Consider the following 55862-nt stretch of genomic DNA (forward strand, 5'->3'; position numbering starts at 1 on the left):
CATCGCGACCGGCCCCGCCCGGAGCGCGAGCCCATCGCGACCAGTCCCGCCCGGAGCCCGCGCCCCCTTCCGCAGCCCGCGCCCGCCGGCGCGGGCGCGCCCTGCCATTCAGGTAGCGGCGGCGGAGCATCCGTCCCGGACCGGCTCGACCACCGGGGGTGCGGGGTCTCGACGGGCTCGAACAGCGGAGGGGCCGAGATCGGATCAATGCTAGGTTGGCCCCAATATCAGGCGAGGGAGGCCAATCATGGCGAAGAAGACATACACCTCCGACCAGCAGATCGACCGGCTGAGGGTTTACAACCTCGTCGCGGGGAGCCTGCACCTTCTCCAAGCCATCGGCTTCGCGATCGTGCTCACGATGCTCAGTTCGCAAGTTCTCTTCGCCGTCACAGCCGACTACCTGGCCGGTCCTCCCGGAGTCCCCATACCGCCCGAGCGTGTCACGGTGTTCGAAGTGAACATCGGGATCGGCGTGGTGGCGTTCCTGGCGTTGAGCGCGTTCTTCCATTTCCTCATCTCGAGCCCCTGGTTCTTCGGCCGGTACAAGGGCGGGCTGCTGCAGAGCCGCAACTACTTCCGCTGGACCGAATACTCGCTGAGCTCCTCAATCATGATCTGGCTGATTCTGGCCATCAACGGCGTGACCGACATCGCGGCGCTGTTCGCCGTCTTCGCGGTGAACGCCGCGATGATCCTGTTCGGTGCCCTGCAAGAGAAGTACGAGCAGCCGGGATCCGGCGGAATGCTGCCGTTCATCTTCGGGTCAATGGTGGGCATCGTGCCCTGGATCCTGATTCTGATCTACTTTCTCCGGCCGGGCAGCGCGAACGAGGTTGCGGCGCCCGGTTTCGTCGTCGGCATCGTCATCTCGCTCTTCGTCTTCTTCAACACCTTTGCCATCAACCAGTGGTTGCAGTACAAGCAGGTCGGAAAGTGGAAGAGCTATCTTCAGGGGGAGCGCACGTACATCACGCTGAGCCTGGTCGCCAAGACAGCCCTGGCCTGGCAGGTCTTCTCGGGGGCGATCATTCCCGCGATAACGGGCTGACCGGGCGGGGCTCTGGTCTCGACAGGCTCGACCACCGGCGGCTCGACCAGTGGCGGCTCGACCTCCGGGACGGGAATACTGGGGCGCGCCGCCGGTTGGCATCAGAGTGAGCGAAACCATCAAAGTAGACATCTGGTCCGACGTGCAGTGCCCCTGGTGCTACATCGGAAAGCGCAAATTCGAGGCCGGCGCGGCCCTCTTCGACGGTGACGTCGAGGTCGAATACCACAGCTTCGAATTGGCGCCCGATACCCCAGTCGACTTCGACGGCAGCCCGGTCGACTACCTTAGCCAGCGAAAGGGCCTGCCCGTGGCGCAGGTCGAGGAGATGCTCGAGCGGGTCACCGGGATCGCCGAAAGCGTCGGCCTGCACTACGACTACGACTCCGTGCACCAGACGAACACTGTTATCTCGCACGAGCTGCTCCACTACGCAAAGGCGCACGGGCGCCAGCTCGACATGAAGGAACGACTGCTCAAGGCATATTTCGTCGATGGCCTGCACGTGGGCCGGATCGAAGATCTCGCCGACCTTGCCGCCGAAATCGGCCTCGACCGCGCCGACGTCGTCAGATCGCTCACCGACCACGCCTACCTCGATGATGTCAAGGCCGACGTCGCACAGGCCAACGCGTACGGTATCCAGGGAGTTCCCTTCTTCGTCATCGAGGGGAAGTACGGGATTTCCGGAGCCCAGGACCCTGATACCTTTGCGCAGGCGCTCAGCCAGGCATCCGCTGAAAAATCCAAGGAGAAGAACAAATGACCGAACAGACCACCACGGCCGAGGCGACCACCCCGGCAGCGACACCGGTTCCTACCATCGAACTCCTCGGTGAGGCCGGCGGCGGATGTTGCGGCGGCGGCTCCTGCGGGATCTGAACACTGCGCTCGTCCCACCGCTCGACGCCCCATCATGCGGGCGTCGAGCGGTATCGCCCGAGTCTGGGAGAATTGAACGAAATGACTCCTGAAATTGCGACCAGCCGGGCCGCGCCGCTCTCGATCGGCCCCCTCACGCTTGATGTCCCCGTTGTGCTCGCACCGATGGCCGGCATCACCAACACCGCGTTCCGCAGGCTCTGCCGTGAATTCGGTGCCGGGCTCTACGTCAGCGAGATGATTACCTCCCGCGCGCTCGTCGAACGCACACCGGAATCCATGCGCCTGATCAACCATCACGAGAGCGAAACCACCCGGTCGATCCAGCTCTACGGGGTCGACCCCAAGACCGTGTCCGACGCGGTCACCATGCTTGTCGCCGAAGACCGGGCCGATCACATTGACCTCAACTTTGGCTGTCCGGTGCCCAAGGTCACCCGCAAGGGAGGCGGAGCGGCCCTCCCGTGGAAGCTCGGCCTGTTCCGGCAGATTGTCGAAGCCGCAGTGATCGCGGCCGGCGCCGTCCCGGTCACGGTGAAGATGCGCAAGGGCATCGACTCCGACCACCTCACCTACCTCGAGGCAGGAAAGGCAGCCGAAGGCGCGGGCGTCTCAGCGATCGCGCTCCATGCCCGTACTGCCTCGGAGCACTACTCCGGCGTGGCCGACTGGTCGGCGATCACGACCCTGAAGAACACCATCACGAGCGTGCCGGTGCTCGGCAACGGTGACATCTGGTCCGCCGACGACGCCCTGCGTATGGTTGCGGAGACCGGCTGCGACGGCGTTGTCGTCGGCCGCGGTTGTCTCGGGCGACCGTGGCTGTTCGGCGACCTCGCTGCTGCCTTCCGAGGCCAGTGCGCAGGGGAGGAGATCGCCCTGATCCAGCCGAACCTCGGCCGCGTTGCCGAGACCTTCCGTCGGCATGCCGAGTTGCTCACCGAATTCTTCGACAGTGAAGAGCGCGCCTGCCGCGACATCCGCAAGCACGTCGCCTGGTACTTCAAGGGCTACCCGGTCGGCGGGGACCTGCGGGCGAGCCTCGCCTCGGTCGTGTCGCTGGCACAGTTGGACGATTTGCTCGGCACCCTGGACTGGCAGCAGGAATATCCCGGCGCCGGCGCCGAGGGGCCGCGCGGCCGGGCCGGAAGCCCGAAGAAGACCTCGCTGCCAGAACACTGGCTCGATTCCCGGGAGATCGTCGGCGCGGAGAGGGCAAACCTGACGGAGGGCGAAGGGGACACCAGCGGTGGCTAACGAAACCGGGTACAGCAGCAACGACGAGGAACGTTGGCTGCCGGAGGTGCACGGCTCGCGCCGCAGCGATTTCGCGCGCGACCGCGCCCGGCTCCTGCACTCCAGCGCCCTGCGCCGCCTCGCGGCCAAGACCCAGGTGCTCAGCCCGACCGCGGGCCTCGACTTCGCCCGCAACCGACTCACTCATTCGCTCGAGGTCGCCCAGATCGGACGTGAGCTCGCGCTCCGGTTGGGACTCGATCCCGACATCGTCGACACAGCCTGCCTCGCGCACGACATCGGGCATCCGCCGTTCGGTCACAACGGGGAAAAGGCGCTTAACGGGTGGTCCCTGGACATCGGTGGCTTCGAGGGCAACGCGCAGACCCTGCGGCTTCTTACCCGGCTCGAGCCGAAGGTCTTCGGCGACGACGGCCGCAGCTACGGGCTGAACCTGACGCGGGCCAGCCTCGACGCCAGCTGCAAATACCCGTGGCCGGAGGACTCTTCGGTCGCCGATCCCAGCGGGCGCGCCAAATTTGGTTTCTACCAGGGCGATAGCGCCGCCTTCGAATGGATGCGCGCCGGTGCTGCCGAGCGCCGGCTCTGCATCGAGGCCCAGGTGATGGACCTGTCCGACGACATCGCCTACTCCGTGCATGATTTCGAAGACGCCGTGGTCAACGGGTATTTGGACATCGCCGAACTTGGCGACCGGGCCAGTACCGAACTCGTCTCTTCGATGCACTCCTGGATCGGCGGTGCCGTCTCCCACGCCGAACTGGCGCTCGCCTACGACCGGCTGGGCGCCCTCGATTACTGGTTACATGGCTGGACCGCCGGCCGTCGCGACCAGGGCCGGCTGAAGAACCTCACCAGCCAGCTGATCGGCCGATTCTCCGGCGCAGCGGTGCGTGCCACCCGCCAGGCCTACTCGGGGGAGCAGCTCATCCGATTCGGGGCTCAGGTGGTCGTACCGCGCGAGGTCCAGGCGGAGATCGCGGTGCTCAAGGGCATCGTGGCCGCCTTCGTGATGTCGAAGAACACTCGCCAGCCGATCTACCAGCAGCAGCGGCAGGTGCTCACCCTGCTTGCCGAGCGCCTCAACGCCACCGGCGACGAGCACCTCGACGCCGGGTTCCGCGAGGACTGGCACGCGGCCGCGGACGACGCAGCCCGCAAGCGCGTGGTCGTCGACCAGGTTGCCAGCCTCACCGACCAGTCCGCGCTGGCCTGGTACGAACGTCTTGTGCAGAACTGACAATGGGCAGGACTAGCATTCAGCTATGGCTGGCCTGATTCGACAAAACGACATCGAAGAGGTCAAGGCCCGCACGAACATCGCGGACATTGTCGGCGACTACGTCACTCTGAAGTCCGCCGGAGTCGGCTCGATGAAGGGCCTGTGCCCCTTCCACGACGAGCGCAGCCCGAGCTTCCACGTGCGTCCCCAGGTCGGTTTCTACCACTGCTTCGGCTGCGGCGAAAGCGGCGACGTCTACTCATTCCTGCAGAAGATGGACCACGTCAGTTTCAGCGAGGCCGTCGAACGTCTTGCCGCCCGAGTGGGGATCGAACTGCACTACGAGGGTGGCGGGGATGCACCCGACCACACTAACCGGTCCCGCCTCTACGCGGCCAATCAGGCGGCCGCTGAGTTCTTCGTCGAACGTCTCGGCAGCGCTGGGGCCCTGGTAGGCCGCAACTTCCTTGGGGAACGCGGCTTCGATTCCCAGGCCGCGGCCCTCTTCGGCGTCGGATTCGCTCCCAAGAGCTGGGACGAACTGACCAACCATCTCCGCGGCAGGGGTTACACGACCGAGGAACTGACCCTCGCCGGCCTCGTTTCCAGCCGCGAGGGATCAACCGGGGTGTACGACCGTTTCCGAGGGAGGCTCGTCTGGCCGATCCGCGACATCACGGGGCAGACCATCGGCTTCGGTGCCCGCAAGCTGCTCGACGACGATAAAGGCCCCAAATACCTCAACACGCCAGAGACGCCGATCTACCACAAGGCCCAGGTGCTCTACGGGCTCGACCTCGCCAAACGCGACATCTCGCGCAACCACCAGGTCGTCGTCGTCGAGGGCTACACCGACGTCATGGCCTGCCATCTCGCCGGGGTGACCACCGCCGTCGCCACCTGCGGGACCTCCTTCGGTGTTGACCATATCAAGGTGCTTCGCCGCGTCCTCGGTGACGACAGCGGGGTCGGCGAGGTCGTGTTCACCTTCGACCCGGATGCCGCCGGCCAGAAGGCGGCGGTGCGCGCCTTCAGTGAGGAACAGCGCTTCTCCGCCCAAACATTCGTTGCGGTCGCCCCCGAGGGCCTCGACCCGTGCGACCTGCGCCTTCACCGCGGTGACGACGCGGTGCGTCGACTCGTCGATTCGAAGAAGCCGATGTTTGAGTTCATGATTCGGCAGTTGCTCGGCCAGTACAACCTCGACACCGTGGAAGGGCGGGTCGGGGCGTTGCGCCAGGCCGCTCCGCTCGTCGCCGACATCCGTGACCCTGCCCTCCGTCCCGGCTACACGCACGAGCTGGCGCGCATGCTTGGCATTGAACTGGGCGAGGTCGCCAGGGCCGTCTCGACCTCGTTGTCGCGCGCCCGCTCCGCCGGCGCCGGTAATTCCGCGGGGCAGGGCCGGGACGGCACGCGTCACGACGGCACGGTGGAAACCCAGCGCGAGCAACCGTTCTCGATGACCAACCTGTCGACAGACCCCGTCACCCGGCTGGAACGGGACGGGTTGATGGCCATGCTCCAGCGCCCGGTCCTGGTCGGTGCAGACCTGATCCAGCGCGCCGTCCTGACGAGCTTCGCCCAGCCCTCACTCGCGGTGGTGCGGGACGCAATCGCGGCCAACCTCGAGCACCACGACACCCCCGACTGGCTCGACCGGATCGTGGCCGACGTGCCGCCCCCGCTGGAGAACCTGGTCAAGGAACTGGCCATGGCCCCGCTGCCCGAGCGCAGCGAGCGGGAAATCAGCCGGTATGTTCGCGACATCACGGTCGCCCTCGTGGACAAGGACCTGCTCCGCCAGAAGGCCGAACTGCTCGGCCGGCTGCAGCGGGCGGATGCCGCCAACCGTGAGGTTTACGTTGCGCTCCAACGCGAATTGGTTCGAGTCGAGGCCGAACGGCGCAACCTCCGCGAGGACTAGGCATCCCGGTCCGCCACTGCCTCCCGTGAGGTTCGGCGCTACATTGCAGCTCGGTAAAGATGCTCCTACCTTGCCGGACGAATCGCGCATTCTGTGCTATTTCTTTCCTAACAGCTATGCCGGGTGACGCGCTTGTCGTCGCCCGTGCCTGGATTTTTCAGAGGAAGAGGCTCACGGATATGGCATTCTCATCCACTCCCCGCGCTCGAGGGCTCAGCGCCGCAGCAGTAGTAGCTGTCGCCGCGCTGGCCATGACGGGTTGCTCCGCAGGTGGAACCAGCGGCGGGACGACCGGCGGCGCGATCACGATCGGCACGACCGACAAGATCACCACGCTCGACCCGGCCGGTTCGTACGACAACGGGTCGTTCGCCGTCCAGAACCAGGTCTTCCCGTTCCTGATGAACACCCCGTACGGCAGCCCGGATGTCCAGCCGGACATTGCGACCAAAGCCGAGTTCACCGCACCGACCGAGTACACGGTAACCCTCAAGAAGGGCCTCAAGTTCGCCAACGGCCATGACCTGACCAGCTCGGACGTGAAGTTCAGTTTCGACCGCCAGCTCAAGATCGCCGACAGCAACGGTCCGTCGTCGCTGCTCTACAACCTCGACAGCACCGAGGCGAAGGACCCGACCACGGTGGTGTTCCACCTCAAGGCCGCCGACGACCAGATCTTTCCGCAGATCCTGACCAGCCCCGCCGGCCCGATCGTCGACGAGGAATCCTTCTCGGCCACCGCGATCACGCCGGACAACGACATCGTCAAGGCCAAGGCCTTTGCCGGCCAGTACGTGCTGACCAGCTATGACTTCAACAACCTGCTCTCCTACAAGGCCAACAAGGACTACCAGGGTCTCCTGGGAGCGGCGAAGACCGACGTCGTCAACGTCAAGTACTACTCCGACTCGTCCAATCTGAAGCTCGACGTGCAGGAAGGCAACATCGACGTCGCGTTCCGCAGCCTCTCGGCAACCGACATCGACAACCTGCGCGGCAATAAGAAGGTCAAGGTCGTCGACGGCCCCGGCGGCGAGATCCGCTACATCGTCTTCAACTTCGACGCCCAGCCGTACGGCGCGAAGACGCCGGAGGCCGACCCGGCCAAGGCTCTCGCTGTGCGTGTCGCCGTTGCCGACGTCGTCGACCGCGCGGAGATCGCCAAGCAGGTCTACAAAGGCACCTACACGCCGCTTTACTCCTACGTTCCGGACGGCCTCACCGGCGCCACCGAGTCTCTCAAGGGACTCTACGGAGACGGTTCGGGTAAGCCGGACGTTGCCAAGGCGAAGGCGTCGCTCGCCGCCGCTGGCGTCACGACCCCGATCACGCTCAACCTGCAGTACAACACGGATCACTACGGCCCGGGTTCGAGCGACGAGTACGCGTTGATCAAGGACCAGCTGGACAAATCCGGCCTGTTCACGGTCAACCTGCAGTCGACCGAGTACGTGCAGTATGTGAAGGACCGTACCGCCGACGTCTACCCCGTCTACCAGCTCGGCTGGTTCCCGGACTACTCCGACGCAGACAATTACCTGACGCCGTTCTTCCTCACGGAGAACTTCATCAAGAACCACTACAGCGACCCGGCAGTCAACGACCTGATCCTCAAGCAGGCTGTCACGGTGGACCCGACGGCGCGCACCGCCCTGATCAAGGAGATCCAGGACAAGGTCGCGGCCCAGCTGCCGACCGTGCCGCTGCTCCAGGGCGCCCAGGTGGCAGTCACCGGAACGAACGTGACTGGAACCCAGACGACGTTGGACGCGTCGTTCAAGTTCCGTTACGCGGCACTGGCGAAAGGTTAGTCCGCCAAGCGGCTAGAGTTTTTCTAATTTGAAATCCGGGGGCACCCAGCAGTTCCATCGCTGGGTGCCCCCGACCCTTTCCAATCGTTAGGCAGGCATGACAACTGTGACAGCGCGCCCACCGGCCCAAATGGCCACTCGGCGCAAACGGACTTCCTCGGGCGGGGGGATCGGGCGGTACATCCTTATCCGCTTCACTCTGATTTTTCCCACCATTTTCATCCTCGTGTCGATGGTGTTCTGGCTGATGCGAGCCACCGGCGACCCGATCACGGCCGCCCTCGGCGGCCGCCTCGGGCCGGAGCAGCTCGCCGAGCGCATCCACGCTGCCGGCTACGACCGCCCGATTCTGGTGCAGTACTTCGAATACCTCGGGAACGTCTTCACCGGCAACTTCGGCACCACGATCAGCACCAACAAGCCCGTCACCGAGGTACTACTCACCTACGGCGTCGCCACGGCGGAACTGGTCTTCTACTCGCTCATCGTCGCGTTCATCGTGGGCATCCCGCTCGGCCTCGTTGCCGCGTACTGGCGGGACAAGGCGCCGGACGCGTTCCTGCGGATCTTCGCGATCCTCTGTTACGCCACCCCGGTGTTCTTCTCCGCGCTGCTCTTCAAGCTCGTCTTCTCCGTCTGGCTCAAGGTTCTCCCGGTCGCCGGGCGCGCGTCGACGGGTTCTGAGCTGCAAATGCAGTTCCTGCCAGGAAAGACGGGCATCTACACCATCGACGCCCTCCAGACCGGCAACCCGCAGGTTCTCCTGGATGTGGTGTCGCATGCCGTCCTCCCCGCGCTCGCACTGGGACTGCTCACCGCCGGCGTCTTCCTCCGGCTCGTCCGCACGAACGTCATCGGTACTCTCGGCGCCGACTACGTCGACTCCGGTCGCTCCCGCGGCGTCAGTGAATACCGACTTGTCACCAAGCACGCCTACCGGCCGGCCCTGATCCCGATCATCACGGTGATCGGACTCCAGATCGCGCTGTTGCTCAGCGGTGCGGTCCTGACCGAGACGGTCTTCGAGTGGAAGGGCCTGGGCTTCGAGCTGGCCCAGTTCCTCACCGCCCGCGACTTCGTCGCCGTCCAGGGCATTGTCGCCCTGCTCGCAGTGATCGTCGCGCTGTCCAACTTCGTCGTCGACATCATCGCCGCGCTCATCGACCCGAGGGTGAGGTACTGACATGACCGCCACGTCCATCACGACCGGCTCGCGCAAGCGCAGCCTGTGGAACCACCTGCCCGTCGTGCATCAGTTGCGCCAGAGCGTCGGGCTGCAACGGGGGATGCTCGTCACCGGCCTCGTCATCACGGGTATCTTCGTCCTCACCGCCATCCTCGCGCCACTGGTCTCGCCATTCGGCTACAGCCAGCTCCGAGACGCGAACGGCGCCTTCGGTGCTCAGAAGCCCCCAGGCGGCGCACACCTGCTCGGCACCACCGTCGGCGGCTACGACGTGCTGTCGCGGGTGATCTGGGGTGCCCAGACAGCGCTGATCGTCATCATCATCGCCGTGATCCTTTCTATCTTCGCCGGGGTGATGCTCGGCCTGGTCTCCGGCTACTTCGGCGGCTGGCTCGACCGCGTGTTCGTCGTTGTCTTCGACGCCGTCTACGCATTCCCGTCGCTGCTGCTTGCCATCGTGATGTCGATCGTGATCTCCGGCGGCCGGTCGAACCTGGTCGGCGGCGTCCTCGCCGCGGCCATCTCCATCACCACGGTGTTCATCCCGCAATACTTCCGGGTGATCCGGGCGGAGACGGTGCGGATCAAGGCGGAAGCCTACGTCGAATCGGCACGCGTGCTCGGCGCGAGCAACGCCCGGATCATGTTCCGGCACGTGCTCCGCAACGCCACCCGCACGCTCCCGCTCATCTTCACTCTCAACGCCTCCGAGGCGATCCTGACCCTCGCCGGCCTGGGCTTCCTCGGCTTCGGCATCGAGCCGTCCGCCGCCGCCGAGTGGGGTTACGACCTCAACAAGGCCGTGTCGGATGTCTCCAGCGGCATTTGGTGGACGGCGCTTTTCCCCGGGGTCGCGATCGTTCTCGCGGTGCTCGGCATGACCCTCGTCGGCGAGAGCCTCAACGACCTGGCCGATCCCCGATTGCGCGGCCGTCGATCGGTGGCGAAAGCATCCGGGCTGGTTTCCGAAACATCGGTGGTGCCCGGCGGCACCCTGAAAGACGAATTCGAGGTTCCACTGTGAGCGACGTGTTGACCATCACCGACCTGGGAATCTCCTTTGCCACGGATGCGGGTCCCGTGCGGGCAGTCGACGGCGTCAGCCTTCGGGTTGCCCCCGGCGAGGTCCTGGCCATCGTCGGCGAGAGCGGAAGCGGCAAGACCGTGACGGCCAAGACCATCCTCGGACTCCTCCCGGAGACGGCGACCGCTGCTGGCGTGGTGCTGCTCAGCAGCAAGGACGGCTCGAGCGAGCACGACATCCTCTCCGTTGGCAAGCGTAAATTGCGCCAGGTGCGAGGCACCGACGTGTCGATGGTCTTCCAGGAACCGTCGACCGCGCTCAACCCGGTCTACACGGTCGGCTGGCAGATCGCAGAGGGCATCCGCGCGCACGGGCAGTTCAGTCGCAAGGAGGCGAAGGCCAAGGCCATCGAGATCCTCGGCCGGGTCGGCATCCCCGACCCGGAGACGCGCGTCAACTACTTCCCGCATCAGTTCTCCGGGGGGCAGAAGCAGCGGGTGGTCATCGCCATGGCACTCGTGCTCGACCCCGGCCTGATCGTCGCCGATGAGCCGACCACGGCCCTTGACGTCACCGTGCAGGCTGAGATCCTCGACCTGCTCCGGCGCTGCCGCGACGAGTTCGGCACTGCGATCGTGCTGATCACGCACAACATGGGTGTTGTCGCCGACCTCGCCGACCGGGTCGCTGTGATGTACCAGGGCAAGGTAGTCGAGGAAGCCGACGCGCAAACGCTCTTCTCCTCGCCGCAGAACGACTACACCAAGCGTCTGCTCGCCGCCGTGCCGCACGTGGGCCAGGGAATCGCGCACGCCGCGGTGCGCGCGGAGGCCAGGGAGCCCGCGTGGCTGGAGCTCCCGCCGGTCGTCGTGGCCGACAACCTGACCATCGAATACCCCGGCCGGTTCGGTCGGGCCGGCTTCACCGCCGTGGACGGGGTGAGTTTCGTCATCCGCCCCGGTGAGGTGCTCGGCCTGGTCGGCGAGAGCGGGTCGGGCAAGACAACGACGGGCCGGGCCATCGCCGGCTTGACCCGGGTGACCGGCGGCTCGCTCAGGGTGCTCGGGCATGAAATGCACGGGTTCAGGGAACGCGAGTTCAAGAAGCTCCGCAGCGACATCGGCTTCGTGTTCCAGGACCCGGCTTCGAGTTTCAACCCGTTGCTGACGATCGCCGAATGCGTGGCCGAGCCGTTGGTTGTGCACGGGCGGGCCGAGAACCCGGCCGAGGCCCGCACCCGCGTGAACGAGTTGCTCGAGGCCGTTCAGCTGCCCCGGGCCTACGGCGACCGTTACCCGCACGAACTGAGCGGCGGGCAGCGCCAGCGGGCCAGCCTGGCGAGGGCACTGGCGCTCGAACCGAGCCTGCTCATCGCCGATGAGCCCACTTCGGCCCTCGACGTGTCCGTACAGGCGAGGGTGCTCCAACTGTTCGCCGAGCTGCAGGAGGAATTCGGTTTCGCCGCCCTGTTCATCAGCCACGACCTCGCCGTCGTCGACATCCTCGCGGACCGGATCGCCGTGTTGTACAAGGGCAAACTGGTCGAAGAGGGCACAGGTGCCGAGGTCCTGGGCGCACCGAAGGACCCGTACACCCAACGGCTGCTTGCCTCACTCCCGGTTCCCGATCCGGCAGAGCAGGCCGACCGACGGGAGAAGCTTCGCCGTCTGCGTGCGGCAGGATAGAACGCATGACTCGCGGCGCCAAACCGATTTTTCCGATCTCGACCAGCGATCTCACGGTCGAGTATCCGCCGCACGGAGTGAGCCCGGCCCATGTCGCTGTGCACGGACTCACCCTGCAGATCAAACCGGGAGAGGTGCTCGGTCTGCTCGGGGAGAGCGGTTCGGGCAAGAGCACCCTCGCCAGCGTGTTGTCCGGCGCAGCGTTCGCGCCCGGGCTCGGCAATGCACGGCCGATCATCACCGGGGGAGAGGCCACGGTGCTGGGTTTTCGGATGCGCCAGATCGGCCGCCGCAAGCTCGCCCGCCTCACCTTCGGGGTCGGCCTGCTCGAACAGAACGCGGCCGACACGCTTCCGCCCACGATGACGGTAGCGGAGATCGTGGCGGAGCCCGTACTCGAACGCGACCGTCGCTACAACCGCCGGGCCCTCGACACCCGGGTCGTGACCATGGTCGATGCCGTTCGGCTGCCGCTGGCCGTGCTGCCTCGCTACCCATACGAACTGAGCAACGGCCAACGTCAGCGGGTCGCCCTCGCCCGTGCCCTCGTCTTCGGCCCATCCCTGCTGATCGCGGACGAGCCGACCGCCGGGGTCGACGTGACGGTGCGCGACGCGGTGATCGACGTGATCGGTGAACTGCAGCGCGAGCGCTCATTCTCCGCGCTCGTGATCAGCTCGGACCTCAAGGTGTTGCGCCGGGTGGCGAACCGGATCGGCGTGCTGTACCAGGGCGTGCTCGTCGGGCTCGGAACCATCGACGAGGTGTTCGACGACCCGTGGCATCCGTATGTGGCCGGGCTGGCCGCAGTGCTGACCGGGTCGGACACAGACGACGAACCGAGCAATGATCCGGACGACCTACCGGACGACAGACAGGACGACGAACCGGAGGACAGTGAAGAAGGCGATGACCGTGCCGACGAGTCCTGAGCGTCAGGCCCTGGACGTTCCGGTCGCGCAGCACAACGCCGTGCTCGCAGAGGAGGTGGCGCCGATCCCCGAGGGCATGCGCCCTGCCCGGGGACCGATCGCGATACTGCCGCGCCCGGCCGAGGTGTTCACGGCGGCCGTGCGGGCAGCCCACGGGGAGGTGGCGGAGCTGTCGCCCGCGACGAGAGGGCTGATCTGGCTCTCCTACGCCCAGGCCGACCAGCTCGGGTCCACCCTGGCGGCCAATCCGCAAATCCAGTGGGTGCAGCTGCCCTGGGCCGGCGTTGACGCGTTCAGTAGGATCCTGGCGGAGCAGGCCCGTCCGGACCTGCTCTGGACCAGCGCGAAGGGCGCTTACGCACAGCCAGTGGCCGAACACGCTCTCGCCCTCTCCCTGGCGCTCCTGCGGGTGCTGCCCACGCGCGCCACGGCATCGAGCTGGTCCACCGTGCCCGAGGGGCGCTCGCTGTATGGCCGCACGGTGGTCATCATCGGTGCCGGGGGGATCGCCCTGGAGCTCATCCGATTGCTGGAGCCCTTCGGGACCCGTGTCACGGTTGTGCGCCGCAGTAGCCGACCGGTGCCCGGTGCGGCACTCACGGTGCCGACGTCCGCATTGGCCGAGGTGCTGCCCCAGGCCGACCTGGTCATTGTCGCTGCCGCCTTGACGAAGAACACCCGGCACCTGATCGGGGCGGCGGAGCTCGCCCTGATGCGTCCAGTGGCGAACCTGGTCAACATTGCGAGGGGGCCGCTGGTCGACACGGATGCGCTGGTGGCAGCCCTGGCCGCCGGCACCATCGCCGGCGCGGCCCTGGACGTGACCGATCCAGAGCCGCTGCCCGACGGGCACCCGCTGTGGAGCGAGCCGAGGTGCCTGATCACGCCGCATTCGGCCGACACGCCCGAGATGACGGCGCCACTCCTCGCGGAGCGGATCAGGCTGAATGTGCGCGCCTTCCTTACCGATGGGCGGTTTGTCGGGGTCGTGGATCCCTTCGCCGGCTACTGATTCTCGGTTTCGATTTGGCGCAGGGCCAACTTTTGATAAAGTAGCAACGCTGTTCAAGCATTCCTCGATAGCTCAATTGGCAGAGCAGCCGGCTGTTAACCGGCAGGTTCTTGGTTCGAGTCCAAGTCGGGGAGCGAAAGGCCACCCAGGGCTCCACCCCGGGTGGCCTTTTTTGCACCCGGGGCGCGAAGCCGCCGTACGAAAGGCGAAGTCCATGGATTTTTGGTTGATCGCGAGCATCGTGCTGGCAGTCCTCTCCGCGCTGCTGCTCGTCTTGTGGCTGCGAGCGCTTCGCGTGGCTGTCAACCAGTCCACGGCCGAGCAGCTGCGGATCGACCTCGAGCTGAGCCTCGCGGAGCAGCAGGGCCGGCTCGGTATCATCCGCGAGCTCCAGGACGTCGCGGTGCTCGCCGTGTCCCGGCTGGTCACGGGGGCCGAGGCGGCCAGGTACGCGGCCGAGAGGGACCTGTCCAGCGCAGTTCGCGCCGCCACGGCCCTCGCCGAGGACGGGCGCGGTGCCCTCGCGGACATGCGCCGAGTGCTCACCATCGTGCGTGAGGGCGAATCCATCGCCACAGCCCAGCCGGGGCTCCAATCAGCCACAGACCTCTTCCGGGTCATGCGCGACGCCGGCCTCGTCGTGGGCTTCACGGAGTCGGGCTTGCGGTTTCCGCTCAAGCCGGGCGCGGAGCTGGCCATCTTCCGGATCCTTCAAAGTTCGCTCGCCAATTCGCTAAAGCACGGAGGCTCGGGCACGGAGGTGAAGATCGCCTTCACCTGGACCCAGGATGGCCTGAAGCTGCAGGTCGAAGACGACGGTATCCGCGCCGCCGCCCGGCGTTCGAGCGCCGACGCAGGGGAGTTCGCGGCCCGAACCAGCTACACGATCGATGACGACCTCAAGGCGCTCAGTGAGAGCATCAGCGGTGCAGGGATCACCCAGATGCGGGAGCGGGCCGAGTTGTTCGGTGGTGTCTTCAACGCCGGTACCGTGCCGGGAGTCGGATTCTCGGTGTCCGCGATCTTTCCGTCCCTGCGTTTCCACAACGGCGTGCACGGCGTCAATCTGGGCCGCTGAGCTGGCGTCGCCGCGGACCTTCCCGGGACCTCAGTTCTCGAGGTTGTCGACCCCCGGGACCCAACTGAGGCCTGGGATGCCCCAGCCCCGCTTGCGGGTGACCTTGGTGGCGATCTTCGCGTAGAAATGCTCAAGACGGTCAACATAGAGCGTTCCGTCGAGGTGGTCGTATTCGTGCTGGAAAATCCGGGCCAGCCAGCCCTCCGCGTCGATCTCAAACGGCTGCTGATCTTGGTCGACCGCGCGCAGGATGGCCGACGCGGAACGCAGGAGCGGGAACCGCTCGCCGGGGTAGGACAGGCAGCCCTCCACGTCCTCATCCTCATCGGCCTCGCCGGCCGGGACCGGGGTGATCCACAACTCAGGGTTGATCGCCACACCGCGCCATGACCGGTCGTCGTCGTCGACATAGCTGTAGGTGAAAAGCCGGAGCGGCGCACCGACCTGGGGTGCAGCGAGGCCGACGCCGGGGGCGGCATCCATCGTCTCGTACATGTCCTGCACCAGGACACGCAGATCATCGTCGAAATTCTCGACGGATGCTGCGGGGGAGTGGAGAACGGGATCTCCGGAAATAACAATCGATCGCACGGCCATTCAGCAAGGATATCGGGCTGGTTCTCGATAGGGTCATTGGGTGACCCTCGACCTGACTGACTTGGCTGTGGACCTCACGATCGATCCCCGCCAAGCCATCGGAATCCCGCTCGCCCTGGTCGGCGCGGTTTTTCTCTCCCTTGGGGCGCAGTTCCAGCACCGCGGGGTGACCAAGGTTGAAGCCAGGACCGTGGAGGTCACCGGCGGACTCAACCCCCGCCAGCTCGCCCTCCTGCTTGGGCGGCCCTCCTGGGTATTCGGCACGTTGATGCTCGGCCTGGCCATCCTCTTCCAGTTGTCCAGCCTCAACTTCGCGCCGATCATCGTGGTCCAGCCCCTCGGCGCGGTCGCTCTCGTGATCACGTCCATCCTGAACGCGCGCGTCTCCGGCGTGAAGGTCAATCGGGCATCCAAGGTCGCCATCGGCATGTGTGTGGGCGGGGTCGGCCTGTTCGTCACCGTGGCCGCATTCACCGCCGTTGACAAACCGGTCACGGACACGAACCTCGTCACGATCCTGATCATGCTGGGTCTTGTCCTGCTGGTTTTCGGGAGCCTGTTCGTGTTCCTGCGCACCCGGTTCCAGGCCATCCTCTACATCATCGGCGCCGGCGTTCTCTACGGATTCGTCGCAACCCTCGCGAAGGTGATCATCAACCGCACCCAGAACGGCAACTTCGAGTGGCTGACGCTGACCTGCGTCGCGGGTCTTCTGCTCGGCGCAGCCCTTGGCGCTTACTTCGTTCAGAACGCGTACGCGTCGGGTCCGCCCGACCTGGTGATCGCCGGGCTGACGGTGATCGACCCACTGATAGCCGTCGGCATTGGAATCGTCGTGCTCGGCGAGGTCGCGCAGGCACCGGCATGGGCTGCCGTGGCATTCATTGTGGCCGGCGCCGTCGCGATCTACGGTGTGTTCCTGCTCGCCCGGTACCACCCGCAGGCCGCCGGGTAGCGTCCGTCGTCCCACCTCCCTGCCTCCGGCCGGGTGACGCGCCGTTGCCCAGAATGGCTGTAGACACGACGGTTTAGAATAGGGTGCTAGAAGACCTCGTTGGCGTGCGCGCCGACGAATCCTTGAATTCACGCCGGATGACGACCCCCGGCTCACTTACGTTGGGACAATTCCACTTGTCAGATTCGACCGATTTGCCGAGCGGCGCCACCCGCGTGGCGCCGGCAACGAAGAAGCCGATACGGGTTCTCATCGCCGCAGACACCTTTGCCCCTGACGTCAACGGTGCCGCACGCTTCGCCGAGCGGCTCGCCGCCGGGCTGGTCGCACGCGGCCACGAGGTGCAGATCATGGCACCCGCCCCGTCCCGCAAACACGGTACCTGGACTGAGATCCACGAAGGCCAGCCTATGGTCGTGCACCGCCTGAAGAGCTGGCGCTGGTACCCGCACGACTGGCTGCGCTTCGCCCTGCCGTGGCTGATCCATGCCGAAAGCCGTCGCATCCTCGACACCTTCAAGCCGGATGTCGTTCACTTCCAGTCCCACATCAACGTGGGCCGCGGAGTCACCATCGAAGCCGCCAAGCGTGGGATCCGCATCATCGGCACAAACCACTTCATGCCGGAGAACATGCTCGAGTTCACCCTTCTGCCCAAGTGGCTGCACGAGGGCATGGTCCGGGGGGCCTGGAAGGCTGCGCGCCGCACCTTCGGCCGCGCCGAGGCCGTGACCACGCCGACCGTGCGTGCCGCCGAGTTCCTCGAGCGCTACACCGGACTCGAGGGCGTCCTCGCGATCTCCTGCGGAATCGACGCGCATAACTACGCGCCGAGCTTCGAGCCGCGCACCGAGAACCGAATCCTTTTCGTCGGACGAGTCACGGGAGAGAAGCAAATCGACGTGTTGTTGCACGCCGTCACGCTGCTCTCACCGGGTCTGGACGTCAAGGTCGAGATCGTCGGCGGTGGCGACCAGAAACGCAACCTTGAGCACCTGGCCCAGACACTCGGCATCCGCAACCGGGTGACGTTCACCGGGTATGTGACGGACGAGGAACTCCGCGCCGCTTACACGCGGTCCACGGTTTTCGCCATGCCTTCCATCGCGGAGTTGCAGAGCATCGCCACCATGGAGGCCATGGCGTCCGGGCTCCCCGTGGTCGCCGCGGACGCGATGGCACTGCCTCACCTCGTGCACGACGGCCAGAACGGATACCTTTTCGAGCCGAGCAACGCCGAGGATATGGCCACCAAGCTCACCCAGGTGCTCACCGCCTCTCCCGAAGAACTTGCCGCGCTCAAGCGCGAGTCGCTGAAGCTGATCGGGGCCCACGACATCAACCGCACCCTGAACACCTTCGAGTGCCTGTATCGTGGGGAAGCCGTGGTCAACACGATCACCTCCGAGGCCGCCGCGCACTCCTCGGAGTAACAGCGGTTCCTGGGGCGGTAGCTCAGCTGGTTAGAGCAGCGGACTCATAATCCGTCGGTCCTGGGTTCAAGTCCCAGCCGCCCTACTCGTAAATTGATCTGATCACGGTTTCTTGTCCTCACTGATGGGGCAAAACTTGATACATACATTGCTTATTACTCAGCGACCGCGTTCTATGGGTGCTCGTTGAGGAGGTGCACGACCCGGTTCTAGTGAGTTGGGATGACCTTGAACACCGACGAGTTGTGAATGCTGAACTACTCTCGGGGCTCGGCCTCGAGCCCGTACTCACCACGAGCAAGCTCGCCGAGTATCTCGGCGTGCACGTGCAGGTCATCTATGATCTGTGCACCGACGGCCGCGGCCCCTCCGGCATTCGAGTCGGCCGGGAGATCCGCTACCGCGTGTCCGATGTTGTTCATGGGCTCGACGGTCTCCACGAGCCAGCAGCGTCTTTGAGCGCCCAACGGGACGACCGATGATGGCCGGACGACCACGACTGCCGATCAATACGTTCGGCTCGATCACGACGACGAAGGTCGGTCCGGGAAGGTTTCGGGCGACGACTGTCTTTCGCGACTGGGACGGGCAGACGCGGCAAGTCGGCGCTACCCGGTCCAGCAGCAACGCCGCGCAGGCAGCTCTCAAGGTTGACCTGGCTGAGCGGATGCGCGCCGGTGGCGTGGGCGACTCGCTGAACGCGAGTTCACCATTTCCCCTACTCGCGGCGGCTTGGCTGGAGGACGTGATGCTCGACGTCGACCGCACCCAAGGGACCAAGGACACCTACCAGCGCTCGCGCCGAGTTCTCGTGCTTCCGTTCTTGCACAACTTCACGGTTCGCGAGGTGACCGTGGGCCGCATCGAGAAGTTCCTGAAGGTACAGCGCGAGAAGTCGTTCACGCGAGCGAAGCACTCCAAGACGATCCTCAACATGATTATGGCGTTCGCGGTTCGGCGCGAGATTATTTCGCGCAACCCGGTGAAGGAGACTTCGCGGATGAAAACGCCTCCACACACCCCGAAGGCGCTTACTCCGGACAGATCGCCGCAATCCGCCTCACGGCCCGCGAATGGCCTTCGGGGGAGGGCACGCCCGGACCGAAATCAGACGGGCAGGTGCGCGACATCATCGAGGTGATGCTCGGCACAGCGACGCGCATTGGCGAGGCACTCGCAATTCGGCAGTGCGATGTAGACCTGGCCGCGGATCCGCCGCGGGTGAGCATCACCGGAACGCTCGTCGTGCACAACGGCGCCAGCGTGTTTCGTCAGGAGCATCCCAAGACGCACGAGTCGAACCGCGTCATTGCTCTGCCCCTGTTCGCGGTCGATGTGATCCGCGGACGCTTGGAGCTCATCGACCCGGACGACGACGAGCATCTGCTGTTCTTCACACGGAACGGCACGCCGCTCACGCCGCATAACGTCAGTGGCGAGTAGCGCTTGAAGGCATGCCAGGGCAAGGTTGAGGTCCGGCCGTTCCAGTAACCCAGGTCAAGCAGGCGATCACCCGGGTAGACCACGAGGAGTGGGACCGGGTGGTCGCGGGGCTGGCGAGGCGTTTCGGTGACCTCGACGTCGCCGAAGAGGCCGCGGCCGAGGCATTCGCGACTGCCCTCGAGCGGTGGCCGGTAGAGGGCATTCCCGCCAACCCTGGCGCCTGGCTGACCACCACCGCCAAATGAAAAGCTATCGATCGCATCCGGCGCGAGAACATACGCGACGACAAGCAGAAGGAGACTCAGATGTTGTCCGACAAGGGCCCGCCCGACCCGGTCGGCGCTATCGACGACGACCAACCCCGGTTGATGTTCACCTGCTGTCACCCGGCCCGCGCGACGGGAAGCCGGGTGGCTCTCACGCTGCGCATGGTTGGGGGTCTGACCGTGCCCGAGATCGCCCGCGCCTTCCTGGTACAGGAGGCCACAATGGCGCAACGGATCACCCGCGCGAAGGCCAAGATCAAGGCGGCTCGCATCCCCTTGTGTGTGATCAACTTTTTGTAGGCCGTTTCGGCGCTGGAATCCTGCCAAGTTAGCGGCCGGTTTCCTGCCAAAAGAGCGCTAAGAATCAGGCCAGCAAATCCAGTCCACGACGGTGGATTCGGGTCTGCACGAGGTTAAGATCACCCGGTGGCCGAGGCCCTCTCCAAAGCGATGGAGACATGGGCCCGCCACCCCTCCCCGATAGGTTCGAAGCCCAGCGGGACGACCTTGTCCAGCAGTGTCGCCGCCCAGAGATGCGGGTCCTCGGTGAGCCGCGCGGTGACGTAGTCGATGAACGCGTCGAACAGGTCCGGGTCGGCGCGGTGACGCACTCCGGGGGTGCGCTGGCCGGCGAGATAGGCGCGGATTGTCTTGCGGTCGTGTGGGTGCGGCGGGCGATCTGACTGATCGTCATCCCCTGCCGTTTGAGCGCGTGGATGTCCACGTCGTCCTCCTTTGAAAGCATAGGTGCAGGGCCTTTCTCGTGCTGGTGTGTGGTCGAAGACCATCAGCATCGAGGAACGCCCGCTTCTATGTGCGGAAGCGACCCGGAGTGGGGAATTTCAGTGAGCAGAACTGAGGAATTTCAGTGAGCGCCGTCACCTACACTTGGGTCGTCACGGACCACCAAAGGCCTGGCTGCATGACGATCGAGAGCGTGACTGGGCCGCTGCCCACCACTCTGCAGTTCACCCCGACCGGTGATGAGGCGCAGACCCGGGTGGAGTTCACGGTCACCGGCCGTCCTACCGGGTTCATGCGGCTGCTGCAGCCGATGATGGACCGCAGCACGCAGCGCAATCTGGACCGCAACTTCGAGCGCCTCGGCCGGCTGCTGGAAACCGGCAGCGTCTCCAACTCGGCCAGCTGAAAATCTCTACAGCACTGGGGTATAAGGCTTTCGCTCCGCCCTAACGGTGAGCGGTTCGGGTACCCGTGCTCGGGTGAGCTCTCAGCAGAGCGAGGGTGCGCCCACGTCGTGATGGCGGCTGTCCCCTCTTGCTTCTTGCTATTCGAGCAACTTACCGGCCTGGGTGACATCTTCCATGAGTGCCGTGATCTCGGCTCGCACCGGCGGGATCTGCTCGTGCGCGATCGACCCATCGGCTGACCACACCAAGTTCACCTGCAGAGCGGGGTCCATGTCAGGGTAATCACTGCGGTTGTGAGCACCGCGGCTTTCCCGACGCTCCAGAGCGCAGGCGAGGGTTGCTCGCGCGGCCATGAGGGAGGCGCGCAGGTCGAAGGCATGCCCGAGGCCGGAGAATCCCGCGACATCCGGATGCACGCCGATTCGGCTCTGGCGCTCGTCGAGGACGTCCAGCTGGCGCAGCCCTTCCAGGAGCCCCGTCTCGTCGCGAACCACGCCGCCGAAGTCCGTCATGGTGTTTCGGATGTCGCGCTGCAACGCCCGGACATTCTCCTGTCCGTCCGAGGCGAGAGTGTCCGTCACCTCCCGCTCGGCCGCGTCGACCGCGTCCTGTGATCGTTTCTGGGAGATGATCCCGGCGCTGTACTCGGCCGCAGCCTGACCAACAATCCGGCCGAAGACGAGCAGTTCAATGAGAGAGTTGCCACCGAGCCGATTCGCCCCGTGCAGCCCGCTGGATGCCTCGCCGATAGCGTACATCCCGACGACATCGGTGGAGTGGTCATCCGGTCGCACCCACACGCCGCCCATAGAGTAGTGCGCGGTCGGGGCGATCTCAATGGCAGTGGTGGTGACGTCCAGTACCTGCAATTCGAGCATGGTTTGGTAGACGCGGGGCAGGCGCGTCATGATCGTCTCGCGGGGCAGATGGGAAATGTCGAGCAGCACGCCGCCCTTCGGGGTGCCGCGCCCCTCCTTGATCTCCGTGTACGCGGCAAGAGCGACCCTGTCACGGGTGGACAATTCCATGCGCTCGGGGTCATAGTTGGCCATGAACCGCTCGCCGAGTGCATTCCGCAGAACCCCGCCCTCGCCTCTGGCCGCCTCGCTGATCAGGGTGCCTGCTGCATTCTCTGGTTCGAGGATGCCACTCGGGTGGAATTGGACCAGCTCGGCGTCGCGCAGCCGACCGCCGGCATCTACTGCCAACTTGAAGGAGTCGCCCGTGTTCTCGTCGCGGCGGCTGGATGTGCGACGCCAGATGCGGTTGTGTCCGCCAGCGGCAATGATGACTGCGTCGGCGATGATCGTCACCCGGCTGCCGTCGCGCAGGTCGAAGCCATAGGCGCCGAACACCACGTTGTCACGCACCAGGATGCGGGTGATGTACACCGAATCCAGGATGGGGACCTCGAGCTGGGCGGCCCGGGCGATTAGGGTACGCTGAATCTCGAGACCCGTATAGTCTCCCGCGAAAGCGGTGCGTCGATACTTATGGGCGCCGAAGTAACGCTGGCTGATCCGCCCGTCACTCTCGCGCGCGAACGGCATGCCCCATCGCACGAGGTCCTGGATGCCGCGGCCAGCGTTCATTGTCACAATCTCAGCCGTGTCTGGATTGGCGAGAAAGTAGCTCTCCTGGATGGTGTCTGCTGCGTGCTGCTGCCAGCTGTCTTCGGAATCCATCGTGGCCAGGGCCGCGTTGATTCCCCCGGCCGCCAGCGACGTGTGTGCGTCGTTCTTGGGGCGCTTACCGACAGCAAGTACGTCAACTCCGCGCTCGGACAGCTCGATCGCGGCCCGCAGGCCCGAACCTCCAGTGCCGATGACGAGCACGGAGGTAGAAATGCGGCGACCAGTGACGGTGTGCTCTGGCATGAGAAGGCCTTCCCGGCGCAATAATACGTAGCCACACCGAACGCGGCTCCCTGCGCGACGGTACCTCGTGTTGCTGGGTTTTTCCCTGATCAAACGAGGCGTTAGTCGCGTGCGACGAGCGTCTCCCTGATCAGGGTGATCCATTGACTGGGCCTTCAGGATGCTGTGTGCGAAGTCGAGAACCGCGCGATTCGTACTTCGTCCAGCAAACGCCTCGGCCATTTGGACGCCGCCTTCATAGTGGGCGATCGTGAGCGTGAGGAAGAGCCGCTCCGCCTCCACCCCCTGCCGACTGGAAAGTCCCACGAGCTGTTCAGAGTTCGCAGGACGTGGCATCGACGGACCCGCGCACGCTGCGGACGAACCCCGTAGCTGACTTGCGGGTGGAACTCTACGGCGAGTTGGTGGGCCTTTTGGTCGGCATTGATCGTCGTGCCGTTGACTTTATCGCGGCGAGGAACGCCACTGACACCTTTGGGCTCGGCAGCACGTTCCTCTCGGAGTGAGTGCCGTTCGACCTCATGAGTAACCGCAGCAGGGCGGCGCGACGGCGCGACTTCTTTGCCGAGCTCCTGCCCGCAGGCGCCGCACTCGAGAATCTCGCCGCCGAAATCAGAGTCACCACTGACGAGGTCACCGCGGTGCTTGCCTAGTTCGGCCGCACCTCCATGGCCGGTGTCCAGGACAAGATCGTGGTAGCTCGACATGGCGATGCCCGATGCGACGGGCTGGATATATGCGCCCGAGGAGTTCGGACCGCGTGTCATTTCGGTTGAGTAAGTTTCTGGTGCCACGCCGAAAAGCTTTTGAGCGAACCGGCATGCGGTTCGGCCAGCCACGGCCACGGATGCATTTCCGCGGCGGTGCGGGCGTACTTTTCAAAGCTCGGCACTGGGGCCCAGGTGATCGCAGCGTCAAGGTCCGGAGTGATTTGTCTTGGGTCTCCTAGATGCACGATCACTTCGCGCCGCTCAGCCAGGTCCTGGAGTGTTTCTACGAAAAACACGAGTCTTTTGCTCGAAAGGCGAAGTTTTTCCAGTGCCGGTTCGTCGAAGATGAAGACAACCGGGAGCTGCGGATGGGCGAGAAGTGCCGGATCCTCATCGCCAAGCGATTCGACTGTGAGCAGAACGCATTGTGGTGTGGAGCGTTCGGTGACCGTGGTCGGACCTCGGGTGGTTGCCAGATCGTCGTCCCGGACGAGCAGCGGATTCGGTATGGCAACCGGCCGCGGAACCGTATTCGAAGGGAAGTTCTCTATCGGGCAATTTCGGTTGAGAGGGCAAGCCGCGCACAGTTGCGGCGCTCGTTTCTCCACCTGCCAACGCGCAAATCCGTAGGGTTTGCCGGTGCCTGCGCCGACGGTCCACTGCCACCCAAGCAGGTTGGCAGCGCGAGAGCCGTCGAGCAAATGGCGATGGAAATGCTCCTGCGCAGCCATCCACCCTGCTCCGGATCGCACGGTATAGTGCGAGGCGAGCCACATGCGAGTCTGATTCACAAGCCAGCCCTCGGTTTCCAGATTCGAGAGTGCCCAGTTCACGCAGGCCATTTCGCGCGGCCAGGCCGCTGGTGTGAAATCCCCAGACCATGCCACGTCGAACCGTAAATTGCGGTGCAGCTGCATGCCGACTCGAGCGTATAGATGTCGGCCATACTCCTGCCAGAGCAGTTCGTCGCGAAATTTTGAGACATCCGACACCGGACCGGCGGCTGCATTCCAGACCTGCTTCAGCGAGAGCAGCCCGTGCCGGATGTAGGGCGACAACCGGGAGGCACCGCGGGCCTCTTCGGGAAGTACCTGGTTACGCGTTGCAGCGTACCCGGCCACGTCGAATGCGTTGAGCGCAACATTCGCGGCCGTTTGGCCACCGCGGAAGCCCGGGCTCGACCTGATTCGATCGCACACGAGATGCGAAAGGTGTCGTTCAACGACGGCTTCCGGGGAGACGCCATCAAGGGAGATGATCATCAGTCGACTCTAGGCTGAGGAGATGGAGGCTTGTGTGTCTGCGTCGGGTCCGCAGCGCACCGGCCGCGGTAAACTCGCGATGCACATCGGTTGGGTCGAAAGCCATGCCATCAACCTCCGAAAGGAACTCGATGATTCGAGCAGAGTCCAGCGTTGATGTGCCGCGTTCGGCAGAGGACGTCTTCGCGTTTCTGGCAGACGGGACTAATAACACCAGGTGGCGAAGCGGCGTGCACGAGATCCGTCACATTCGTGGACGAGGAGTGGGCGCGGAGTACGAGCAGCTTCTCACCGGCCCCGGCGGAAGGACGATGCGTGCGAACTACCGTGTCGTCGCGTCGGAAGAACCGACCAGGCTCGACTTCGAAGTCACCGCCGGCCCGGCCCGGCCTCGAGGGTCGTTCACGATCACCCCTGTCTCACCGACTTCCTGCCGGGTCACGTTTGCGATAAAACTCGAGCCACAAGGCGTGATGAAATTCGTGCACGGGATGATCGCTGCCCAAGTTGCTGCGGAGGCCACCGCGATTCAGAACCTTCCCCGGGCAATGAGCATGTCATAGCGCTTTCCGACGCTGCGCCTGATCTCGGGTACCGACAGCACCGATGGATTCCCGGTGCTGAACGTCAACGCCGGTGCCTCGGTGATGCTCTGCGCGTGGGGAAGGCATCGGTGGAATCAGTCGGTCGCGTTGTGGCGTCGGGGTTGGCGGGCCGCATCGCCAGAAGGGCGGCGGCGAACCGGCTGTGTGGGGCGATGCGGGCGACGGCATCCGCGTCGGCAATCGTGTCGAAGTCGGTGAGCCGTGGGAGGTGACGCACGCGCAGTCCGGCTTTCCGCAGGCGGGCGAGCTGGTGGGCGGCGGTGTCGTCGCGGGACATCGGGATACCGCGGATCAGGTCGCCTCGGGTGACTCCCGGGCGGGGCTCGCCGAGGGCGATTGCCCAGAATCCGCCGTCGTTCGCTGGGCCTAACCAGGCATCCGTGGTGTCGTCCCAGTCGGTGAAGACCGGGTCGAGCAGGGTCGCGCTCAGTTGTGGGGTGTCCATGCCGACGAGGAGTAGCGGCTCCTTGACGGAGTCGAAAATGTCGGCGAGGCGCTCGTCGAGCCCGCCAGAAACCTGCTGCAGGATCTCGAAGGGAGCGGCCGTGACGGGCGGCGCGACGCCGTCGAAGGCGAGGATGCGGCGGGTCGCCGGGAGGACGAGCGCGGCGGCGAGAGTGTCGTCAAGGCTCGCGGCGGCGAGCGCTGCCGCCTGCTCGTAGGAGAGCGCCGGGTACAGCCTGGTCTTGACCCTCCCGGGTAGACACTCCTTGGCGATGACAACGATCGCGGTCACTTTCGTGCTTCACGGAGCAGTGCGGACAGTCCGCCGAACGCAGTCAGGTGCAACGGATCGTCCCATCCACCCGGCTCCGACCGATCCTTGGCGTGTACGTCGTGTCGCCCCCGCGGATGTCTCAGCCCGCTTTGGCCGCGCGCAGAAACCGCTCGTGGGTCACTGGCGTTCACGCCCGCGCCCGGCCGTCGAACGGTGGAGGCTAGGCACAGGGGAACCACTCCGCAGCGCGGTCGGCCGCTCGACGGTGTGCGACGAACCGGCGAGTGATCTCTGCGATCGCGTCGGCGAGGGGGAAGATGTCGCGGGTCACGAACTGGTCCTCGTGATCGGCCGCGACCGGGTGCCAGTACACGCCGTCGGCGGTGATTGTTACCTCGGGGATAAGCGAATCGACCGTGAGCTCGATACCGGAGTCGGCGACACCGCGGTGTGCGAGCGCGCGAATGACCTGATCCTCACGCGAGATTCCGATGGTGTCGAGGAAGTCGTGGAACGGGTCGAGCTCGTGCATCTGGTCGGCTGGGAGGGTGGCCGCGACTTTCACGCGGAACCCCTCATCGTGTGCGATACGGATGCCGTCGACGGCCTTCGCCCACGACCCGTTTCCGCGGTGACTGTCGTGGATTCCGGGAGTGGCTGAGTCGACGCTCACCTGGAGGGTGAGCCGGGAGCGATCCATCCGGCGCAGGCGCTCGAGTCGTGTGCCGCGGAACAACATCCCATTTGTGAGCAGCGTGGTGGGGAGTTCGTCGGTGCAGGAGTTCACGAGGGCATCGAGGTCGTTCAGGAGGAACGGCTCGCCTCCCGTGAGGATGAGTTCGCCGACGCCCGCGGCGGCGGCCTCGCTCGCGATCTGCTGGAGCCGCTCGGCTCCGATCGCCCGCCGTTCCGCTTTGGGCGACGAGCGAACGCAACAGTAGTCGCACGCGAGGTTGCAGTCGAAGTTCGTGTAAACCCACACCCGCGAACCGGGTAGTTGGGCGGGGTCAAGCCCCGCGAGCGGGTCGGGGGAGCGCCCGTGCAGAACGGTCACGGTCAATCCCTCGACCGACACGATTTCGTTCCCGCTCGAGGCGCACCACGCGGTGACGAGGTCAAGCCCGGCAATTCGGTTTGCTCCGACGAGTCTGACGGTTGCCGTTCCGCCAGTCGGCACTCGCCCGATGCGTTCGATGAGGTCGAGCACGACGCCCATCGCCGAGGGTTCGGCCGCTGAGGGTTCGACCAGGGGGAACGGGCTTACAGGTGTTCTCGAGGTCACCATCGCGCGGTGATTCCCTGCTCGCGTACGGCTGCGACGAGGGATGCGTAGCCCTCGAGCCTCGGTGGTACCCAGGCCTGCAGGCCCTCCATCTCCATGATCGGTCTGTGCTGCGGATTCTTCCAATCCATGGCGAGCAGATTGGCGACCCAGGGATCCGCGCGCTCGGTCGCGAGTGACGGCATCGCGGTGAAGGTGCAGTGGCTGTACTCGGGCGAGGTCCAGAACGATTCGAACGCGCCAGGCAGCAACTCTCCGCGCCCGATTGCCTGCCACGTGTTGATGCCGATCGCGGCGGCATCCGCTCGGTCGTCGAGGACCGCGCGCAGAGCGTCGAGCTCGCTCCGACCGGTGTCGCCGTGTTTTCCCACGTCACTGTCGATCCGGGTGAGATTCACGTCATCCTCACTCAGGCCGGCCTCGCGTAGGAAGTGAACGGGAAGGATCGCAGCCTGGGCCGAATCGCGCGATCCAAGAACGAGGCGGCGGCCCCGAAGGCTCTCGAGCGACGTGAACCCGCTCCCCGATCGAGCGACGAACACGGTTTTGAAAATAAGATCCGTGTCGCGCGACGCGAGTGCGCGGCACGCACCGTCGGTCTGGGCGACGGTGCGCACCCAGGCAAGATTGGTGTTCCAGGCGAGATCGAGGGAGCCGAAGATGAGAGCATCAACCTGTCTGCCGTAGTTGGAGAACAGCACGAAGTCGATCGGTGTCGTGGTCTCGGCGAAATAGTCCCGCATCCCTTCCCAGATCGGCACGACGTTGGGCGAGTAGGCGACGGAGCCGATGACCAGCGGAGCGGTCATACCGCGGCCCCGGCCGTTTCGGCCAGCGGGACCCCGGCAGCGGGCTTCGGAGTATCGAAGAGAGGTCTGCCGGTGATCGCCCGACCGTAGAACTCGTAGAGCACGTCGGATGTCGGGGCCATCACGTGTCCCGCTCGCGCGTCGCGGAAGTAGCGGTCGATCTGCGTGTGCTCGGAGAACGCCGCTCCACCGCACACGCGCATGGCGACATCCGTGACGCGCAGCGCAGCATCGTTTGACGATGCCTTGCTGCCGAGCACGAAGAGAGCAGTATCGTCTTCGGGATCGGCGACCTTTCCCGCGGCCACGTCGAGATAGGCGCTCGCGTTGGCGAGATCGATCGACATCTTCGCGAGCTGTGCCCGGATGGTCGGTAATGACGACAGGCTCTCGTCGAGGTGCTCGAGCCGCGCTCCCATCGTGTGACGCACCGCGGCATCGACCGCAGCTCGGCTGAGGCCGATCGACACGGCAGAGTTGCCCAGGTTGAACCAGGGCAGCACGTGGCCCATCATGAGATCGAACCCCCCACCTGCCGCGCCCAGACGAAACTCCTCGGTCGTGTCGACCTCGACGGTCATCGGGCTCGAGGAGTTTCCGCGGAATCCCATGCCGCTCCAGGGGCGATCGATCGTGAGGCCGGTCGATCCGGCGGGTATCGCGAAGAGGTCCACGCCCTCAGCGTCCGGTGTGCCCGTGGAGATGACGTAGACGTCGGCATGACCAGCCGACGTGACCCAACTCTTCTTCGCGGAGACCTGGATGCCCCCTGGCGTCGTTGTCGCGCGCGAAACCGGCGCCCAGAAATGCGAGCGCGAACCCGCTTCGGAGAACGCCAGCGAGGCGAGCGAGCGGCCACTCGCGAGATCGCCGAGCAGTCCAGGCATCCCGTCGGGCGGTGCGGCGGCGACCGGCATCGAGGCGCTCACGTGCATGAGGTAGATCATCGCGGTCGATCCGCAGGCGCCGGCGAGGGCACTGACCACCAGCACGAGTTCCCGCGGTCCCTGGCCAAGTCCGCCGACCTTGGTCGGAAGAGTCAGCCCGAGCAGTCCCGATGACCGCAACGCGGCGACCGCTTCCTCGGGGAATCGTCCCTTAGCATCCACGTCGTGCGCATGCTCGCGGGCGATCTCCAATACGGGATCCAGTAGTTCGACAACTTCGATCACGGTCTGCCTTTCGTCGGTTCGTACGGCTGGGCTGAGGGAGAGGGAGAGGGAGAGGGAGAGGGAGAGGGAGAGGGAGAGGGAGAGGGAGAGAGCGAGAGTGCGAGGAGCCCGATGCCAAGCCCGCCGACGACCGCCATAGCCGAGGCGTCACCGCCGAGCGGCCGGATCGAGAAAGCGAGACCCAGGAGCTGGGTGAAAGCGGCCCCAATAAGAAGTGCGCCGGCGATCGATCGCAACAGCCTTCGCCGGACGATGCCGCTCACGATCGAGAGAACGCCGCTGACCACGAGGAGGCCTGCACCGACCGGCCCGATGTTCACGAACCGAAACTCCGAGGGGAGTTGGGCGCCGATCACGAAACCGGCGAGGGCGATCGCGGCGGCCCCGACGAGTACTGCCGCGCGGTCGTTGGCACTCGATGTGCCGGATATGCCTGTCACGACAGCCTCATCATGAGCTGTGCTAGTCGACCCGATGACGCCGACCACGTCTTGCGCAGTACCCCGTCGATTCCGTAGCTGCGCCCGGCTGCGGTCGCGAAGATCGCGAGGTGCGCAAGCCCCATGAGGTAATACGACCACTGCCATTCGTGTGGCGCAAACAGAACCGAGAGGGTGATCGCCAGTGTCTGGCCCATGCCGACGACGGCCCAGAACCGAGTGGCGAGACCGACGAGCAGGAAAGCTCCCAGCCCGCCTTCGACAAGAAGCGTGAACCATCCGAAGACCTCGATGTTGGGCAGCACGACCCCATCGACGAACGCCGAATACGGGGCGAACACCGGATACGCCACCGCCTTGCTCGCCCAAAAGTACAGGCCGTCGTTGTTCGCCCGACCGAAATCCGGGGGCACCTTCCACGCGACATTCTGTATCCACATCAGAGCGACGCCGCAGCGGAGCGCGGCGACCATGACGGCAGACACGCGTGTCACCCCCGGTGCATCAACCAGTGGACCAACCGCTGCAGACATGGGTTCCTCTCGACGACCCCAGTCAATCCATGTTGGGCCTCGAGCACAATGACCAATTTGTTACGAGACGCTGACGCTTCGTGGGGCCGCACGGTGCCCGCTTAGTACGGGGCTGTCTCTTCAACGGTTTTCCGGCGGTTTGCATTCAGTAGGTTTGCTCGGCCGGCCGAGCGCTCAATGCGGCTGAGCCCGGCCTCTCGCCGGATGTTTCGCTGAGGTCCCACCGGCCCCACGTAGATTTCGCCCGCGACAACTCTCGTGTCGACTCGTTGAGCCGCCGAGAGGTACGCGACCAATCCTGCGATCACCAGCGTGAGGGTCAGGGCGACCAGTCCGCTGCCGACCCCGAAGCCGCCTTCGGAGGTCGGCTTGCCGAGCCAGTCGGCCAGGGATGCGCCGAGCGGGCGAGTGACGACGTAGGCGCACCAGAACGAGAAGATCGCGTTCCAACGAAACCGGGTGAACCCGATGGCCGGGATCGCGATCCCGACGGCGAACAGCATCGCGGACAGGAAGTAGCCGCGATGCACGGTCACGGCGGTCAGATCGCCCACCGCGGTGCCGAGCGCGAAAGTAGCGACGACGGCGAGCCAATAGAACGCTTCCCGGCGTGTGCTGTCGATCGAGTGAATCGACAGGTTGCCCTCGACTCGACTCCAGACCAGGAAAATGGCAGTCAGTGATACCGCAAACAGGCCGGCCGACATCCAAAAGGGCACGTCGAATCCGACGTGGAGCACATCGGCGACCATCGTGCCGAAGACGCCGACCATCCCCACCGCAAGCCAATAGGCCCACGGTACATACCGGTGCATCCTGAACTGGATGACCAGTGCGGCGGCGAACCCGGCGAACCCGACCAGCACCGCCGCAATGGGGGCATCGCATGCACCATGAAGTCGCTTGTCGACTCGCCCAGCGCGGTCGACAGGCCTTTGATGAGCCAGAAGAACACGGTGACTTCGGGAACGCGTTGCGCGCTTCGCGCGATGATCGGTTTGAGTTCCAAATCAGTCGACCGCTACGTCAGTGGCGGCGGTGCGCTTCTGGAGGGTCAGGTAGCTGACCAGTGCGAGGATCGCGGTGAGGAAGACGACGCTCGTGCCGACGGTTCCGATTCCCAGGCCGCCATCGTGACGAGGCTGGGAGAGAAAATCGCCCAGGGACGCGCCAAGCGGGCGGGTGAGGACATACGCTGCCCAGAACGCGAACACGGCGCCGCGCCGGGCGACGAAGTGGGCGCCGGCCACGAGCGCGATGGCGGTAGCGAAAATGAGCGCCGACACCCAGTAGCCCAGGTTCAGGCCTTCCGCGATGAGGTCGCCGGCGGCGGTGCCCAGGGCGAAGGTGAACAAAATCGTCAGCTAGTAGAAGGCTTCTCGCTTCGTGGTGGTGATGGTGTGGATGGAGAGCGTCTTCTCGCTGGCATACCAGGCGATGAAGGTTGCCAGAAGGGCGACGGCGAAGACGATCGTGGTGGTTTCGAGGCTGACGCCGAAGTTGTCGGTCAGGTTGTCGGTGATCAGTGTGCCGACGACGCTGATCAGCACGACGGCAAGCCAGTAGATGCTTGGCGCATGCCGGGCAGATCGGAATTGGACGACCAGGGCGATGGCGAGGAAGGCACCCATCACGTATGTCGTGTTGGTCAGCCCAAGGTTGAGGTTGGTGGCGAGGAAGTCGGCAAAGGTTTCACCAACGGTGGTCGCCAAGATCTTGATAATCCAGAAGACCAGGGTGGGTTCGGGGACCTTGCTCATGCTCGATTTGGCGCGGGTATCAACGGTTTGCGCGGTGTTGGTTGTCATGATCGTCCTCAGGTCGTTTTCGCGAAAAGCGCCACCGGATCAGGGCGAAGGAAACAACCATATGAGGGCCAGGATGGACGAAGGCCCGGCGAACGCCATGGAAGACGAGAGCTTTCACCGGGTCGGGCCTGGCCTGCCAGCTCGTGTGCGGCGCGACGGGTGACCGCCCGGTTCAACCGCGCGATTGGGGCATTCCGAACTCGTCGACCGGCCCGTCCGGCAATTCTGGTTTGTGCTCAGCCGGGCAGTTCAGGATCGCATTCGGGGTGGAATGGTCGATGGTGTCTTCACGACCTGGTCCTCGGGGCCAAGCGGCGGCGTGCCGATCGCGCGCACAATCCTGAGGCTCAGCCGGTCGATGAAGTGCATGTATCGCACAGCGACGCCGTGCCCGCGAGATTTTGTCTCATTCATGGTGCCAGGTAACTCCCCACCACGCTCGCGGATAGGCGCCGGGACCGCGGACGGGCAGGTTCCCGGCCGCTTCATTTCACGGCAAGAATCTCGATCAGGCGGATGTCCGGGTCCTTGGCCAGAAGGGTCGGCCCGTGCTCGGCCAGGGCAGCGGGGATGGCGCCGTCGAGGTGCGCCTGCCTGCCTTCTTCGGTCTCGAACGTGTCGAAGATCCCGAAGGTGACGTCGTCCACCCGGAACGCGTACCAGGTGCGGGTATCCGGCTCACCGAGCACAACATCCCGGCTTCCGCTGAGGAAGTTCCAGACGTCCGTTTCCTTGCCGGGCCTCGCTTCGACGAGAGCCAATACTCCGAATTTGAGTGCCATCGCGGTCTCCTCGCTTGTCGCCTTCGAATCGGCCGGCCGCCGTTTAAGCCCGGGGTCGGTTATCCTCAGAGTTTAGGAAGGTGTCGGGCCCTCGGCAAGGGGTCGCTTTTATCGCGGGTCGTCGGCCGGCTCGTCGAGGTCGTCGTGGTGGATACGTTGGTCGAGGTTGCCGAGCGGCTCACCGGTTCCGCCCCACTGCCCGGCAATGATTTCGGCGGCGATCGACACGGCTGTTTCCTCGGGGGTTCTCGAACCGAGGTCGAGGCCGATTGGGCTGTGCAGCCGGGCCAGGTCGGCCTCGCCGAGCCCGGTATCCCTCAACCTGGCGAGGCGGTCCTCGTGGGTGCGCCGGGATCCCATTGCCCCGATGTACGCCACGGCCGGGGCGCGCAGGGCCAGCTCGAGCAGGGGAACGTCGAACTTGGGGTCATGGGTGAGCACGCAGATGACCGAGCGCGAGTCCACAAGGCCGGCCGCGAACTGCTCGGCCAGGTACCGGTGGGGCCACGCGACGATCACCTCGTCGGCATCCGGAAAACGGGCGGGCGTCGCGAACACCTCCCGCGCGTCGCAGACGGTGACACGGTAGCCGAGGAACGCTGCCAGGCGCGTCAGGGCCGCGGCGAAGTCAATGGCGCCGAACACGAACATCCGTGGCCGGGGTGCCTGGCTGTTGACGAACACCCGCATCCCCTCGCCCTGCCGCTCGCCGTCTGGGCCATAGGTCAGGGTCGTGTTGCGGCCGGCGGCCAGAAGCCCCATGGCGTCGTCACTCACGGCGCGGTTCGCCCGGTCAGACCCGAGGTCGCCCTCGAACCCGTTCGGCCTGACCACGAGGTGTCGGCCGATCATGTCGGCATCCGGATGCTCGATCACCGTCGCCACCGCCACCGGCCGGGAAGCATCGATGTCAGTGCGGACGTCCTCCAACTGGGCGAACGTCTGCCGCGAAACGGGTTCAATGAACACATCGAGGATGCCGCCACAGGTCAACCCGACCGAGAACGCGTCATCGTCGCTGATCCCGTATCGGACCAGAACGGGCCGGCCGTCGGCGGCGACCTGGGTCGCGACGTCGTACACCGCACCCTCCACACACCCGCCGGAGACCGAGCCGGTGACTGCCCCGTCCGGGGTGACGAGCATCGACGCACCCGCCGGGCGAGGGGCGGACTCGAACGTGCGAACCACGGTCGCGAGACCGGCGGTGGCGCCGTTCCGCCAGCCCGGCATCAGGGCGCCGATGATGTCACGCATGGTCGGCGGGGGAGCGGATCATCGGGGTCCCCTGCGGCCAACCGCTAGGCCGACCCGATAGGCGAGGAAAGCCACGCCGGCGAGGAGGCCCACCAGTTTCCCCGGGCTGCTGAGCTGGTCGGCCAGCATCCCCTTGGCGAGGGTGAGGGCGTTCAGGCTTGTCTCGGCCGTGCGCGGGGCCTGATGCTGCAGCGGACGGGACAAGGGCGGCGGCATCGCCGGCGACCCAGCCTGGCCGGGCGAGGGCGCTGCGCCCACCGTGGCCGAAGCAGGTTCGCCCCCGGTCGGAGGGGCGGCGGGTTCCGTGCCGGAACCGGTGACCATGGCCTGCAGGTTGTCCGCGAAGAGCGCCATCATCTGGTCGGTTACGCTGCCGATGATGCTCTTCCCCATGGCAGCGACTTTACCGGAGAGGTCCACCTCCGCGCTGACCGTGCCGGTGGTCGTGCCGTCCGTCTCGACGAGGGACAGGGTGGCTGTGCCCTGGGCGGTGCCCTGCCCGCGAGCCTCCTGGGCGCGGCCCTGGAATACGGCACGGTGCGCGGTAGCGTCCCGCTCGATCACATTCATCAAACCCTTGTACTGCATGGACACCGGGCCCAGTTTCACTTTCATTCCCACCTGGTAGGCGTCGTCGGAGAGTTTGTTGAGCACTTCAGCCCCCGGAACACAGCCGGCGACCCGCTCGAAGTCCATCAGGGTCTCCCACACCGTTTCGATCGGGGCCAGAACGGTGAATGTGCTGTCGAGTTGCATTATTTCGTCCCTTTGTTCGCGGGTTGTGGAATGCGGTCGGCGCGGATCGCTGCCGCCACTTCCGCCAGGGCCGTGTAGCTGTGACCGCTGACGAAGGCGTCGATGTAGGGCAGGGCGGCGGCCATGCCGCCCGCGAGCGGCTGGTAGTCTGGCGCCACCTTGCGTGGGTTGATCCAGACGATCCGGAAGGCGAGCCGGCGAAGCCTGGCCATCTGGGCGTCGACCTCTGCCGGGTCGTCCTGAGCCCATCCGTCGGAGATCAGCACGATCACCGCTCCACGGGCAAGCCCGCGTCGACCGTGATCGTCGATGAAACGCCGGATGCTCTCGGCCAGCCGCGTGCCTCCGGCCCAGTCCTCTGCACCAGCGGCGGCCTGTGCGAGGGCCTGGTCCGGATCCCGCAGCGCCAGCTGTCTGGTGAGCCGGGTCAGCCTGGTTGAGAACACGAATGCTTCGGCCTGTGCGCCGGAGACAGCACCCTGGACCAGGGACAGAAAGACCCGGGTATACGGCTCCATCGACCCGGAAACGTCGCAGAGCAACACCAGACGGCGGGCCCTGGGGCGCCGCCGGGCGTAGACGAGACGGACCGGGTCCCCACCCGTGTGGCCCGCGCCCCGTACGGTGCGGCGGAGGTCCAGCCGGGTGGTGCGGGTCGCAGAGGCCCTGGTGCGGCGACTGAGGCGGGTCGGCGTTGACAGGGCGATCCGCCGCACGAGGGTGCGCATCCGGGTGATTTCCTCTGCGGTCAGCTCGGCAAACGACATGTCGTGCAGCCTTTCGTCGGCCGAGGCCATCATCAGAACCGCCTCCCGCTCCGGGCCGTTCAGGCCTGAGGAGTCGCCGCCCGGTACCAGGGCCGGCGGCTGCGGCGCGCGATCGGCATTGTCGGCGCCGAGTGGGCGGTCGTCGGTCGGGGACGGCCGGGAGCGTGGTTCGGAGCCGATCGACGGCGGGGCCGTGTTGTCGCCCCGGTTGTCGGCGGGGTCAAGGAACCCGCCGAAGACCGCCGTGAACACGCTGTCGAAAACCGGAAGTTGCTCATGGGAGTTGACCAGCACCACCCTGCTGGTCCAATACAGCGGGCCGAGGGAATGGGGCGGGACTAGCCGGAGCGCCTCGGCCAGCCGGGCGGCACTGTCCAGGGAGGCCGGAAGCCCCGCACGGCGCAGGGCGGTGGTGAAGCCGGCCGCGAGGGCGGCGGCTTCCACCCGTGGTGCCCGCCGGAGCGCCTGGTTTTCAGCCATGGGCCGCACCGGTCAGCCAGGCGGTCCCGCGCGACTTCGCCAGGTCGAGGTCGTCCCGGTTCTTCAGGATGGACCCCCAGGTGTGGTTGATGCTGGCCGGACCGAGACGGTCCACGCCCAGCACGGCCAGCGCAGACACCCAGTCGATCGCCTCCGCAATGCCGGGCGGCTTCGCCAGGTCGAGGGAACGCAGTGCCGTGATGGCGGTGGCAGCCTGCAGGGCGAGCGGCTCAGCGCTGGTCGGAACGCGACGTCGCACGATCTCAGCGATGCGCTCCGGCGCCGGGTAGTCGATCCAGTGGTACAGGCAGCGCCGGGTGAGCGCGTCGTGGAGGTCGCGGGTGCGATTCGAGGTCAGGATGACGATCGGTGGGTGGCTGGCCCGCACTGTGCCGAGCTCTGGGATGGTCACCGCGGCCTCAGCGAGCAGTTCGAAGGTGAATGCCTCGAACTCGGCGTCGGCTCGGTCGATCTCATCAAGCAGCAGCACGGCCGGGCGCGGGCCCGGATGCTCGATGGCCGCCAGGAGGGGGCGTCGCAGCAGGTATTCCGGACCAAATAGCTCAGTCTCTGCCAGCGTCACGTTGCGCGCCTCGGCCAGCCGGATCCCGAGGAGCTGGCGAGGGTAGTTCCATTCGTAGAGGGCTTCGCCGGCGTCGATTCCTTCGTAACACTGCAGTCGGAACAGCGGCGTGTCGAGCACGCGGGCGAGAGCCTTCGCAGCCTCGGTCTTGCCGACTCCCGGCTCACCTTCGAGCAGGATCGGCTGCGGCATCCGCACGGCCAGGAACAGCGCAGTGGCCAATCCGGAATCGGCCAGGTAGTCGATCTCCTCGAGCTTGTGCAGCAGGGAGTCCACGTCGGGGATGAGCGCCTTCACCGCGTCTTCGGCTCCGGCGCGGGCCGAAGCGGTCATCGCTTCCGCCCGAGGGCGTCAAAAATAACCCCATCGCGGGAGGGGAGCAGCTGTTTGGGCCGGCCGTGCCGACGGGATGCCCCAGCGGCCTGCACGAGGCCGGCGACGCTTGCCTCAGGCGTGGGCGGCATACCGCTCCGGATCAGCGAGGAAGGCAGCCCGGCAGCCCGTTGAACAAAAGTAGGTCAGGACACCGTCACGGTCCACCTGAGGGGTGGCATCGACGGCGGCGACGCTCATCCCGCAGACCGGGTCGATGGCCGTTGTCGCCCTGGCCACAGCGACGGACGCCGCCGTTCCGGCCGATCGCTGCCTGGTGCGCTCGGCGATCAGCTGGGCCAGGATCGACAGCGCGACCTCAGCCGGGGTCCGGGCGCCGAGATCCAGCCCCGCCGGGCTGAACACGCGGGAGCGCAGCCCGTCGTCGACGTTCAGGGAGGCAACCACGGCGGTGCCCCGTTCCGCGCTGGCGACGAGGGCCACGTAGGGGACACCCGCACGGAGTGCGGCTTCGAGGGACGGCTCCTCGTCGTGGCCGTGCGATGCAACGATCAGGCCCCCATCATCGGGCAGGGGTGCCGTCGCCGCCCCGTCCACCACTTCCATCTCGAGCCCGAGCCCGGCGCCCAGCACTGCCAGAGCCCGCGCGACGGGGGTCGCGCCGACCACCACGACGCGCGGCGCCGGCACGGACGGTTCGAGGAAGATTTCGACGGCGCCTCCGCTCAGGCACGGGTTCGACACCTCGACGGCGCCGTCCTCCGTTCTGTGCGACGGCTCCCCGGCGACGACCCGGAGCAGGAGCGGCTCGCGCGCAGACAACGCCCGCAAACCGTATTCGCGCACCGATGCCTCGACGCAGGCTCCGCCGACGAAACCGTCCAGGCGTCCGTCGGCGTGCAGGAGCGCCGTGTCACCGGCGTGGGCGCTCGTGGGTCGCTGGGCGCGCACCACCGTGGCCCGAACGAACGCCTCGCGTCGCTCGGCGAGTTCGTGGGCACGCTGTTCCAGTGCCCCACCCGAGATCGGCATGCTAGATCGGTGGTGTCGCGCGGCCCTGCATGGCGGCCCAGACCCTGGCCGGGGTGCACGGGATGTCCATGTGCGTGACGCCGAGGGGCGAGAGAGCGTCAACCACGGCGTTCAGGATGGCGGGCGGTGAACCGACGGTTGCCGACTCGCCCACTCCTTTCGCACCGATCGGGTGGTGCGGCGACGGAGTCACCGTGAACCCGGTCTCCCAGTTCGGAACCTCCATTGACGTGGGGATGAGGTAGTCCATGAACGACCCGCCAAGGTTGTTGCCGGCCTCGTCGAACCCGATGAACTGCATCAGCGCCATCCCGACGCCGTCGGTCAGGCCGCCGTGCACCTGGCCTTCGATGATCATCGGGTTGATCCGAGTGCCGCAGTCGTCGACGGCAATGAACCGGCGAACCTTGACGTGGCCTGTTCCCGGGTCGACGTCGACGACGCAGATGTAGGCGCCGAACGGGAAGGTGAGGTTGGGCGGGTCGTAGGTCACCTCTGCGTCCAAGTTGCCGTCGATGCCCTCCGGCAGCGCTACGGTGCCATGCGCACCCATGGCGATCTCGGCCATGGTCTTGCCGACGCTCGGGTCGCCCTTGACGAACCAGCGTCCCTTCTCCCATTCGAGGTCTTCCGGACGGGTTTCGAGCATCGCGGCGGCGATGAACTTCGCCTTCTCCCGCACCTTGCGGGCGACGAGGGCCACTGCGGCGCCGCTGACCGGGGTCGACCGGCTCCCGTAGGTGCCCAGGCCGAAAGGGGTCTGGTCGGTGTCGCCGTGCACCACATCGATGTCCTCCGGGGGGATGCCGATCTCCTCGGCCACGATCTGCGCGAAGGTGGTCTCATGGCCTTGGCCCTGGCTCTGCACGGAGATCCGCACCACGGCCTTGCCGGTCGGGTGGATTCGCAGCTCGGCACCGTCGGCCATGCCCAGGCCGACGATGTCCATGTGCTTGCGCGGGCCGGCTCCGACGGTCTCGGTGAAGAACGAGATACCGATTCCCATCAACTCGCCGCGGGCACGTTTCTCCTTCTGCTCTCGCCGCAGGTCGTCATAGCCGGCGATCTCCATCGAGAGACGCATCGCCCGCTCGTAGTTGCCTGAGTCGTACTCCCACCCCGTCTTGTTCTTGTACGGGAACTGCTCCGGCTTGATCAGGTTCTTCAGTCGGAGTTCCGCCGGGTCCATCTCCAGTTTCTGGGCGAGCATGTCGACCATGCGCTCGACGAGGAGGACGGCTTCGGTGACCCGGAAAGAGCAGGCGTAGGCGACCCCGCCGGGTGCCTTGTTCGTATACACGCCGGTGACCTTGCAGTGCGCGGCCTGGAGGTCGTAGCTGCCGGTGAAAATGTGGAAGAAGCCGGCCGGGTACTTCGTGGGCTGTGCTGTGGCGTTGAAGGCGCCGTGGTCGGCGAGCACGTTCGTGCGGACCGCAAGGATCTTGCCGTCTTTCGTGGCCGCGATCTCTCCCTGCATGATGTAGTCGCGAGCGAACGACGTCGACATCAGGTTCTCCGAACGGTCCTCGACCCATTTGACCGGCCGGCCGGTGACGATCGACCCGACGACGGCGAGGATATAGCCGGGGTAGATGCCGACCTTGTTGCCGAACCCGCCGCCGATGTCGGGGGACACGATCCGGATCTTGTGTTCGGGGATGCCGGACACGATCGCGAACAGGGTGCGGTGAGCGTGCGGGGCCTGGCTGGTCTCGTACAGGGTGAGGGCGCCTTCGATCGGTTCGAAGTCGGCGACAGCCCCGCAGGTCTCCATCGGGGCCGGGTGTGACCGCGGATAGACGATCTCCTGTTTGACGATGACGTCGGCGGAGGCGAAGACCGCGTCGGTTTCGGCGGCGTTGCCGGCCTCCCAGTCGAAGATGTGGTTGTCGGTGCGCCCCTCGATCTCGTCCCTGATGACCGGCGCACCGGGGTCGAGGGCGTGGCGGGCATCGACTACGGGAGTGAGCACGTCGTAGTCGACATCGATGAGTTCGAGGGCGTCGCGGGCGGCATAGCGGTCCTCGGCGATGACGAACGCGACCTCCTGACCCTGGAACCGCACCTTGTCGGTGACGAGCACGGCCTGCACGTCGGCCGACAGGGTCGGCGCCCAGGCCAGCTTGAGCCCGAGCAGGTCCTTGCCCGTGATGACAGCCACGACACCGGGGTGGGCCAGGGCCCGGGTGGTGTCGATGGAGACGAGGCGGGCATGCGCCACCGGCGACCTCAGAATGGCACCGTGCAGCATTCCAGGAAGCACGATGTCATCGACGTAGTGTCCCTTACCCCGCACGAAACGGGGGTCTTCCTTGCGCTGGATGCGGCCGTAGCCGATCGGGCGGTCGGCGTCGCCCGCCGCCGGGTTCGGGGCGTGGGTCTCAGTGATGGTCATGCCGTGACCTCTTCTTCAGCGTTTTCTTCGACTGCGGGGTGTTCGGCGGCCCATTTCACCGACCGTACGATCGTGGCGTACCCGGTACAGCGGCAGATCTGGCCGGAGATAGCCTCCCGGATTTCGGTGTCATCCGGGTGCGGATTCCGGTCCAGCAGCGCCCGCGCCGTGAGCATCATTCCCGGCGTGCAGAAACCGCACTGCAGTCCGTGCTCCTCCATGAAGCCCTGCTGCACCGGGTCGAGGGTCGTCCCGGTGGCCAGACCCTCGACCGTGGTGATGGCGTGGCCGTCCGCCATCGCCGCGAGCACGGTGCAGGATTTGACCGGAACGCCGTCCATCAGGACAACGCAGGTGCCGCAGTTGGACGTGTCGCAGCCCCAATGGGTGCCGGTGAGTCTCAGCTCGTCGCGGATGAAGTGGACGAGCAGCACTCGAGGCTCACTCTCACGGGTGATCTCGTCGCCGTTCACGGTCATGCTGATCTGCATCGACTTCAGCCTTCCTGCATTGTCGTGGTCTGGGTCTCGAGAGCACGCGCGCACGCGCGACGCAGGACCCTGCGGGTGAGTTCGTCGGCAAGGTGCCGTTTGTAGTCGACCGGCCCGCGCTGGTCGTCGACGGGCAGTGAGGCCTCGGCAGCGAGCCTCCCGGCCTCCGCGAACAGTACCTCGGAGGGCCGCCGGCCGCGGAGCACCGCTTCCGCCTCCGAGATTGTGCCGTCAAGGCCCACCGCGGTGAGGCCGATGGCCACATCGTCCACCGAGCCGTCCACGGTGAAACTGACGGCAGCGCCCGCCGCCACGACGGCCCAGTCGCCGACCCGGCGTTCGACCTTCTCGTACGCGCTGCCCGAACGCGGCCGGATCGGGAACCGGATCTCGACCAGCAATTCGTTCTGCGCGACCGCCGTCTCGTAGGGCCCCTTGTGGAACTCGTCCATTGTGAGGATGCGCTCGCCCCCTGGGCCGCGCACGACAGCCTGGGCGTGCAACACATCGCACACCGTGGCAAGGTCCTCGGCCGGATCCGCCTGGCAGAGCGAACCGCCGATGGTGCCCCTGTTGCGCACGATGGGATCCGCGATCACCCGCTCGGCATCGATCACGATCGGAAAGAGTCTTGCCACGTCGGTCGACTCCAGGAGGGCTGAGTGACGGGTCAGGGCGCCGATTCGCAGCTGGGTCGCCTCGGGGAGGATGAAATCGAGTTCATACAGGTCGTTGATGTCGACCAGGCACTCCGGCCTGGCCAGCCGTAGTTTCATCATCGGCAGAAGGCTGTGCCCCCCGGCGACGACGCGGGATTCTGCGCCGTGACGGTCGAGCAGCGCAAGGGCGTCTTCGATCGTGCTCGCTCGTACGTAGTCGAATTGAGCCGGTATTTGCACAATGCCTCCCGATCGCGGCGCGCCCGGTCGAATCGATTGGGCGGATTTTAGTCTCATAGTGCTCCCGAGGCCACCGGATGTCAATGATGACAAAACGGTTGGATGGTTCGGGCAGGGGCCGCGAATCTAACCTTCTGCCGGGGATTTAGTTGCGTTTGACAGCGATGTGTAGGTGGAGTGTGGAGGCGTGACGTCGAACGGCGACAAGATCGGAGCGCCCGCTGACTGACTCCGCTACCGGCCGCCACGGCGGCTCACCGGCATCGACACACAGCATCGCACCGGGCAGGATCGTTGGAGTTGGGCTGCAACCTGGTTGCGCGGGAAAATCGGGTGGGAGCCCTACGTTCGAGGACAGGAGCGACGCCGGCCGGAGGCCGTCCGATCGGGTGGCCGCGCTGGACCTCCATGACCCGGTGGTCTACGCGCTGCCCAGGGGAGGCGTTCCCGTGGCGGCCCCGATCTCCGAACGGCTGCACGCGCCTCTCGGCCGCCTCGTCGTCGGTGGCTCTGGTACCGGCGCAGCCGGCCGGGTCGCGCGCCGCGAGTCGACCGAACTGGAGCGCCGGCGCATCCTCTGCTGTGGTGACCGGCAGCCGGTGCTCGCCACGGGCCGGGTCGCGGTGGTCGTCGACGACGGCATAGCGACCGGGGCCACGATCAGGGCGGCTCTGGCCGAAGTTCGGCGGCAGTGTGCCGCGCAGACCGTGATCGCGGTCCCGGTCGCCCCGGCCCGTCTCGTCGCCGAACTCGGAGATGAAGCCGACCGGGTCGTCGTCCTGAAGTCAGCCCCGGCGTTCTGGGCGATTGGCCCGTTCTACCGGGATTTCCACCACCACTCCGACGCGGAAACGGCCGATCTTCTGGGCGAGTTCTGAACGGGTGCCTGACACAGTCAGCGGCACCGCCAGAGCCAGGGCGGACAGCGCCGTCGGCGAGACCGGGCAGAATGGAACGTGTACCTACTGGCCGGACGGACCGGTAACGGGGAGTTCCTCGTCGTTCCCCTCGACTCCACGGGGCACGAGAGCGCGCCCGCGCGGCGGCTTTCCTTCGCCGAGTTCCTGGGCGAAGTCGTTGCGGCGGAACAGGGATCGCCGCGTTGGGTCTGGGAAGACACCTCACGGCTGTACCCATTGCTGCTGGCCGCGGGCGTGCGGGTGCAGCGCGGGCACGACCTGCGCCTCTGTCACGCCATCCTCCGCCAGTCGTCGCTGACCTCGACGAGCGAGCTCGCTAGGGCGGCACCGAGCCGGTGGGACAGCGGCCCGGCGGTTGTGCCGGAGGCCCCCGAACCCGGCTCGACTCTGTTCGACCTCGGCTTCGCCGACGACGAGGCGGATGAGGCACCGCCCGAAGACGACGCGCAGACCGAGTTCCGGCGCCAGCTCACGGCGGTCGCGGCCTGTGCGGAGCCCGGTCGGCTCCGGCTCCTCCTCGCCGCGGAATCGGCCGGGGCCCTGATCGCGGCTGAGATGCAATTCGCCGGTCTGCCCTGGCGCACCGAGGTGCACGACCGGCTCCTCACCCGCGAACTCGGCCCCCGCGTCGCCCCCGGTCTACGGCCGGAGCGGCTCGAAAGCCTGGCCCGACGAATCCGAACCGAACTCGGCGACCCCCAGATCAACCCGGACTCCCAGCAGGACCTGCTGCGCGCCCTCCAGCGGGTCGGGATGTCGCTGAGCTCGACCCGCGCCTGGGAACTGCAAAAGCTTGAACACCCCGCCATCGCGCCGCTGCTGGAGTACAAGAAACTCGCCCGGCTTCTCAGCGCCAACGGCTGGTACTGGATGGACACCTGGATCGTCAACGGCCGGTTCCACCCCGAGTACGTTCCCGGCGGGGTGGTGACGGGCCGGTGGGCGACCCGCGGTGGCGGAGCGCTGCAGCTGCCCAAACAGGTGCGCGGAGCCGTCATAGCCGATGACGGCTGGAAACTCGTCGTGGCCGATGCCGCGCAACTCGAACCGCGCATCCTGGCGGCCCTGTCAGCCGACATCGCGATGGCAACGGCGGGCCGGGGCAGCGACCTTTACGCCGGGATCGTCGCCAGCGGCGTCGTAGAAACCCGTGACCACGCCAAGGTAGCCATGCTCGGCGCAATGTACGGCGCGACCACGGGGGAGAGCGGTCGTTTGCTGCCCCGCCTGGCCAGGGCCTATCCTCGTGCGCTCGGCCTCACCGAGACAGCGGCCAGGGCCGGCGAACGCGGTGAGACGGTGACGACCAGGCTGGGTCGATCCTCACCCCGGCCGGGCGAGAGCTGGCTGTCGACCCAGGCGCAGGCCTACCACCCAGGGGCGACGGATGCCGACGAGCGCCGGGCGCGCAGCCAGGCGAGGGACTGGGGCCGGTTCACCCGTAACTTCATCGTGCAGGGCAGCGCCGCGGAGTGGGCGCTCTGCTGGATGGCAGAGATCCGCCGGGAACTCCGCCTGCTGCGGGCGCCGGAGGGGACAATTCCCGGACCCTCTCCGGGCTTCTCCCTCGCTCCGCACCTTGTCTTCTTTCTGCACGACGAGGTTATCGTGCATACCCCCGCAGGGTTGACGGAGGATGTTGAGCAGATCGTGATCCGGGCCGCGGCCACAGCGGGCCGGCACCTGTTCGGCGATTTCCCGGTCGACTTCCTGCTTACCGTTGCCACCGTCGACAGCTACGACCAGGCGAAATGAGCCAGTGACGGGAGCGGATCCCGCAGATGCGGATCAGGCGACCGGCACGGGGCGCCGGCCGCGGCGTGGCCTCACGTCACTCAACCCGCGCTGGAACGCGTCGGCGGACGGATCCCGGAGCGACTCCCCGGCGGAGTCAAGCCACGCGACCGCGGCTGTGGCGAGGGCGACGCGAGCGCGGGTCTCCAGCAGCTCCTGTCCGATCGGAGACGGGACGTTTTCCGGGCTCTCGGCAGTGGTCTGCCAGTGCTCGCGGTAGCGCGCAATCAGGGCAACGGTGTCGACGTGGGGGAGCGAGGAGGAGATCAGCACCCGGTCCACGAGGTCGTTCCACTCCTCTCCGTTGGGGCTCTCGATCGACGTGAGCCAATCCAACGCCTCGGCCCGGCCCTCGGTCGTGATGCGATAGAGCGGCAGGCCGTCGGCCGTGGACCCGCCTGATTCGACGGAACCCTGCTTGACCAGGCGTTCGAGGGTGCCGTAGATCTGGCCGACGTTGACCGTGCGCCGCCCCGCTGTTCGGGACTCCAATTCGCCGTGCAGTTGGAAACCATACGCCGGCCCGATCGTGAGGATCGCCAACAGGGTGGTGCGAACGGACACAGGGCCTCCGATAGATTCCTAGATAACCATACCGAGTAAGCCCAATCCGATCCTGCAACGCCGCACAGATCCTTGCGATTTGCCGCTTGCCTGGGGCATAATTGCGCTAGCGGCCGGAGGGTCGCATAATTTCATAGCTTCGCCGCATTGTCTGCAGGTTCGTTCAGCCGTGTTTCATTCAGCATTATTTCGTTCAGAGGTCGTTGGGGAAGACGCATCTCACAGAACGGAGAAGAAACGATGGCGGCAAAAACCATGTCGGCAACACAGGCTCGTCAGGCACCGTCTGCGCGAGGGGTGCTTTTCGTGCACTCTTCGCCACGTGCGCTGAGTCCCCACGTCGAGTGGGCGGTTGGTCGCGTGCTCGGCGAGGCGGTGAACTTCGACTGGTCCGACCAGCCGGTGCTCAGGGGTGCCCAGCGCGCCGAGTTCTACTGGGAAGGTGCGCCGGGAACCGGCGCGATCCTGGCGTCGGCGCTCTGCGGCTGGGAACACCTGCGTTTTGAGGTGACCGAGGATGCCGGGCTCGGCACCGACGGTGGCCGCTGGCTGCACACTCCGGACCTGGGTATCTTCTTCACCCAGACCGACACCGCCGGCAACGTGGTCGTCCCGGAGGACCGGGTGCGAAGCGCCATGGAACGCGCTGGTGCGAACGCCATCGAACTGCACCGCGAACTCAGGCTGGCCCTCGGGCAGGCCTGGGACGACGAACTCGAACCCTTCCGCCACGCAAGTGATTTCAACTCCGTCGTCTGGCTGCACAAGGTCGGCTGAACGGCATCGACTGCCCGAGGATGGCGCATGGCGCGTTGACCGGTCGACACTTCCCGGTGGCGCGTGAGCGAAATGCGAGGGATCTCAAAAGAAATGACCCCGACCGCAACCCGGTCGGGGTCATTCTGTGAGTCCAGCCGGTTCGGTTAGACGGAGCGGAACCCGACGACGGCGTTGTGACCGCCGAATCCGAACGAGTTGCTGATGGCGAGGAGGTCCCCGGCCGGCAGCGCCCGCGGTGTCGTTACGACGTCAAGCGGGATATTCGGGTCCTGGTTGGCCAGGTTGATGGTCGGTGGAGCGATCCGGTCGGCGAGGGCCAGCACGGTGAAAAGCGCCTCGATCGCGCCGGCGCCGCCGAGGAGGTGACCGGTAGAAGCCTTGGTGGCCGAGACCGGGATACCCTCGAGCAGGTCGCCGAAGACGCGACGCAGCGCGTTGTATTCGGCGATGTCACCGACCGGGGTGCTGGTGGCGTGTGCATTGATGTGCGAGACATCCGACAGGGTGGCTCCTGCACCGCGGATGGCCGCGATCATGGCGCGGGCGGCCGCCGAGCCCTCCGGGTCGGGGGCGGTGATGTGGTACGCGTCGCTGGTGACGGCGCCGCCGACCAGCTCGGCGTAGATGCGCGCCCCACGTGCTTTGGCGTGCTCCTCGGTCTCGACGACGAGCGCGGCGGCGCCCTCGCCCAGCACGAAGCCGTCACGGGTGATGTCGTACGGGCGGGACGCGGTCGACGGGTCGTCATTGCGCTTGGACAACGCCTGCATGGCGGCGAACGACGCGATCGGTAGCGGGTGGATCGCGGCCTCAGACCCACCGGCGATGACGATGTCGGCGAGCCCGGCCTGAAGACGGTTGTAGGCATTGACGAGGGACTCGGTGCTCGAGGCGCACGCGGACACGACCGTTGTGATGCCGGCGCGGGCGTGCAGGTCCATCCCGATCGCCGCCCCGGGCCCGTTCGGCATGAGCATGGGGACGGTCATCGGGAGGACGCGGCGGGGGCCGCGTTCGCGCAATGTGTCCCAGGCATCGAGCAGGGTCCAGACCCCGCCGATACCGGTGGCCCAGTCAACGGCGAGTCGTTCGGGGTCTGCCTCGGGGGAGCCGGCATCCGCCCACGCCTCGCGCCCGGCGATCAGGGCGAACTGGCTGGAGGGGTCGAGGCGCTTGGTCTCGTGGCGGGCGAGTACCTCGCTGGAGGGGACCTTGGCCTGGGCCGCGAACGTCACCGGAAGCTGGGTGCGAGCAACCCATTCGTGGTCCAGCGTGCTGGCGCCGGATTCGCCGTTGAGCAGGGCCGCCCAGCTTTCGGCGGCCGTGCCGCCGAGCGGGGAGGTCGCACCGATGCCGGTGATAACGATTTTTTTGGTCATGACGAGACTCTCTATGAGCGTGGAAACGGTGGGTTTGACCCACAGATCAGGCCGGTCGGCGACTGCCGGCCGGCCTGTTCCTTGGTGGGGTTAGTCCTGTGCCTTGACGATGAAGTCGACGGCGTTGCCGACGGTCTTGAGGTTCTTGACCTCTTCGTCCGGGATCTTGACGTCGAACTTTTCTTCCGCGTTGACGACGATGGTCATCATCGAGATCGAGTCGATGTCCAGGTCGTCGGTGAACGACTTCCCCAGCTCAACAGTGTCGGCCGCGATGCCCGTCTCGTCATTAATGAGCTCGGCCAGGCCGGCAAGAACTTCTTCGGTGGACAGTGCCATTTTTTTCTCCTTGGGGGTGTCTCGTTTGACCGAGATTCAGTTTAGAGGTCTTGCGGGGGATCTACGGGAGGACGACGACCTGCGCGCCGAAGACCAGGCCGGCTCCGAAGCCGATCTGGAGGGCGAGGCCGCCGCTCAGTTCCGGGTGCTCCTGGAGCAGCCGATGGGTGGCCAGTGGGATCGACGCCGAGGAAGTGTTGCCGGTGGTGGCCACGTCCCGGGCGATCACGACGGAAGCCGGGAGCTTCAGCTGCTTGGCGAATTCGTCGATGATGCGCATATTGGCCTGGTGGGGGATGAAGGCGGCGAGTTGGTCGCTCGTGATCCCGGCGGACTCGAGCGCCTTCTTGGCGACTTTGGCCATGTCCCAGACGGCCCAGCGGAAGACGGTCTGGCCTTCCTGGCGAAGGGTCGGCCACTCTGTTTCGCCTCGGCGGTATTCCTGCAGGGTGCTGTTCATGGTGATCGCGTCGGCCTTCGACCCGTCCGACCCCCAGACCGTGCTGGAAATCCCCGGGTAGTCGCTCGGCCCGATGATGACGGCGCCGGCGCCGTCGCCGAGCAGGAATGAGATGCTCCGGTCTGTCGGGTCGACCAGGTCGGAGAGTTTCTCCGCCCCGACGACGAGGGCGAAGTGCGCCACGCCGGTGCGGATCAGGGCGTCGGCCTGGGCGATCGCGTAGGTGTAGCCGGCGCAGGCGGCGTTCACATCGTAGGCGGCGGCCGGGTTCGCGCCGACCCGGTCGGCGAGCACGGCGGCCATCGACGGCGTCTGGCGGCCGTTGCTGATGGTGGCGACGATGACGGCGTCGATCAGTTCAGGGCCGATGCCCGACTTCTCGATGGCCTCCCGTGCGGCATCCGTCGCCAGGTCGACGGCCTGGATGTTCTGGCTCGACCGGCTGCGGCTGATGATCCCGGTGCGCTGCTGAATCCACTCGTCCGAAGAATCAATCGGCCCGACGAGGTCGGCATTGGGTACCGACAGGTCGCCGCGGGCGGCGCCGATGGAGAGAATGCGGGTGTACTGGGGACCGTGCGACTGCTGGAGTGTTGGCTTGGTCATAATCTCTTTCGGTCAGGCTTGGTTCTGCTGGTCGATCAGGTCGAACGCTGCGGACAGATCGTCCGGCGTCTTGATCGCAACGCTGGGCACGCCCTTGAGCGCGCGTTTGGCAAGGCCGACGAGGGCTCCCGCCGGCGCGACCTCGATGATTCCGGTCACTCCCGCAGCGGCAAAGGACGCCATGCACAGGTCCCACCGTACCGGCGAGGAGACCTGGGCCACCAGCAGTTCGACGAACCCGGTACCGCTGGCGATGAGGCTTCCATCCCGGTTCGACCAGATCGGCAGGGTGGGATCGTGGGGGGTCAAGCCGGCTGCGACCTGGCTGAGATGCTCCACTGCGGGCTTCATGTACCGGGTGTGGAAGGCCCCGGCGACCTGGAGCGGGATGACCCTGGCCCTGGTCGGTGGGTCAGCCGCGAGGGCTGCGAGGGCGTCCGGTGAACCGGCGACGACGATCTGGCCGCCGCCGTTGAAATTCGCGGGCTCGAGGCCGAGTGTGTCGAGGCGGGCGAGCAGCTCAGTTTCGTCCGCACCGATCACCGCGCTCATCCCAGATGGCTCGAGAGCGGCGGCCTTCGCCATGGCGCTGCCGCGGTCGCGAACGAAGCCGACCGCCTCGGCGGGGCTCAGGATGCCTGCGCCGGAGGCGGCCGTGATCTCGCCGACGGAATGCCCGGCGATGCCGGCGATCTTGCTGCGGCGTCCACCGGTGAGAAGAGCGTCGAGGGTGAGCAGTCCCGCGGCAACGATCAGCGGCTGCGCGATTTTCGTGTCGCGGATCGTGTCGGCGTCGCTGATCGTACCGTGACGGACGAGGTCGATGCCACAGGCATCCGAGATCTCTTCCAGGCCGGCGGTGAAGCCCGGCTCGCGGAGCCACGGCTCGAGAAATCCAGGGGTTTGCGAGCCCTGGCCGGGGCAGACGACAACAATCATGTAACCAGTTTCCCAAGCTCGTTTCCTCGACGGGTGTCGAGTGCACACCAAGTATTCGCGAAACGTTTGTCGATAATCACCAGATTGGACGCCGTGTGCTCATCGGCGCCGGGTAGATCCGTCGTGATCGCTGATCGAGCCGATGATCAGGGCAGCCTGGAGGATCAGCGCCTCTCGGGCCCCGGTGGCGTCGTAGCCGATCACCTCCGACACTCGTTTGAGCCGGTAACGCACGGTGTTGGGATGCACGAAGAGTTCCCGGGCCGTGGCCTCGAGCGACCGGCCGTTGTCGAGGTAGCACCACAGTGTGGTGAGCAGCTCGGTGGAGTGCGCCTGGAGCGGACGGTAGATGCGGTGGATGAGTGTGGCCCGGGCGAGCGGGTCGCCGGCCAGGGCGCGTTCGGGCAGAAGATCGTCAGCTTGCACGGGCCGTGGGGCGTTCCGCCAGGAGCGGGCGACGGCGAACCCGGCCAGCGCGGCCTTCGCACTCTTCGACGCGTCGACCAGGTTGGGAACCTCATGGCCCAGGACCAGGTGCCCGGCTCCGAAGCTCGGTTCCAGTTGAACGGCGATCTCCATGAAACTGAGGGCGGATGCCGTCCCGATGGCTTCTTCGGCCTCCGTCGGCTTCGGGTGGGCCCGGCCGATGACGAGGACCAACCGGTTGCCCTGCACCCCGATGAGCACGTCCGCGGCCATGTGCCGCGCCGCGCGCCGCAGCTGGTCGACGTCGAGCATCTTCGGCGTCGTGCCGACGAGCACGCACACCTCGCCGTGACCGTGCCAGCCGAGCGCCGCGATCCGGCTCGGCAGTTCGTCGTCGTACTCGCCGCTGAGGATCGAATCCACGACAAGCGCCTCCAGGCGCACGTCCCAGAGGCCGCGTGCTTCCGCTGCCCTGGCGTAGACATCCGCGGCCCCGAACGCGATCTCCCGGGAGTAGAGCAGGATCGCCTCACGGAGGACTTCACTGCCGTCCTTCACTCGTTCCTCGACGACCTCGACGGTGACCCGGATCAGCTGGAGCGTCTGCTGCAGGCTGATCGATCGGAGCAGCTCGCGTGGGGCGGCGCCGAAGACATCCGCCGCGATCCATGGTGTGGACCGCGGGTCGTCGAACCAGGAGATGAACGACGTGATGCCGGCCTGGGCGACCAGCCCCACGGCGGAACGCCGCCCCGGCGGCATGTCGCCGTACCAGGGCAGCGTGTCCTCGAGCTTTTTCAGGGTCGCCGTGGACAGCTCGCCGGAAATCGTGCGCAGCCAGGCGAGCGTCTGCTCCTTCGTCTTCCGAGTGGGTGCCACGGGGGCTTTAGCTCTCGCCCCCGGCCGAGCCCGTGGTTCCCGCGGTCACGTCGAACAGACGGTACTTCGCGATGGCCTGGCCGACGAGGCCACGGTCGACCTCGCCGCGGCGGGAAAGCAACTCGAGGGTGCGAACAACCATGGACGGCCCGTCGATCTTGAAGAAACGCCGTGCGGCCGGCCGGGTGTCGGAGAATCCGAACCCGTCCGCGCCGAGAGTCGCGAAGTCGCCGGGAACGAACTGGCGGATCTGGTCTGGCACTGCGTGCATGAAGTCGGTCACCGCCACGAACGGGCCGGCGGCCCCGGCGAGCTTTTCCGTGACATACGGGGTGCGGGGTGTTTCATCCGGGTAGAGGAAATTGTGCTCTTCGGCGGCGATACCGTCGCGGCGGAGTTCCGCCCAGGAGGTCACGGACCAGACATCGGCGGATACTCCCCAGTCGGCGGCGAGTAGTGCCTGCGCCTCGAGCGCCCACGGCACGGCGACGCCTGAGGCGAGGAGCTGGGCCTTCGGTCCGGTGACCGGCGAGTGGTTGATCCGGTGGATGCCGCGAACGATGCCATCGACGTCCACCTCTTCCGGCTCGGCCGGCTGCACGGCCGGCTCGTTGTAAACGGTGATGTAATACATGACGTTCGGGTCGGGGTGCTGCCCGCCGTACATGCGCTCAAGGCCGGACCGTACGATGTGCCCGATCTCATAGCCGAAGGCCGGGTCGTAGGAGACCACGGCGGGATTCGTCGAGGCCAACAGGGGAGAGTGGCCGTCGGCGTGCTGAAGGCCTTCGCCGGTGAGGGTGGTACGGCCGGCGGTCGCGCCGATCATGAAACCACGGGCCATCTGGTCGCCCGCGGCCCACATGGCGTCACCAGTGCGCTGGAAGCCGAACATCGAGTAGAAGACGTAGATCGGGATCAGCGGCTCGCCCTGGGTGGCGTAGGAGGTTCCCACGTTGGTGAAGGCGGCCATGGCGCCGGCCTCGTTGATGCCCACGTGCAGGATCTGGCCCTGCGGGCTTTCCTTGTACGCGAGCAGTTGGGCGTGGTCGACCGAGGTGTACTGCTGGCCGTTCGGGTTGTAGATCTTCGCATTCGGGAAGAATGCGTCGATGCCGAAGGTGCGGGCTTCGTCCGGGATGATCGGGACGATCCGGTTGCCGAAGTCCTTCGCGCGGAGAAGCTCCTTGAGCAGCCGCACGAAGGCCATCGTGGTTGCGATCTCCTGCGTGCCGGAACCCTTCTTGGTCGGCGCGTAGGTCGCGTCGCCCGGAAGGTTGATCTGGGTGTACCTGCTGCGGCGTTCCGGCAGGTAACCGCCGAGCGCGCGGCGGCGTTCGTGCAGGTACTGGATGGCCTCGTCGTTGTCGTCCGGCCGGTAGTACGGCGGAAGATACGGGTTCTCCTCGAGCTGGGCATCCGTGATCGGGATGTGGGTGCTGTCGCGGAAGGTCTTCAGGTTGTCGAGGGTGAACTTCTTCATCTGGTGCGTCGCATTGCGGCCCTCGAAGCTCGGGCCGAGCGCGTAGCCCTTCACGGTCTTCGCCAGGATGACGGTCGGCTGGCCCTTGTGCTCGGATGCCGCCTTGAACGCTGCATACACCTTGCGGTAGTCGTGGCCGCCGCGCTTGAGATTCCAGAGTTCGTCGTCGGTGTAACCCTCGACGAGCTTGAGCGCGCGCGGGTCGCGACCAAAGAAGTGCTCGCGGACGTACGCGCCGCTCTCGGCCTTGTACGTCTGGTAGTCCCCATCAGGGGTGACGTTCATCAGGTTTAGCAGGGCACCGTCGACGTCGCGCGTGAGCAGGTCGTCCCACTCGCGGCCCCACACCACCTTGATGACGTTCCAGCCGGCACCGCGGAAGAAGCTCTCCAGTTCCTGGATGATCTTCCCGTTGCCGCGTACGGGCCCGTCGAGGCGCTGCAGGTTGCAGTTGATGATGAAGTTGAGGTTGTCCAGGCCCTCGTTCGCGGCGACCTGGAGCTGGCCACGGCTTTCCACCTCGTCCATTTCGCCGTCGCCGAGGAACGCCCAGACCTGCTGGTCGCTGGCGTCCTTGATGCCGCGGTTGGTGAGGTAGCGGTTCGTCTGCGCCTGGTAGATCGCGTTGATCGGTCCGAGACCCATCGACACGGTCGGGAACTGCCAGAATTCGGGCATCAGGCGAGGGTGCGGGTAGGAGGAGAGGCCATTGGGGCCGTGGGATTTCTCCTGGCGGAAGCCGTCGAGCTGGTCGTGCGAGAGGCGGCCCTCGAGGAAGGCCCTGGCGTAGGTGCCGGGGGAGGCGTGGCCCTGGATGAAGATCTGGTCGCCGCCGCCCGGGTGGTCATGGCCGCGGAAGAAGTGGTTGAAACCGACCTCGTAGAGAGCGGCGGAGGACGCGTAGGTGGAGATGTGCCCGCCGACAGAGATGCCGGAGCGCTGGGCACGGTGAACGAGGACCGCGGCGTTCCAGCGGATCCAGGCGCGATAGCGCCGCTCGATGTCCTCGTCGCCGGGGAAGTCCGGTTCGTTTCCGGCCGCGATGGTGTTGATGTAGTCGGTGGTCGGCACCATGGGCACGCCCAGATGCAGTTCCTTGGACCTCTTGAGCAGGCTCAGCATGATTTCCCGGCCGCGTTGGTGGCCCTGCGCGGCGACGAGTGAATCCAGCGATTCAGACCACTCTGCGGTCTCCTGCGGGTCCGCATCCGTGCTGTTCACCGAGTACGGGTCCTGGTCGTTGACAGTCACAATCGACCTCTCTGTCATGGGCAGACCGTTATTCTGTTCTGCCGAATTAGGCGTGCCGGATTGCGGTCGGCTGGGACCAATGGCACTTGTCAAGCCTACAGATTCCGGCTGGGGTCCGCGCACGTCGCTCGCCGGGCTCCCCGAGGGTTCGCAGTCGGCGTTCTTGGTTCCCTCATCCGGCGGGGCTAGGCTGTGTCGCTGCGCTCCACTGCACCGGTGGGCGACGGAAGGGAAGCGCTCCATGGCTTTGGAAAACGACACGCAGGCACCGGACTTCGAGCTGGTCAACCAGTTCGGCCAGCGCATCCAGCTCAGCCAGTTCCGGGGAGAGAAGTCGGTGGCGCTGGTCTTCTTCCCCTTGGCCTTCTCCGGAATCTGCAGCGGTGAGCTCTGCGAACTGCGCGACAACATCGGGCTCTTCGCCGATAGCGCGGTGGAAGTGATCGGTATCTCGGTCGACTCGAAGCACACCCTTCGCGCCTGGGGTGAGCAGGAGAAGTACACGTTCAACCTCCTCGCCGACTTCTGGCCGCATGGTGCCGTCGCCAAGGAATACGGCGTGTTCCTCGAGGACAAGGGCTTCGCCAACAGGGCGACATTCCTCATCGACCGACAGGGCATTATTCGGGCGAGCTTCATCACTGCCCCGGGCGAGGCCCGTTCCCTGGGTGCGTATTGGGCCGCGATCGAGGAACTTCAGCCCGCGTAATCCGGATGCCGTGCGATTGGGTCGGCAAAAGCATCGGCACCCGAAATCTGTATAGTGGTCATCGACCCGCAGAGGTCAGAGTGCAGGGGCCTTTAGCTCAGTTGGTAGAGCGCCACGTTTACACCGTGGATGTCATCGGTTCGAGCCCGGTAGGGCCCACCCAGCAAAATCCCCGGAAATCCGGGGAAATCGGCAGTCTTGGGACCACGCAAGGACTCACAGCTTCCTGGCCCGGATACCCCGGCGTGCCCCGCATTTGAGAAAGCTGAGTTTAATCGGGCTAGCACGGCGGTGTCGGCACCCGACCCGAGCCAGTGTGCGTAAGTGTCTGCCGTGAGCTTCGCGGAGGGTGACCGAGCCACGCCTGGGCTATCTTCAGATCCACGCCGTTCTGGAGCCACAGGGTGGCCGCCGTGTGGCGTAGGTCATGGATTCTGTGCCCGTGACGCTCCAGATCCCATTTGATCGGACGCTTGAAGTTCGCCAGTAGACGCAACGAACCCGACTGAAGTGGAAACAGCGGTTCGTCCGGTTGCCGTCCGGCGACGTGTACTCGGATGACGTCTCCGATGGCGTCGACCACCGGCACGGTGCGCACGTTGCCGCTCTTGGTGTTAGTCCGAACCACGTGACCGTCCGTGTGGGAGCGGGAGACGAGAATCGCCATACGCGGCACCACTGAAATTGGCCACAGGCAGTTCAAAGTTTTACGAAACGCTTATAAACACTTCCATCGACACCCTGTCGTATCTAGAGTTTTTCTCATGTGGCAACGGTGTCGCATGGGCTAGGGCGGGCGCAATCGTGGGTGGACGTGGGGATCCCGTCGATGTCCTCAATTTCACCATTGGAGTATGTGATGTTCGAGAAAAGCTTCATTACCAATGCGATCAATCGAAGTGCCGAAAACCCGTTGGACCGGAGGCGGTTCCTGCGCGCCGCCGGTCTGACGGGAGTGTCGGTCGGTGCCATGGCCCTCCTTCCCCAGGCTGCGTTCGCCCACGAGGGCGACTCCGTGCAGGGAGAAGACGATCACGGATCGGATAACAATGGTCCCAGCGACGCCGCGATCCTCAACTTCGCGCTCAACCTGGAATACCTCGAGGCCGAGTTCTACCTCCGTGCCGTGACCGGGATGGGCCTTGCCGACAACATGACCGGAGGCCAGGGCCACCACGGCGATGTGCTCGGCGGTAGAGCGGTCTCGTTCGCGACGGGCAAACTCCGCAAGATTGCTGAGGAGATCGCCGCTGACGAGAAGGCTCACGTCGCGTTCCTGCGTGAGGCGCTGGGAGGTGCCGCTGTTGCGCGGCCGAGCATCGATCTCCGTGACAGCTTCACCGCGGCCGCTGTCGCCGCCGGCTTGATCACAGCGGGCGAGACGTTCGATGTCTATGCCAACGAGACGAATTTTCTTCTCGGGGCATTCA

General features: G+C 65.9%; 58 protein-coding genes, 3 tRNA genes and 1 pseudogene (1 of these 62 running past the window's edge). 30 read left to right on the plus strand and 32 right to left on the minus strand.

The annotated features are described in order from the left end of the window. Window positions 1-247: 247 nt before the first annotated feature. The 13 genes from heR (at window position 248) to E3O19_RS13320 (ending at window position 15067) form a co-directional block, all read left to right on the plus strand. Window positions 248-1051 (plus strand): heliorhodopsin HeR, encoded by an 804-nt coding sequence (gene heR, locus E3O19_RS13260; RefSeq protein WP_134568333.1) that lies wholly within the window; start codon window positions 248-250, stop codon window positions 1049-1051. 106 nt (window positions 1052-1157) lie between these two features. Then, window positions 1158-1817, plus strand: coding sequence for a DsbA family oxidoreductase (locus E3O19_RS13265; RefSeq protein WP_134568335.1), 660 nt, complete (start codon window positions 1158-1160; stop codon window positions 1815-1817). A 197-nt stretch (window positions 1818-2014) separates the two neighbouring features. Beyond that, window positions 2015-3190: a tRNA dihydrouridine synthase DusB gene (dusB, locus tag E3O19_RS13270; RefSeq protein ID WP_134568337.1), complete on the plus strand. Its 1176-nt coding sequence runs from the start codon at window positions 2015-2017 to the stop codon at window positions 3188-3190. Further along, window positions 3183-4430, plus strand: a complete 1248-nt coding sequence (locus E3O19_RS13275) for a deoxyguanosinetriphosphate triphosphohydrolase (protein WP_134568339.1) — start codon at window positions 3183-3185, stop codon at window positions 4428-4430. The genes dusB and E3O19_RS13275 overlap by 8 nt, the downstream gene beginning before the upstream one ends. 25 nt (window positions 4431-4455) lie before the next feature. Next, entirely contained in the window at window positions 4456-6339 is a 1884-nt protein-coding gene (gene dnaG, locus E3O19_RS13280; protein ID WP_134568341.1) for a DNA primase, read from the plus strand. Window positions 6340-6518: 179 nt separating this feature from the next. Next, the gene (locus E3O19_RS13285; protein ID WP_134568343.1) at window positions 6519-8150 is read left to right on the plus strand and encodes an ABC transporter substrate-binding protein; all 1632 of its coding nucleotides are present in this window, start codon (window positions 6519-6521) and stop codon (window positions 8148-8150) included. A 97-nt stretch (window positions 8151-8247) separates the two neighbouring features. After that, window positions 8248-9333, plus strand: coding sequence for an ABC transporter permease (locus E3O19_RS13290; protein WP_134568345.1), 1086 nt, complete (start codon window positions 8248-8250; stop codon window positions 9331-9333). A 1-nt stretch (window position 9334) separates the two neighbouring features. Then, window positions 9335-10360 (plus strand): ABC transporter permease, encoded by a 1026-nt coding sequence (locus tag E3O19_RS13295; RefSeq protein ID WP_134568347.1) that lies wholly within the window; start codon window positions 9335-9337, stop codon window positions 10358-10360. Then, entirely contained in the window at window positions 10357-12045 is a 1689-nt protein-coding gene (locus E3O19_RS13300; protein WP_134568349.1) for an ABC transporter ATP-binding protein, read from the plus strand. The genes E3O19_RS13295 and E3O19_RS13300 overlap by 4 nt, the downstream gene beginning before the upstream one ends. A 5-nt stretch (window positions 12046-12050) precedes the next feature. Then, the gene (locus E3O19_RS13305) at window positions 12051-12977 is read left to right on the plus strand and encodes an ATP-binding cassette domain-containing protein (RefSeq protein WP_134568351.1); all 927 of its coding nucleotides are present in this window, start codon (window positions 12051-12053) and stop codon (window positions 12975-12977) included. Further along, window positions 12955-13989 (plus strand): D-isomer specific 2-hydroxyacid dehydrogenase family protein, encoded by a 1035-nt coding sequence (locus tag E3O19_RS13310; protein ID WP_134568353.1) that lies wholly within the window; start codon window positions 12955-12957, stop codon window positions 13987-13989. Before E3O19_RS13305 ends, E3O19_RS13310 begins: the two co-directional genes overlap by 23 nt. A gap of 61 nt (window positions 13990-14050) precedes the next feature. Then, window positions 14051-14123: transfer RNA gene (locus E3O19_RS13315), tRNA-Asn, on the plus strand. 80 nt (window positions 14124-14203) lie between these two features. Next, window positions 14204-15067, plus strand: a complete 864-nt coding sequence (locus E3O19_RS13320; protein WP_134568355.1) for a sensor histidine kinase — start codon at window positions 14204-14206, stop codon at window positions 15065-15067. Between the two features lie 30 nt (window positions 15068-15097). Here the strand turns inward: E3O19_RS13320 and def are convergent, their stop codons facing one another. Continuing rightward, window positions 15098-15664, minus strand: coding sequence for a peptide deformylase (gene def / locus E3O19_RS13325; RefSeq protein ID WP_134568357.1), 567 nt, complete (start codon window positions 15662-15664; stop codon window positions 15098-15100). Window positions 15665-15704: 40 nt separating this feature from the next. Here def and E3O19_RS13330 point away from each other — a divergent pair, with 40 nt between their 5' ends. The 8 genes from E3O19_RS13330 (at window position 15705) to E3O19_RS18445 (ending at window position 20061) form a co-directional block, all read left to right on the plus strand. Then, entirely contained in the window at window positions 15705-16619 is a 915-nt protein-coding gene (locus E3O19_RS13330; protein WP_134568358.1) for a DMT family transporter, read from the plus strand. A 176-nt stretch (window positions 16620-16795) separates the two neighbouring features. Further along, window positions 16796-18052, plus strand: a complete 1257-nt coding sequence (locus E3O19_RS13335; RefSeq protein WP_241981371.1) for a glycosyltransferase — start codon at window positions 16796-16798, stop codon at window positions 18050-18052. An 11-nt stretch (window positions 18053-18063) separates the two neighbouring features. Further along, window positions 18064-18137: transfer RNA gene (locus E3O19_RS13340), tRNA-Ile, on the plus strand. A gap of 160 nt (window positions 18138-18297) precedes the next feature. After that, window positions 18298-18534, plus strand: a complete 237-nt coding sequence (locus E3O19_RS13345; RefSeq protein ID WP_134568360.1) for a helix-turn-helix domain-containing protein — start codon at window positions 18298-18300, stop codon at window positions 18532-18534. Next, the gene (locus E3O19_RS13350) at window positions 18531-19193 is read left to right on the plus strand and encodes a hypothetical protein (RefSeq protein ID WP_134568362.1); all 663 of its coding nucleotides are present in this window, start codon (window positions 18531-18533) and stop codon (window positions 19191-19193) included. The genes E3O19_RS13345 and E3O19_RS13350 overlap by 4 nt, the downstream gene beginning before the upstream one ends. After that, window positions 19172-19495 carry a site-specific integrase gene (locus E3O19_RS13355; protein ID WP_134568364.1) on the plus strand — a complete coding sequence of 108 codons (324 nt, stop codon included), beginning with the start codon at window positions 19172-19174 and terminating at the stop codon, window positions 19493-19495. Before E3O19_RS13350 ends, E3O19_RS13355 begins: the two co-directional genes overlap by 22 nt. A gap of 98 nt (window positions 19496-19593) precedes the next feature. After that, entirely contained in the window at window positions 19594-19740 is a 147-nt protein-coding gene (locus tag E3O19_RS18440) for a hypothetical protein (RefSeq protein ID WP_241981372.1), read from the plus strand. 60 nt (window positions 19741-19800) lie between these two features. Beyond that, the gene (locus E3O19_RS18445; RefSeq protein WP_241981373.1) at window positions 19801-20061 is read left to right on the plus strand and encodes a sigma factor-like helix-turn-helix DNA-binding protein; all 261 of its coding nucleotides are present in this window, start codon (window positions 19801-19803) and stop codon (window positions 20059-20061) included. Between the two features lie 119 nt (window positions 20062-20180). Here the strand turns inward: E3O19_RS18445 and E3O19_RS13365 are convergent, their stop codons facing one another. Next, entirely contained in the window at window positions 20181-20555 is a 375-nt protein-coding gene (locus E3O19_RS13365; RefSeq protein WP_241981374.1) for a hypothetical protein, read from the minus strand. Between the two features lie 74 nt (window positions 20556-20629). On the opposite strand from E3O19_RS13365, the gene E3O19_RS13370 reads away from it, so the two are divergent. After that, complete coding sequence (locus tag E3O19_RS13370) at window positions 20630-20911, plus strand: SRPBCC family protein (protein WP_134568365.1); 282 nt, start codon at window positions 20630-20632, stop codon at window positions 20909-20911. A gap of 138 nt (window positions 20912-21049) precedes the next feature. Here E3O19_RS13370 and E3O19_RS13375 read toward each other — a convergent pair whose 3' ends face one another. Next, the gene (locus tag E3O19_RS13375) at window positions 21050-22789 is read right to left on the minus strand and encodes an FAD-binding protein (RefSeq protein ID WP_241981375.1); all 1740 of its coding nucleotides are present in this window, start codon (window positions 22787-22789) and stop codon (window positions 21050-21052) included. A gap of 153 nt (window positions 22790-22942) precedes the next feature. Then, window positions 22943-23143, minus strand: a pseudogene (locus E3O19_RS18860) (DUF305 domain-containing protein); the annotation flags it as partial. A gap of 167 nt (window positions 23144-23310) precedes the next feature. On the opposite strand from E3O19_RS18860, the gene E3O19_RS18625 reads away from it, so the two are divergent. Further along, window positions 23311-23442 (plus strand): hypothetical protein, encoded by a 132-nt coding sequence (locus E3O19_RS18625; protein ID WP_277613036.1) that lies wholly within the window; start codon window positions 23311-23313, stop codon window positions 23440-23442. Between the two features lie 110 nt (window positions 23443-23552). Here the strand turns inward: E3O19_RS18625 and E3O19_RS13380 are convergent, their stop codons facing one another. Further along, complete coding sequence (locus E3O19_RS13380) at window positions 23553-24761, minus strand: FAD-binding domain-containing protein (RefSeq protein WP_198413911.1); 1209 nt, start codon at window positions 24759-24761, stop codon at window positions 23553-23555. Window positions 24762-24892: 131 nt separating this feature from the next. Here E3O19_RS13380 and E3O19_RS13385 point away from each other — a divergent pair, with 131 nt between their 5' ends. Next, the gene (locus tag E3O19_RS13385; RefSeq protein ID WP_166804573.1) at window positions 24893-25324 is read left to right on the plus strand and encodes an SRPBCC family protein; all 432 of its coding nucleotides are present in this window, start codon (window positions 24893-24895) and stop codon (window positions 25322-25324) included. Window positions 25325-25388: 64 nt separating this feature from the next. Here E3O19_RS13385 and E3O19_RS13390 read toward each other — a convergent pair whose 3' ends face one another. The 19 genes from E3O19_RS13390 to E3O19_RS13470 form a co-directional block, all read right to left on the minus strand. Next, window positions 25389-26102 carry a TIGR04282 family arsenosugar biosynthesis glycosyltransferase gene (locus tag E3O19_RS13390; RefSeq protein ID WP_134568371.1) on the minus strand — a complete coding sequence of 238 codons (714 nt, stop codon included), beginning with the start codon at window positions 26100-26102 and terminating at the stop codon, window positions 25389-25391. Between the two features lie 202 nt (window positions 26103-26304). After that, complete coding sequence (locus E3O19_RS13395; RefSeq protein WP_198413912.1) at window positions 26305-27369, minus strand: Rv1681 family radical SAM protein; 1065 nt, start codon at window positions 27367-27369, stop codon at window positions 26305-26307. Next, window positions 27363-28175, minus strand: coding sequence for an Rv1680 family SBP-like protein (locus tag E3O19_RS13400; RefSeq protein ID WP_134568373.1), 813 nt, complete (start codon window positions 28173-28175; stop codon window positions 27363-27365). The genes E3O19_RS13395 and E3O19_RS13400 overlap by 7 nt, the downstream gene beginning before the upstream one ends. Beyond that, a complete protein-coding gene (fadE16, locus tag E3O19_RS13405) occupies window positions 28172-29347 on the minus strand; it encodes an Rv1679 family acyl-CoA dehydrogenase (protein ID WP_198413913.1) in 1176 nt (391 codons plus the stop codon). The genes E3O19_RS13400 and fadE16 overlap by 4 nt, the downstream gene beginning before the upstream one ends. Continuing rightward, complete coding sequence (locus tag E3O19_RS13410; RefSeq protein WP_134568375.1) at window positions 29344-29787, minus strand: Rv1678 family membrane protein; 444 nt, start codon at window positions 29785-29787, stop codon at window positions 29344-29346. Before E3O19_RS13410 ends, fadE16 begins: the two co-directional genes overlap by 4 nt. Continuing rightward, complete coding sequence (locus tag E3O19_RS13415) at window positions 29784-30272, minus strand: DoxX family protein (protein ID WP_198413914.1); 489 nt, start codon at window positions 30270-30272, stop codon at window positions 29784-29786. Before E3O19_RS13415 ends, E3O19_RS13410 begins: the two co-directional genes overlap by 4 nt. 149 nt (window positions 30273-30421) lie before the next feature. Next, complete coding sequence (locus E3O19_RS13420; RefSeq protein ID WP_198413915.1) at window positions 30422-31186, minus strand: COG4705 family protein; 765 nt, start codon at window positions 31184-31186, stop codon at window positions 30422-30424. A 144-nt stretch (window positions 31187-31330) separates the two neighbouring features. After that, window positions 31331-31675, minus strand: coding sequence for a COG4705 family protein (locus E3O19_RS18125; RefSeq protein ID WP_198413916.1), 345 nt, complete (start codon window positions 31673-31675; stop codon window positions 31331-31333). Between the two features lie 9 nt (window positions 31676-31684). After that, window positions 31685-32128, minus strand: a complete 444-nt coding sequence (locus tag E3O19_RS18130) for a COG4705 family protein (RefSeq protein WP_198413917.1) — start codon at window positions 32126-32128, stop codon at window positions 31685-31687. Window positions 32129-32377: 249 nt separating this feature from the next. Beyond that, window positions 32378-32542, minus strand: coding sequence for a hypothetical protein (locus tag E3O19_RS17850; protein ID WP_166804574.1), 165 nt, complete (start codon window positions 32540-32542; stop codon window positions 32378-32380). Window positions 32543-32613: 71 nt separating this feature from the next. Next, window positions 32614-32910, minus strand: a complete 297-nt coding sequence (locus E3O19_RS13430; protein WP_134568379.1) for a putative quinol monooxygenase — start codon at window positions 32908-32910, stop codon at window positions 32614-32616. 108 nt (window positions 32911-33018) lie between these two features. After that, on the minus strand, window positions 33019-34167 hold the full coding sequence (locus tag E3O19_RS13435) for an XdhC family protein (protein ID WP_134568381.1): 1149 nt from the start codon (window positions 34165-34167) through the stop codon (window positions 33019-33021). 18 nt (window positions 34168-34185) lie between these two features. Beyond that, window positions 34186-34923: an SRPBCC family protein gene (locus E3O19_RS13440; RefSeq protein ID WP_134568382.1), complete on the minus strand. Its 738-nt coding sequence runs from the start codon at window positions 34921-34923 to the stop codon at window positions 34186-34188. Next, complete coding sequence (locus E3O19_RS13445; RefSeq protein ID WP_134568384.1) at window positions 34923-36170, minus strand: vWA domain-containing protein; 1248 nt, start codon at window positions 36168-36170, stop codon at window positions 34923-34925. The genes E3O19_RS13440 and E3O19_RS13445 overlap by 1 nt, the downstream gene beginning before the upstream one ends. After that, window positions 36163-37086, minus strand: coding sequence for an AAA family ATPase (locus E3O19_RS13450; RefSeq protein ID WP_134568386.1), 924 nt, complete (start codon window positions 37084-37086; stop codon window positions 36163-36165). The genes E3O19_RS13445 and E3O19_RS13450 overlap by 8 nt, the downstream gene beginning before the upstream one ends. A 114-nt stretch (window positions 37087-37200) precedes the next feature. Next, window positions 37201-38118, minus strand: coding sequence for an XdhC family protein (locus tag E3O19_RS13455; protein ID WP_134568388.1), 918 nt, complete (start codon window positions 38116-38118; stop codon window positions 37201-37203). Window position 38119: 1 nt separating this feature from the next. Next, window positions 38120-40513, minus strand: coding sequence for an aerobic carbon-monoxide dehydrogenase large subunit (locus E3O19_RS13460; protein ID WP_134568390.1), 2394 nt, complete (start codon window positions 40511-40513; stop codon window positions 38120-38122). After that, a complete protein-coding gene (locus E3O19_RS13465) occupies window positions 40510-41004 on the minus strand; it encodes a (2Fe-2S)-binding protein (RefSeq protein WP_134568392.1) in 495 nt (164 codons plus the stop codon). Before E3O19_RS13465 ends, E3O19_RS13460 begins: the two co-directional genes overlap by 4 nt. A gap of 5 nt (window positions 41005-41009) precedes the next feature. Continuing rightward, on the minus strand, window positions 41010-41903 hold the full coding sequence (locus E3O19_RS13470) for an FAD binding domain-containing protein (protein WP_134568394.1): 894 nt from the start codon (window positions 41901-41903) through the stop codon (window positions 41010-41012). A gap of 389 nt (window positions 41904-42292) precedes the next feature. Between E3O19_RS13470 and E3O19_RS13475 the strand changes: the two genes are divergently transcribed. Beyond that, window positions 42293-42781 (plus strand): phosphoribosyltransferase, encoded by a 489-nt coding sequence (locus tag E3O19_RS13475; RefSeq protein WP_194087922.1) that lies wholly within the window; start codon window positions 42293-42295, stop codon window positions 42779-42781. 78 nt (window positions 42782-42859) lie between these two features. Then, a complete protein-coding gene (locus tag E3O19_RS13480) occupies window positions 42860-44578 on the plus strand; it encodes a bifunctional 3'-5' exonuclease/DNA polymerase (protein ID WP_134568398.1) in 1719 nt (572 codons plus the stop codon). A gap of 33 nt (window positions 44579-44611) precedes the next feature. Here the strand turns inward: E3O19_RS13480 and E3O19_RS13485 are convergent, their stop codons facing one another. Then, window positions 44612-45181, minus strand: coding sequence for a PadR family transcriptional regulator (locus E3O19_RS13485; protein ID WP_166804575.1), 570 nt, complete (start codon window positions 45179-45181; stop codon window positions 44612-44614). Between the two features lie 255 nt (window positions 45182-45436). On the opposite strand from E3O19_RS13485, the gene E3O19_RS13490 reads away from it, so the two are divergent. Next, entirely contained in the window at window positions 45437-45958 is a 522-nt protein-coding gene (locus E3O19_RS13490; RefSeq protein ID WP_134568479.1) for a DUF3145 domain-containing protein, read from the plus strand. 146 nt (window positions 45959-46104) lie between these two features. Here the strand turns inward: E3O19_RS13490 and E3O19_RS13495 are convergent, their stop codons facing one another. From E3O19_RS13495 to aceE, 6 genes are all read right to left on the minus strand, one after another. Then, window positions 46105-47340 (minus strand): beta-ketoacyl-[acyl-carrier-protein] synthase family protein, encoded by a 1236-nt coding sequence (locus E3O19_RS13495; RefSeq protein ID WP_134568402.1) that lies wholly within the window; start codon window positions 47338-47340, stop codon window positions 46105-46107. A gap of 90 nt (window positions 47341-47430) precedes the next feature. Continuing rightward, on the minus strand, window positions 47431-47679 hold the full coding sequence (locus E3O19_RS13500; protein WP_134568404.1) for an acyl carrier protein: 249 nt from the start codon (window positions 47677-47679) through the stop codon (window positions 47431-47433). A 61-nt stretch (window positions 47680-47740) separates the two neighbouring features. Then, a complete protein-coding gene (locus E3O19_RS13505) occupies window positions 47741-48745 on the minus strand; it encodes a beta-ketoacyl-ACP synthase III (protein WP_134568406.1) in 1005 nt (334 codons plus the stop codon). Window positions 48746-48757: 12 nt separating this feature from the next. Continuing rightward, the gene (locus E3O19_RS13510; protein ID WP_134568408.1) at window positions 48758-49684 is read right to left on the minus strand and encodes an ACP S-malonyltransferase; all 927 of its coding nucleotides are present in this window, start codon (window positions 49682-49684) and stop codon (window positions 48758-48760) included. A 99-nt stretch (window positions 49685-49783) separates the two neighbouring features. After that, entirely contained in the window at window positions 49784-50989 is a 1206-nt protein-coding gene (locus tag E3O19_RS13515; RefSeq protein ID WP_134568410.1) for a PucR family transcriptional regulator, read from the minus strand. A gap of 7 nt (window positions 50990-50996) precedes the next feature. Continuing rightward, a complete protein-coding gene (gene aceE / locus E3O19_RS13520) occupies window positions 50997-53723 on the minus strand; it encodes a pyruvate dehydrogenase (acetyl-transferring), homodimeric type (RefSeq protein WP_134568481.1) in 2727 nt (908 codons plus the stop codon). A gap of 241 nt (window positions 53724-53964) precedes the next feature. Here aceE and E3O19_RS13525 point away from each other — a divergent pair, with 241 nt between their 5' ends. Then, window positions 53965-54432, plus strand: a complete 468-nt coding sequence (locus E3O19_RS13525; protein ID WP_134568412.1) for a peroxiredoxin — start codon at window positions 53965-53967, stop codon at window positions 54430-54432. Window positions 54433-54518: 86 nt separating this feature from the next. Then, window positions 54519-54591, plus strand: a tRNA-Val gene (locus E3O19_RS13530). Window positions 54592-54712: 121 nt separating this feature from the next. Here E3O19_RS13530 and E3O19_RS18865 read toward each other — a convergent pair. Then, window positions 54713-55099: a tyrosine-type recombinase/integrase gene (locus tag E3O19_RS18865; RefSeq protein ID WP_134568414.1), complete on the minus strand. Its 387-nt coding sequence runs from the start codon at window positions 55097-55099 to the stop codon at window positions 54713-54715. Window positions 55100-55291: 192 nt separating this feature from the next. On the opposite strand from E3O19_RS18865, the gene E3O19_RS13540 reads away from it, so the two are divergent. Next, window positions 55292-55862: the 5' portion of a ferritin-like domain-containing protein gene (locus tag E3O19_RS13540; protein WP_134568416.1), read on the plus strand. 398 nt of this gene lie beyond the right edge of the window; 571 of the gene's 969 nt are visible here — the first part of the coding sequence; it begins with the start codon at window positions 55292-55294; its stop codon lies beyond the right edge, outside the window.

The sequence above is a fragment of the Cryobacterium algoritolerans genome (genome assembly GCF_004402785.1).
Classification (GTDB): domain Bacteria; phylum Actinomycetota; class Actinomycetes; order Actinomycetales; family Microbacteriaceae; genus Cryobacterium; species Cryobacterium algoritolerans.

What these genes read in the sequence shown, in the direction of transcription:
- heR (WP_134568333.1), top strand. Translation starts at nt 248, where the DNA reads ATGGCGAAGAAGACATACACCTCCGACCAGCAGATCGACCGGCTGAGG.
- dusB (WP_134568337.1), top strand. Translation starts at nt 2,015, where the DNA reads ATGACTCCTGAAATTGCGACCAGCCGGGCCGCGCCGCTCTCGATCGGC.
- dnaG (WP_134568341.1), top strand. Translation starts at nt 4,456, where the DNA reads ATGGCTGGCCTGATTCGACAAAACGACATCGAAGAGGTCAAGGCCCGC.
- E3O19_RS13285 (WP_134568343.1), top strand. Translation starts at nt 6,519, where the DNA reads ATGGCATTCTCATCCACTCCCCGCGCTCGAGGGCTCAGCGCCGCAGCA.
- E3O19_RS13290 (WP_134568345.1), top strand. Translation starts at nt 8,248, where the DNA reads ATGACAACTGTGACAGCGCGCCCACCGGCCCAAATGGCCACTCGGCGC.
- E3O19_RS13295 (WP_134568347.1), top strand. Translation starts at nt 9,335, where the DNA reads ATGACCGCCACGTCCATCACGACCGGCTCGCGCAAGCGCAGCCTGTGG.
- E3O19_RS13305 (WP_134568351.1), top strand. Translation starts at nt 12,051, where the DNA reads ATGACTCGCGGCGCCAAACCGATTTTTCCGATCTCGACCAGCGATCTC.
- E3O19_RS13310 (WP_134568353.1), top strand. Translation starts at nt 12,955, where the DNA reads ATGACCGTGCCGACGAGTCCTGAGCGTCAGGCCCTGGACGTTCCGGTC.
- E3O19_RS13320 (WP_134568355.1), top strand. Translation starts at nt 14,204, where the DNA reads ATGGATTTTTGGTTGATCGCGAGCATCGTGCTGGCAGTCCTCTCCGCG.
- def (WP_134568357.1), bottom strand. Translation starts at nt 15,664, where the DNA reads ATGGCCGTGCGATCGATTGTTATTTCCGGAGATCCCGTTCTCCACTCC.
- E3O19_RS13350 (WP_134568362.1), top strand. Translation starts at nt 18,531, where the DNA reads ATGATGGCCGGACGACCACGACTGCCGATCAATACGTTCGGCTCGATC.
- E3O19_RS18445 (WP_241981373.1), top strand. Translation starts at nt 19,801, where the DNA reads ATGTTGTCCGACAAGGGCCCGCCCGACCCGGTCGGCGCTATCGACGAC.
- E3O19_RS13365 (WP_241981374.1), bottom strand. Translation starts at nt 20,555, where the DNA reads ATGCTGATGGTCTTCGACCACACACCAGCACGAGAAAGGCCCTGCACC.
- E3O19_RS13375 (WP_241981375.1), bottom strand. Translation starts at nt 22,789, where the DNA reads ATGCCAGAGCACACCGTCACTGGTCGCCGCATTTCTACCTCCGTGCTC.
- E3O19_RS18625 (WP_277613036.1), top strand. Translation starts at nt 23,311, where the DNA reads ATGAGTAACCGCAGCAGGGCGGCGCGACGGCGCGACTTCTTTGCCGAG.
- E3O19_RS13380 (WP_198413911.1), bottom strand. Translation starts at nt 24,761, where the DNA reads ATGATCATCTCCCTTGATGGCGTCTCCCCGGAAGCCGTCGTTGAACGA.
- E3O19_RS13385 (WP_166804573.1), top strand. Translation starts at nt 24,893, where the DNA reads ATGATTCGAGCAGAGTCCAGCGTTGATGTGCCGCGTTCGGCAGAGGAC.
- E3O19_RS13395 (WP_198413912.1), bottom strand. Translation starts at nt 27,369, where the DNA reads ATGGTGACCTCGAGAACACCTGTAAGCCCGTTCCCCCTGGTCGAACCC.
- E3O19_RS13400 (WP_134568373.1), bottom strand. Translation starts at nt 28,175, where the DNA reads ATGACCGCTCCGCTGGTCATCGGCTCCGTCGCCTACTCGCCCAACGTC.
- E3O19_RS18130 (WP_198413917.1), bottom strand. Translation starts at nt 32,128, where the DNA reads ATGACAACCAACACCGCGCAAACCGTTGATACCCGCGCCAAATCGAGC.
- E3O19_RS17850 (WP_166804574.1), bottom strand. Translation starts at nt 32,542, where the DNA reads ATGAATGAGACAAAATCTCGCGGGCACGGCGTCGCTGTGCGATACATG.
- E3O19_RS13430 (WP_134568379.1), bottom strand. Translation starts at nt 32,910, where the DNA reads ATGGCACTCAAATTCGGAGTATTGGCTCTCGTCGAAGCGAGGCCCGGC.
- E3O19_RS13435 (WP_134568381.1), bottom strand. Translation starts at nt 34,167, where the DNA reads ATGCGTGACATCATCGGCGCCCTGATGCCGGGCTGGCGGAACGGCGCC.
- E3O19_RS13440 (WP_134568382.1), bottom strand. Translation starts at nt 34,923, where the DNA reads ATGCAACTCGACAGCACATTCACCGTTCTGGCCCCGATCGAAACGGTG.
- E3O19_RS13445 (WP_134568384.1), bottom strand. Translation starts at nt 36,170, where the DNA reads ATGGCTGAAAACCAGGCGCTCCGGCGGGCACCACGGGTGGAAGCCGCC.
- E3O19_RS13450 (WP_134568386.1), bottom strand. Translation starts at nt 37,086, where the DNA reads ATGACCGCTTCGGCCCGCGCCGGAGCCGAAGACGCGGTGAAGGCGCTC.
- E3O19_RS13455 (WP_134568388.1), bottom strand. Translation starts at nt 38,118, where the DNA reads ATGCCGATCTCGGGTGGGGCACTGGAACAGCGTGCCCACGAACTCGCC.
- E3O19_RS13460 (WP_134568390.1), bottom strand. Translation starts at nt 40,513, where the DNA reads ATGACCATCACTGAGACCCACGCCCCGAACCCGGCGGCGGGCGACGCC.
- E3O19_RS13465 (WP_134568392.1), bottom strand. Translation starts at nt 41,004, where the DNA reads ATGCAGATCAGCATGACCGTGAACGGCGACGAGATCACCCGTGAGAGT.
- E3O19_RS13490 (WP_134568479.1), top strand. Translation starts at nt 45,437, where the DNA reads ATGTCGGCAACACAGGCTCGTCAGGCACCGTCTGCGCGAGGGGTGCTT.
- E3O19_RS13495 (WP_134568402.1), bottom strand. Translation starts at nt 47,340, where the DNA reads ATGACCAAAAAAATCGTTATCACCGGCATCGGTGCGACCTCCCCGCTC.
- E3O19_RS13500 (WP_134568404.1), bottom strand. Translation starts at nt 47,679, where the DNA reads ATGGCACTGTCCACCGAAGAAGTTCTTGCCGGCCTGGCCGAGCTCATT.
- E3O19_RS13505 (WP_134568406.1), bottom strand. Translation starts at nt 48,745, where the DNA reads ATGACCAAGCCAACACTCCAGCAGTCGCACGGTCCCCAGTACACCCGC.
- E3O19_RS13510 (WP_134568408.1), bottom strand. Translation starts at nt 49,684, where the DNA reads ATGATTGTTGTCGTCTGCCCCGGCCAGGGCTCGCAAACCCCTGGATTT.
- E3O19_RS13525 (WP_134568412.1), top strand. Translation starts at nt 53,965, where the DNA reads ATGGCTTTGGAAAACGACACGCAGGCACCGGACTTCGAGCTGGTCAAC.
- E3O19_RS18865 (WP_134568414.1), bottom strand. Translation starts at nt 55,099, where the DNA reads ATGGCGATTCTCGTCTCCCGCTCCCACACGGACGGTCACGTGGTTCGG.